This is a genomic window from Sorangium sp. So ce1335 (assembly GCF_051521615.1).
Taxonomy (GTDB): Bacteria; Myxococcota_A; Polyangia; order Polyangiales; family Polyangiaceae; genus Sorangium.
The window spans coordinates 12,880,554-12,938,224 of the sequence record NZ_CP150363.1 but is presented as its reverse complement, the minus strand read 5'-3'; the positions used below and the strand labels follow the sequence as shown (position 1 = coordinate 12,938,224).

The window sequence follows — 57,671 nt, the reverse complement described above, 5'->3', positions numbered from 1 at the left end:
TCATGATCCGAGAACTTGCCCCCGGGGTCCCGGTCTGCGGTATGGCGAAGCGATGCCGTCGAGGATCCGGTTGACAGAGGGGGCCCTCCTGGCGCAGCCGCCGGAGCGATCGTCGCGCCGGGCAGCGACGACGTCCGCGCGCGCAAGCGTCCTGGCGGCGGCGGCCGCGCTCTCGCTGACCGCGTTCGGGGGGCCCGCGTCGGCCGAGCCGTCGTCGCTGCCGCCGCAGCTCGCCTCCAACTATGGCGAGAGCGAGACGCCCCGCGCCGCGGCGCTCGGCGGCGCGCTGCGCGCCCTCGGGAACGGGACGTCGGCGATCTTCCTCAACCCGTCCGCCATGGTGGAGACCCGCGTCTACCACCTGCAGGGGCTCTTCCAGGGGACCCCGGAGGCGCGCCGGCACACGTACGGCGGCGTCGTCGTCGACTCGGTCACGGGCAAGCTCGCCGGGGCGCTCTCCTTCGTGGGGGGCTTCGTCGACGCCGACGGGCTCGACCGGCAGTTCCTCGATGCCCGCGTCGGCCTCGCCTACCCGATCACCGAGCGCTTCTTCGTCGGGCTCACCGGCCGCTACGCCAAGATCACGCAGGACGGGACCCTCGCCGAGGGAGGCCTCGGCGACAGCCCCATCTCGGGCGGCCTGCGCGAGGTGGAGGACGGGAAGCTCGTCGGCCGGCACTCCTTCGTGAACGAGTTCACGTTCGACGCCGCCATCACCGTCAGGCCGACGGACAGCCTGTACATCGCCGCCGTCGGGCAGAACCTCTCGTACCCGGATCACGGGCTGCTCCCGACGACCATCGGCGGCGGCGTCGGGATCGGCACCGCGGACTTCTCGATCGAGGTCGACGGGCTCGTCGACCTCAACTCCTACAGCGACACCTCGTACCGCCTCATGGCCGGCGGCGAGTACCTCGCCGCCGATCACTTCCCGCTCCGCGCCGGATACCGCTTCGATCAGGGCGCGGGCCAGCACGCGCTGTCGCTCGGCGTCGCCTACGTGGGCACCCAGTTCGCCGTCGAGGGCGCCGTGCGGCGAGCGCTCGCCGGCGGCGGGCCCACCACGTTCGTGATCGGGCTCTCGTACCACCTCGAGTCGAGCGGGCTGACCCGCACGCCGGCCGACGGCTTCTAGGCCCGGACGCAGACGCGGGCCGCCGCGGGGCCTCCTCCCCCTTCTCGCCGCGGCGCGCCTGCTCTAGGTCGGCCTTGCGTGCTGTGCCTGACCCTACCGACCGATCCACGCTGGGCCGACGTGGCGCTCGCCGACCTGCCGGCGCTCCTGACCGACCACGCCCACTGCGAGATGAAGGCCGCGTCGAACGCGCTGTCGCTCGCCGCGCGCTGGCCGTCGATCCCGCGCCTCGCGCGGGCGCTCGTCGACCTCGCCGAGGAGGAGCTGCGGCACTTCCGGGCGCTGCTCGACGTGATCGAGCAGCGCGGCCTCGCGCTCGGCAAGCCGGAGACCGACGTCTACGCGAGCGAGCTGCGCAAGGCGGCGTCCGCCACCTGCGCGCGCAACGCGCGGGCCGCGCTCATCGATCGGCTGCTCGTCGGCGCGATCATCGAGGCCCGCTCCTGCGAGCGCTTCCGGCTGCTCGCCGACGGGCTCGCGGCGCGCGAGCACGAGCTCGCGCCGCTCTACGAGGAGCTCTTCGCGTCCGAGGCCCGGCACTACCGGACCCTCGTCGACCTCGCCGTCGAGGTCGCCGGCGACGAGGTCGTGACGCGCGCGCGGCTCGCCGAGCTCGCGCGCGCCGAGGGCGACATCGCCCGGCGGCTCGGGACGGACCCCGCGGTGCACGGATAGGGAGGTGGGGATGGATGTCGATCTGATCCGCCTCGACAGGGACGTCGCCCGGGCGGCGCGCGCGTGGCGCGCGGCGCTCGACGACGTCACCCGGCGCGGCCCGGCCCCCGCCGCCGCGGACCAGGACAGCGCGGCGGCGGCCGAGGCGAGGGCCCGGATCGAGAACCCGCTCGGGCCGTTCCGGCGCGTCAGCGCGCGAACGACCTACCTCGAGCTCACCGGCAAGACGCCGAGCCTCGGCGCGGAGCTCGGGATCGCGAGCGCGCCGCAGGCCGCCGCGCCGGACCCGACCGGCCTCGCGGCCCCGCTCGCCGACTGGGTGTACGCGCTCACGCTGGAGCGCGTCGTGTGGGCCGACCGCGTCCGGCTCGCCGCGGCCTGGCACGCCCCGTCGATCCTGATCGACGTCCCCGAGCCGGCGCGGATGTCGCCCCGCGAGGCGCTCCTCGGGCTGCTCGCCGATCCGACGGACGCCGGACGGCAGACCTTCGCCGAGGTGCTCGCCCGGGGCGCCGGGGCCGTCGCCGACGCGGCCCGCATCCTCGTCGAGCGGCGGCAGGAGGCGGCGCGCCGGCTCGACGAGGCGCGCCTCGCCGCCGTCGAGATCCCGTGCGATCCGCCGGACGCCGCGATCGGCGCCGCCGGGGCGCTGCTGCGCGGGACCGAGCCGATGCTCCAGCCCGAGGCGGCGTGGCACGCCGCGCTCGGCCGGGCCGTGGGCCGCGACGCCGCGTCGGGGTGGCCGGCGCGGCTCAGCGCCCGGTGGATCGAGGAGCTGTTCCGCTCGACGAGGCTCACCGAGGGCCTCGCGATCGACCTCGGGCCGCTGCCGCGGCCGCTCGGCGCGGCCTCGTTCGCGCGCGCGCTCGCCCGCTTCGGCGCGGCGCTGTCTCGCGCCTCCGCGCGCGGGCCGTTCGCGCTCGCGCACGCGCCGGCCGATCTCCGGCGCGCGCGCCGCGCCGCGCTGTTCGGCGGCCTCGTCGCCGACCCCGTCTTCTGCGCCCGCGCGCTCGGGCTCGGCCGAGGCCGCGCGCTCGATCAGGCGCGCGCGACGGCGCGCAGCCTCCTTCTCTCGCTCCGCCTCGACGCCGCGACCGTGTCGCTCGTGGGTCACGCCGGCCAGGACGGCGGCGGACACGTGCTGCTGCGCGCTGCGCGCGACCGCCGGGATCGCTTCGAGGAGGCGACAGCGGGCGCGCTCGGCGCGTCGATCCCGGGTGTGCTCGCCGGGGTCGTCCCGGCGCTCGATCCAGACGCCGCCGTCCGGCTCGCCGGGGCGCTCCTCGCGGCGCGCGACAGGCGCGATCTGATCGAGCGCTTCGACGAGGACTGGTTCCGCAATCCGCGCGCGGCCGAGGCCCTGCGCGACGAGGACAGCGCGCCGCCCTCGTCGACATCGAGGCGCGCCGGCGCCGACGACCTCGAGGCTGGCCTCGCCGAGATGATGCGCTCGCTCGCAGGCCTGTGAGGCCCCGCGCCCGCAAGCGTTGCGCGCCTTGAATGAGCGCGCCGCGGCCCGGCGAGGCGAGCCCGACGGCCCTGCCGAGATCCCTTCCAGCTTTGACTGACACGTGCTAGTGCCCGCGCGACGAAAACGCCCTCCCCCGGGGGGCGCGTGGCAGCGAGCGGCTCCCGCTGCGCCGCCCTCGTCGCCGAACAAGCACCCGTGAATCCGAACGCCATGCAACCCCTTCTCGCGTCCGGCGCCATCGCCGTCGACTTCGATCTGACGTTCCTGGCGCAGGTCGTCCTGTTCTCGACGTTCATCGTCGTGCTCAAGCCGCTGCTGTTCGATCCGCTGCTCCGCGTCTTCGAGGAGCGCGAGCGGCGCACCGACGGCGCCAAGCGGGAGGCGCGCGAGATGGACGAGCGCGCAGGCGAGCTGCTCACCCGCTACGAGGCCGAGATCGAGAAGATCCGGCGCGAGGCCGGGGTCGAGCGGGAGCGGCTCCGCGCCGAGACCATGAAGATCGAGGCGCAGATCATGGCCGAGGCCCGGGCCGAGACCGCCCGCATCCTGGAGGACGGCAAGGCGAAGATCGCGGCCGAGGTCGCCCGCATGCGCGGCGAGCTCGCCGCCGCCCAGCCCGCGCTCGCGGCGGAGATCGCCGCCAGCATGCTCGGCCGCGAGGTGCGCCAGTGAAGAAGTCGCTCCGCCGCTCCTCGCTCGCCGTCGGCCTGACCGCGGCGCTCGCCGCCGGCACCGCGCTGGCGCAACAGCCGGCCGCGCAGCCGGCGCCTCCCGCGCAGCCGGCGCCTGCCGCCCAGCCCGGGTTGCCGCCGGGGCACCCGCCCGTCGGCGCGGCCCAGCCGGGCCAGCCCGGCGCTGCCGAGCCGGGCTCGCAGATGCCTGCCCGCCGCGACGTGCAGCCCGGCCGACCGCTCGGCCCGGGCGGCCGCCCGCTCCCGCCCGGCCACGGGCTCAGGCCGCCGGGTGGCATGCCCGGCCGCGCGCGCCCCGCGCCGCCCCCGGAGACCACCGAGCACGCGTCGCACGGCGAGGAGCACTGCCCGGGTCACGGCCCGACCGACCCGCCGCACCACGTCAACTGGTGGCAGGGCCTGCTCGGCGTGAACAACGAGGCGGCCGCAAAGGGCGGCATCAACTCGCTGCTCTGGCGCTACCACAACGACGCGAACCCCTGCGACCCGAAGAACCAGCCGCCGCCGTTCCTGGCCTCGGTCCTGAACTTCGGGCTCCTCGCGTTCATCATCGTCCGCTTCGGGAGGAAGCCGATCTCCGAGGCGCTGAAGAAGCGCAAGCAGACGATCATGCAGGAGCTCGACAACGCCTCGCGCCTGAAGAAGGAGGCCGAGAAGCGGCTCGACGAGTACGAGGACAAGCTCACGCGGCTCGAGGAGACGCTCGTGGAGCTCAAGGCCGAGCACGCGGCGCAGGCCGAGCTCGAGAAGGCCCACGTGCTCGCCGAGGCCGAGCAGCGGCGCGTGCGGATGCGGCGCGACGCCGAGTTCCGCATCGAGCAGGAGCTCAAGGAGGCGCGCACCATCCTCCTCCAGGAGGCGGTGCAGAACGCCGTCACCGCCGCCGAGGAGCTCCTGCGGCAGCGCGTCGGCCGCGAGGACCTCGACCGCGTCAACGAAGAGTACCTGAAGGCCATCCCCGCGGCCGTCTCCGCCGGCGCGACCCGCGGGACCCAGACCACCGGAGCAGCGACATGAGCTACGAGGCCGTCGCCCGACGCTACGGGCGCGCGATCTTCGAGATCGGCAAGGAGACCGGGACCCTCTCGAACCTCGCCCGGGAGATCGGCGAGGCGGGCGCGATGTACTCGGCGAGCGAGGAGCTCCGCCTCGTGCTCGACAACCCGCTCATCCCCGAGGCGCAGCGCGAGCAGCTGCTCGGCGAGCTCGGCGCCCGCGCCGGGTTCTCGGAGGTGACGAGGAACACCCTGCTCTTGCTCGCGCGGCGCCGGCGGCTCGCGGCGCTCCCCGAGATCGCCCGGCAGCTCGCGATCCTCGTCGATCAGGACCAGAACGTCGCGCGGGCCGTCGTCACGAGCGCGGGCCCGCTGAGCGACGGGTACCTCGAGCGCCTCCGGACCGAGCTCGAGCGGTCGACCGGCAGGAAGATCTCGATCACCCACAGGCAGGATCCCTCGCTCATCGCCGGCGTTGTCACCCAGATCGGCGATCAGGTGATCGACGGCAGCCTCCGGACGCGGCTGTCGACGTTCCGCGAGAACCTGCTCCGAACCTGAGGGGACGCGACCACGCCCCCCTGTTTCACGACCGGTCGAGGCGCGCAGCGCGCGCTGCCCCCTCGACCTTGACGACGTAGATTCCCAGGCCCAAGCGTCTCCCGACCAGAGGACTCCGCATGCAGCTCCGCGCCGAAGAGATCTCTCAGATCATCAAGAAGCAAATCCAGAACATCGACAAGGCCGCTCAGGTCACCGAGACGGGCACCGTGCTCACCGTGGGCGACGGCATCGCCCGCGTGCACGGCCTGAGCCGCGCCATGGCCGGCGAGCTCGTCGAGTTCACCGGCTCGGAGGGGACGAGCCTCATGGGGCTCGTGCTGAACCTCGAGCAGGACAACGTCGGCGCCGCCATCTTCGGCGATACGAGCATCATCAAGGAGGGCGACGCCGTGAAGCGCACCGGGCGCATCATGGAGGTGCCCGTCGGCGAGGCGACCCTCGGCCGCGTCGTCAACGCGCTCGGCATGCCGATCGACGGCAAGGGGCCGATCGAGTCGAAGGATCGCCGCCGCGTCGAGGTGAAGGCGCCCGGCATCATCCAGCGCCAGCCGGTCACCGAGCCGATGCAGACCGGCATCAAGGCGATCGACGCGATGATCCCGGTCGGCCGCGGCCAGCGCGAGCTCATCATCGGCGACCGGCAGACGGGCAAGACCGCCGTCGCCGTCGACGCGATCATCAACCAGAAGGGCAAGGGCGTCATCTGCGTCTACGTCGCGATCGGCCAGAAGCTGTCGACGGTGCGCCAGGTCGTGGACAAGCTCGATGCGCACGGCGCCATGGAGTACACGATCGTCGTCGCCGCGACGGCGAGCGAGACCGCGCCGCTCCAGTTCATCGCGCCGTACACCGGCGTGACCATCGGCGAGTACTTCCGCGACAGCGGGCGCCACGCGCTGTGCATCTACGACGACCTGTCGAAGCAGGCGGTCGCGTACCGCCAGCTCTCGCTCCTGCTCCGCCGCCCGCCGGGCCGCGAGGCGTACCCGGGCGACGTCTTCTACCTCCACTCCCGGCTCCTAGAGCGCGCGGCGAAGATGGCCGACGTCTTCTACGTCGTGCCGAAGGGCACGAAGATCGAGGGCGGCGACCCGGCGTACCGCGGCGTCGACGGCAAGTCGCACGTCGGGGCGCACGGGATGCACTCCGCGAAGGACTCGCTCTGGAAGACCGTGGACGGGGCGCTCTTCGAGAAGCTCGAGCAGGCGCGCAAGGACGAGAAGAAGGACGAGATCAAGAAGCTCGAGCAGCAGCTCTCGGACAAGGCGAAGGCGAGCGACTACGAGATCGTCCGCGATCCGAAGTCGGGCGGCTCGCTCACGGCGCTGCCGGTCATCGAGACGCAGGCCGGCGACGTGTCGGCGTACATCCCGACGAACGTCATCAGCATCACGGACGGGCAGATCTTCCTCGAGGCCGACCTCTTCTACTCCGGCGTCCGCCCGGCCATCAACGTCGGCATCTCGGTCAGCCGGGTCGGCGGCAACGCGCAGATCAAGGCGATGAAGTCGATCGCCGGCACGCTGCGCCTCGACCTCGCGCAGTACCGCGCCATGGCGGCGTTCTCGCAGTTCGCCTCGGACCTCGACGCGAAGACCCGCGCGCAGCTCGAGCGCGGCGCGCGCCTCACCGAGATCCTGAAGCAGGGCCAGTACGTGCCGCTGGCCGTCGAGAAGCAGATCCTCATCATCTACGCCGGCACGCAGGGCCTGCTCGACGACCTGCCGGTGAGCTCGCTCGCGCGCTTCGAGGAGGAGCTCTACAAGTTCATCGACAGCAAGCACGCGCAGATCTTCTCGGACATCCGGGAGAAGAAGGTCCTCGACGACGACCTCAAGTCGCGGATGACGAAGGCGATCGAGGCGTACAAGAAGCGGTTCGTCGTGGAGTCGGGCGGCGCCTCGGCCTCCAGCGCCGCGGCGGCCGACGAGGACGCGGACGGCGAGGACGAGGAGGAGGCGCCGGCGCCCAAGGCGAAGTCGAAGAACGGCAAGAGCGCCTCGAAGGCCAAGGAAAAGTAGGCAGCCGTGCCCAGCCTCAAGTCCATTCGCAAGCGGATCTCGAGCGTCAGGTCAACGCAGAAGATCACCCGCGCCATGAAGATGGTCGCGGGCGCCAAGCTCAACAAGGCGCAGCAGCGCATCACCGAGCTCCGGCCCTACGCCGTCAAGGTGCAGGAGGTGCTCTGGGAGATCACGCGCGACGCTGCCGCGGCGCCGGCGGCCGACGCGCCTGCGGCGGAGCGGCACGGAGCGGAGGGCGAGGCGGCCGCGGTCACCGCGGGCGAGAAGCCGGCGCACCCGCTGCTCGTGACCCGCCCGGAGCGGCGCGTGCTGCTCCTCGTGCTCACGAGCGACCGCGGCCTCTGCGGCGCCTTCAACACGAACATCAACAAGCGCGCCGAGCGCGAGTGGAAGAGCCGGACCGAGGCCGGTCAGGAGGTCCACCTCGCGATCATCGGCCGCAAGGGGCGGGATTACTTCAACCGCCGCAACGCGCCCATCCGCGAGTACCTGCCCGGGGTCTGGGACAAGCTCAGCCTCGAGACGGCCCAGGCGGTCGGCGCGAAGCTCCTCGCCCCGTTCAACAAGGACGAGATCGACGCGATCTACCTCGTTTACAACGAGTTCAAGAGCGCGATCACGCAGACCGTCGTGGTCGAGCGGCTCCTGCCTGCCGGCGCGCCGGCGCGGGCGGAGGGAGACGAGGGCGACCACGCCGGACAGGCGCGGGAGTTCCTCTTCGAGCCGGACAGGGGCGCGCTCCTGGAGCGGCTCGTCCCGATGTACGTGGACATCTCGGTGCTCCGCGCGCTCTACGAGTCGATGGCCAGCGAGCTCGGCGCCAAGCTCACGGCGATGGATGCCGCGAACAAGAACGCCAAGGAGATGATCGACACCCTGACGCTCGCGTACAACAAGGCGCGTCAGGCGGCGATCACCAAGGAGCTCATGGAGATCATCGGCGGCAGCGAGGCGCTCAAGGAGTAGCGCCGCGCGCCGGCAGCCCGCCGGATCTCCGCCCGCGAGCCCGATCCGGTCGCCCTTCGCGACCGGCCCGTCGCGACCGACAGGTCGCGACGGGTATCGAGGCGCGGGGCTTGCTGTGCACGTTCCACCTCAGCGACCGCTCGCCGGCTGCCCAGCGCTGGCCGCGCATCGTGCGGCCAGCACTGGCGAAGCCGGGCGGGCGGCCCCATGGTCCAGTTCCCGTGCTCCAGCCCATCAACCCCGACCATCCGGAACCCCGCAAGATCGCGCGAGCGGTCGACCTCCTCGAGAAGGGCGAGGTCATCGGCTACCCGACCGACACCGTCTACGGGCTCGGGTGCGACCTGATGAACAAGCAGGCCATCGAGCGCGTTTATCAGATCAAGGGGATGCGCCAGAACAAGAACCTGGCGTTCATCTGCCCGGATCTCAGCGACATCGCCCGCTACGCCATCGTCGAGAACCAGGCGTACCGTATCCTCAAGCGCTTCCTGCCGGGGCCGTACACGTTCATCCTGCCGGCCACGCGCGAGGTGCCGAAGTACGTGCACCTCAAGCAGAAGACGGTCGGCATCCGGGTGCCGAACCACCCGGTCGCCATCGCGCTGGTCCGCGCGCTCGGGCGGCCGCTCATCAGCACCACCGCGGCGCCGCCGGGGGAGGATCCGATCATCGATCCGGGGGAGATCGACGACCGGTTCCCGGGGCTCGCGCTCGTCCTGGACGCGGGGACGGGCGGGGGGGTGCCGACGACGGTGATCGACCTGAGCCAGGGCGACGTCCAGATCGTCCGGCAGGGCGCGGGGCCGACGGACGATCTGGTCTGAGCCAGCGCCAGAACGCGCGGGCCGGAGCCGGAAGGCGCCGAGGCGCGAGGGGGATCCGGTCGTGAGCGGCCCGTTTCGTCATGCGCCCTCGGCCCCGCTCGACTCGAGCGCTGGCCCGCCGGGCACCTCGATCACGCCGTACGCGATCCCCTCCCTGTCGAGCCGCTCGCGCGCCGTCGCGAACGCGAGCGGGCTGCGATCGCCGCCGACGAAGCGGCGGCCGAGCCGCGCGGCGGCGACGAGCGTCGTGCCGCTGCCGCACATGAGATCCGCGACGGTCGCGCCGGGCGCGGACGACGCGCGGACGATCCGATCGAGCAGCTTCTCGGGCTTCTGCGTCGGGTAGCCGGTGCCCTCGCGGCGCAGCGGGGTGTTGGCGACCATCCCGGGGATGTCGGTCCACACGCTCCCGAGCCGGCGCCCCTCGTCGGCGTAGTACCGGTACGCCTTGCCGCCGAGGATCCGCTCGCGGTAGAGGCGGCCGTCGTCGTCGCGGTGCTTGAAGTGCATCGCGAGGCTCGTCTCGGCGTAGGGCTCGCGGAGCGCAGGATCCGAGGCGTTGTAGACGACCCGGCCGCGCTCGCTCGCCGCGCGCGCGTAGAGGAGGATCGTCTGGTGCGTGACCGAGAAGCCGCGCGCGCCGCGGCCGCCGTTGCCGGGCGCCCAGATGATCTCGCCGAGGAACGCGCCGCGGCCAAAGAGGCGATCGCACGCGACCTTCGCGTCGTGGACGGCGCGGTGGTCGAGGTGCAGGTAGAGCGTCGCGCCCTCGGCCATGCGATCGCGGATCGCCGCGAGCCGCGAGGCGAGCATCGCGACGAGCGCGTCGGCGCTGGCGCGGTCGTCGTACGCGTCGGGGCCGCTCTCCGGCCGGCGCCGGCCGCGCGCCTCGCCGCGCGCGGAGCGCGCGGTCATCGTCGTCCCGACGCCGAAGGGCGGGTCGAGATAGACGAGGTCGAACCGCACCTCGGCGGGGAGCGCCGCGCAGACGTCGGCCGCGTCGCCCAGCGCGACGAGGTGGCTCACAGCGCGCCGTCGGGCGCCGCGACGCGGGAGCCCGCGGCGGCGCCGCCCGGCAGGAGATCGTCGAGGATCGCCGCGGCGAGATCGCCGTCCGGCGGCGGGACGAGCTGCGGCATCGCCGGGAGCCACGGCCAGTACGGGCCGCCGCCGAGGCAGCCGGAGAGGAACTCGTCCGGCGTGCACGCGACGCGCAGGTGGAGGTGATCGGCGTGCGCCGTGCTGTCGCCCGGCTGGAGCAGCACGCTCTCCGCGTACCAGACGAGCTCCGGGTCCTCGCCGCGCGCGCGGGCGTACTCAATAACGAGCGCCTCGAGCCAGCGGGCGAAGAAGAGCCACTGGACGTGCGCGTCGGGCGAGCGGACGAGCGACTTCACGAGCAGCCACGTCCGCTCGACGTCGAGGCGGACGTGCGCCTCCGCGCCGGGGCGCGACGCCGCGCGATCGGCGTCGCCGGCGCTGCGCGCGAGCCCGTCCGGCCCGAACTCGACGAAGCCCGGCGAGCGCACGGGGCGGCCGTCCGGGGTCAGCGCATACAGCAGGAGGTCGGCGTCGCGCCCGGTGCGGTGCGACCGGTGCCCCCGGGTCGCCCCGCCGAAGCGCGCGGAGAGATCGCCCACGAGGAGCGGCTCGCCGCCCGGGCGCGCGCGCGCGACGTCCGCGGCGGCACGCTGGATCGCGGCGACGAGCCGCGCCGTGCCCCACCGGACGCCGTTGCTGCGGAGCAGGCGGTAGCCCTCGCCCTGCCTCGGGAGCTCGACGGCGTCCGTGATGACGCCGTGGTGCGGGACGCCGATGGAGCCGCGGAGCGCGGGGGCGAGCGGCGTGGGGGAAGAGCCGACGCACGCCGCGCAGCACAGCGCGACGAGCCCCAGCAGGAGCGTGGTGAGGAGAGGACGGCTCGGCATGACGACGATCGGACGCGCGGCGGGCCCCGCCGCGCCGGCCCGCTGGATGCCCGCGGCGACGGCCCCGGCGTCGCTCCTTCCGGCGATAACCTCGCCGGCGCCGGAGGGAAAGTTCTCGTGGATGCGGTCGAGCTCGGCGCGCCCCGGAGCTCGCGTGTCCACGGCGGGAGATCGGCTGGACCTGCGCGCGCAGGCGCCACCCCCTGCCCTCACGGCGCGATCAGCGCTAACACCCCCCGCCCATGGAGCCAAACCACCGCGCCCCCCAGGGGAACCCGAGCGCGGATCGACGCCCGGCGACGACGGAGGATCGACGGCCGCAGGCGGCGGATCGACGCCCGCCGACCGAGGAGGAGCCCGAGGGCCTCGCCTGGAAGGGGGCCCTCGCCGTCGCGCTCGTCGTGGGAGGCCTCGTCGTGTGGCGCGCCTGCTCGACGCCGGACGACGCCGCGGAGAGCGCGCCCGCGCCGTCCAGCGCGGCGTCAGCGCCGGGCGACCCGGGCGATCCCGCCGCGACGGCGCAGCCGTCGGCGCCGCGCTGCGCGACCGCGGGCCCCGCGCCGTTCGTGATCGGCGACGCGCCGCCCGCGTCGGCGCCGAGGGACGCGGGGTCCGAGCAAGGCGCCGGGGGCGGCGCGGCGGACACGCCCGAGGATCTCGCGCCGTTCGCGGTCGAGGTCGGCCGCGGGACGACGTTCGCCGGCGGGTTCGCCGTGGGCGCGCAGCGGGACGCGGAGGGCGGGACCGTCGCGATGGTGGCCACGCTGTCGGCCGACGGCGCCAGGGGGAAGCTCGTGCGGCTCGCGCGATCGCGGGGCGACATGGATCCTCCGGTCGTCGCGGGCGCGGGCGGCGCGATCCTCGCCGCGATGCTCGAGCCGAACGCCGGCGGGCGCGCCATCAAGATCGCGCGGGTCGAGGGAGAGCACGTCACCTGGGGGGCCGAGCTCGCCGAGGGGCGCGACGAGTCGCTCGCGCTCGACATCGCCGCGTCCGGCGATCGCGCGGTCATCGTCTGGGACGACGTGACCCGCGACGGCAAGCGGTCGCGGATCATGCTCGCCTCCGCCGACGTGGGCTCGCTGCGCTCCGTCACCTCGCCCCGCCCCGTCTCGCAGCCGAGCACCGACGCCGAGACGCCGCGCGTGATCGCCCGGCCCGGCGGCTACTGGCTCGCGTACATCGCGCGCGCCGAGGAGCCGGCGCGGAAGGCCGCGGCGAAGGCAGGCGAGGAGGCCAACGAGGACACCGCCGCCGCCGGCGAGACGATCGCCCACCAGTGGCTCGAGGTCGTCCCGCTCGACGAGACGGGCGCGCTCACCGCCACGCCGCGCGCGGTCACGCCGAAGGACGGGCACGTGCTCGCGTACGACCTGACGCTCGGCGAGGACGACGGCGTCGTCCTGGCCTTCCGGGACGACGACACCCCGAGCGGCTCGATCGGAGGGCGCATCAGCGCCGTGCTCGTGCGGCTCGGCGGCGTCGGCGAGCCGCGCGTGCTCGTCGGCGGCGAGCGGGACCACGACACCCCGCCCGAGGCTGCGCTGGGCGTCGGCGCCGGCGTGCCGGCGCTCCTCCGCGGCGCCGCGGGGCCGGGCGCGCAGGGCCCGGGCAGGGCCGCCGGCGACCGCGACGCAGCCGCCGTGTGGCTCGCGATCGCGAACGCCTCCGGCCCGACGCAGCTCGCGACCCTCACCGCGCGGGGCGAGCTGGAGGGGGGGCTGCGCGCAGAGCCGGCGCTCGGGCGCGGCGAGCCCATCGCGGCCTCCGCGGACGCGCTGCTCGTGGCGCACCCGGCCGGCAAGGCGATGAAGCTCGAGGTGCTGCGCTGCGCGTCGGCGGCGTCGCCCGGCAAGTAACGCCCGGCGAGCACGCCCGGCGAGCAACGCCCGGCAAGTAAGCCGGCCCCCGTCGCGGGCGGCGCGCGGAGCGCGGCAGCACGCGCGGCGCGGCGGACGCATCGCACGGCGCGAAAAAATCCGTGAGCCTGATCCTGTCCGGCTCGGAGGTGCGCGCGGCTTCGGCCGAGCAGGCACATGGCCGTGGATTGGGAGCGCGGGGGTGTGTAGCATCCGCGCCAGTGGCCCACGGGGACGATCCGCAAGAAGGAGCGTCGCGCCGGCCTGGCTTGCCGAGCTTGTCCGGTTCGCCGGACGAAGCTGGCTGGGAAGCCAACGCCGACAACGCTCAAATGACGCGCGTGAGCGCGCAACCTCAGCCCGGCGCGAAGACGCTGCTCGTCGGCAGCGCAGGCACGTCGAGGCTCGGCACGCCGGGCGCGAACGCGCCGCCAGGCGGCGAAGCGCCGGCGGCCGGGAGCGCGCCGCCGACCGCGGACGCGACGCCGCTGCCGGCCGCGAACGCGCCGGCAGCCGCGACGCCGCTGCCGGCCGCGAACGCGCCGGCAGCCGCGACGCCGCTGCCGACCGCGAACGCGCCGGCCGCCGCGACGCCGCTGCCGACCGCGAACGCGCCGGCGACGGCGACCCCGCTGCCGACGCCGAACGCGCCGCTCGCGGCGACCCCGCCGCCGCCGCCGGCCTCGCTGCCGCCGAACGCGCCGCTCGCCGCGAGCCCGCTGCCGCCGCCGACCCCGCTGCCGCCGCCGAACGCGCCGCTCGGCGCGACGCCGCCGCCGCCGCCGACCTCGCTGCCGCCGCCGAGCGTGCCGCCGCCGGGGCCGAACCGGACAGGGGCCCCGAGCGTGCCGCCCCCCGGAGGACCGAGCAGACCGCCGCCGCTGATCCGCCGCAAGGACGGCAGCGTCGCGAGCGGGCCGCTGCCGCCGCCGCTGGCGCCGCCGTCGAGGCCTCCGCCGCCGTTGCCGCCGGGCGCCAAGGCGCCCGGGTCGACGCCGGGCCAGTCCAGCGCGCCCGGCCCCGGCCTGGCCGCCCCGCCCGCCCCCGGCTCCAGCCGCGCCGCCGCGCTCGCCCCCGGCTCCGGCCAGGCCGCCGCGCCCCGCGAAGACCAGCCGCAGGTCCGCTCGCCGCGAGGCGTTCCCCAGCGCCCGCCGACCCCGAACCGCGCCGGATCGCCGCCGGCTCCGGGCGCCGGGAGACCGGCGCCGAGCTCCCAGCCGGGCGTGCCCACCCAGGCCTCGCCGGCGGTCGCCGCGTTCAACGCGAGCACCACGCCGATGCCCATCTCGGTCGACGCGACCGCGACGCCGATCCCCATCTCGGCCGAGCCGATCTCGTCGCCAACGCCCATCTCGGTCGAGTCGATCGAGCCGCTCGCGGCGACCTCGGCCGGCCAGCCGTCTCCGGCGACGCCGCGCTCGGCCGTGAGCGAGCCGAAGGCGCCAGCGCCGGGCCCGCACGCGCCCGCGCCAGGCCCGAAGGCGCCAGCGCCGGGGCCGCAGGTGCCCGCGCCGAACTCGCAGGCGTCCGCGCAGAGCGCGCCCGCGCCGAGCGCGCAGGCCCCGGCGCCGAGCGCACAGCCGCTCCCGCAGAGCCCGCAGATCGCAGCGCCCGACCTCGCCGCCGAGCTCCAGCAGCGCGCCGAGCGGCTCAGGACCAGCGATCCGGTCGGCGCGGCGCGCGCGCTCGTCGAGCTCGGCATCCACGAGGAGCGCGTGCTCCGCGACCCCTCCGCCGCCCGCCGCTCCTACGAGCGCGCGCGGCAGCTCTCCCGCACGCTCGAGCCCGCGCTCTCGCGCGTCCATCGCCTGCTCGACGCGCGCACGGAGCTCGCCCTCGCGCTCGAGGTCGTCGAGGACAAGCTCCGCGTCGCCGAGAGCGACGCCCTCCGGGCCGACCTGCTCGCCGAGCGGGCGCGCCTGCTCCAGGCGCTCGGGCGCACCCCGGAGAGCTGCGACGCCTTCAACGAGGCGCTGCGGCTCGTCCCGCTCCACGCCGCGTCGCTCCGCGGGCTCGAGATCGCCCTCCGCCGCGAGAGCGCGCGCGGCACCGAGCAGGCCGGGCGCGACCTCGCGGCGCACCTGGATCGGCTCGCCGACGCCTACGCCCCCGGGCGCGGGCAGCCGGACGGCGACGGCCAGCTCACCGCGTGGATCCACGTCGAGCGCGCCGCCGTGCTCGATCGCAAGCTCCACAAGCCGGAGCTCGCCCTCGCGTCGCTCGAGGGCGCCATCGCGTACGATCCGGGGCCCGGCCCCGTGCGGGAGGCGCTCCGCCGTCACCTCGTCCACCACGACGGCATCGTCGGCCTCGTCGGCGCGCTGTCGCTGGAGGCCGAGCACGAGCGCGACGACGAGCGCGCGTCGCGGCTGCTCTACACGGCGGCGCGGCTCCTCATCGACAAGATCCGCTCCCCCGCGGACGCGATTCCCCTCCTCACGCGCGCGTCGACGCGCGCCCCGGCCGGCTCGCCGACCGCGCGGCGCGTCGTCGCCGAGCTGATCCGCCTGCTGGAGGCGAGCGGCGCCCTCGAGGAGGTCGCCAGCGTCCGCAAGAAGGAGCTCGCCCTCCTCACCGACAGGGAGGCGATCGCCTACCAGCACGTCCGCCTCGCGGAGATCCACGACACCCTCGGGAACGCGCAGCAGGCCGCCTTCCACGCGACGCGCGCCCTGGAGCTCGATCCCGAGGACAGCTCGACGCGGGAGCGGCTCGACCGCGCCCTGCAGCGCCTCGGCCACCACGAGGAGCGCGTCGAGGTGTGGACCGCCGTCGCCAACGCGGACCGGCCGACGCACGTCCGCGTCGCGGCGCTGCTGCGCGCGGCGGACATCTCCGAGCACCACCTCAAGCGGCGCGACGAGGCGCTCGCCATCCTGCGCGCCGCGTGGGCGATCGACCCCGGCAACGGCACCGTCTTCGACGCGCTCTCGGGCCTGCTCGCGCCGGCGCCGCAGTCCGTCGACGAGGAGGATCCGCGCGGCGTGCGCGAGCGGATCGACCTCTACACGCAGGCGGCCAGCGCGACGGAGGACCCGGCGCGCAAGGTCGGCCTGCTCGAGAAGCTCGCCTCCATCTGGGAGGACGAGCTCGGTCAGCCCGCCCGCGCCATCGAGGAGATCGAGAAGATCCTCGAGATCGACCCGGAGCGGCGCGCCGCGATCCTCGCGCTCCAGCGCAACGCCGCGCGGGCGGGCGACGCGCAGCGGCTCGCGCGCGCGCTCTGCGCCGAGGCCGACCTCACGGGCAGCCCGGCCCAGCAGCGCAGGCTCCTGCTGCGCGCCGCCGACATCACCGAGATCAAGCTCGGCGATCGCGACCGGGCCTCGGCGCTCGTCGACCGCGCGCTCGCGATCGACCCGTCCGACCCGGACGCGCTTCGCGCGCGCTTCCGCCTCGACGAGCGGGCCGGCCGGTACGAGGAGGCGCGCCGCGCGCTGCTCAAGCTCATCCAGCGCGACCCCGCGGGAGACGCGGCCTTCAGCCTCTGGATCGAGGTCGCGTCGCTCGACGAGCGGCGCCTGAAGCGGCCGCACAGCGCGGTCGAGTCGTACCGCGAGGCGGCGCGGCGGCGGCCCTCCCACCCGCAGCCGCGGGTCGAGATCGCGCGGCTGCTGCGCGAGACCGGCAACTACGAGAAGCTCGTCGAGGTCCTGAGCTCGCTCGCCGACGAGGCGCAGGGGCCCGAGGAGCACGCGCGGCTGCTCTTCCAGGCGGCCGAGGTGCAGGAGCTCGCGCTCGGGCGCGACCAGGACGCGCTGCGCCTGCTCGCCCGCGCCGACGCCGCGCTCGCCTCGAGCCATCCCGACCCGGCGATCCTCGAGGCGATGGAGCGTATCTACGTGCGCGCCGGCGGCGCCGGCTTCGGCGTGGGCCTCGGCGCGCCCGCCGCGCAGCGGCCGGCGACCGGCGCGCGCGCGGCGTCCAGCCTGCCGGGGATGAGCCACTCCATGATCGCGAGCGAGCTCGCGGGGCTCTACGCGCGCTGGCTCGAGCGCAAGCCGCCGGCGCTCGTCGATCACGCGCTCCGGATCTCGCTCGCGCTGGTGCTCGCGGAGAGCAGCCCGCGCCACGCCGTCGAGATCCTGGAGGGGCTCGTCGCCGTGGTGCCGAACCACGTCCCGGCGCTCCGCATGCTGGAGCAGCTCTACCGGATCCTCGAGGCCCCGACGTCGCTCGCGACCGTCCTGCGCGCCGAGGCCGACGTGTTCACGTCCGCCGTCGCGCGCGGGGGCGCCCTCTGGGAGATCGCGTCGATCGAGGAGCAGCTCGGGCCGAGCGCCGCGCTCGAGGCGCTCGCGCGCATCGTCAAGGAGTCGCCGCGCGACGCGGCCGCTCACATGGCGATCCTGCGCCTCGCCGGCAAGGTGCCGCCGTCCGATCCGGCCGCGCCGCGCGGGCAGGCCCTGTTCACCAGCGCCGTCCGCGACAGCCGGGAGCTGACGAGCGACCCGATCGCGCGCGCCCTCTACAACATCGAGGAGGCGCTGCTCGCCGAGGCGCAGGCCGACAGCGACCCCGGCGCGGCCCGCGCGGCGCTCGCCGGCTTCCGCGACGCGCTCGCGCTCTGGCCGGAGAGCCTCCTCGCGGCGCGCGGGCTCGATCGGCTCGCGCAGCGCGTCGGCGACAGGGCGAGCATGGTCACGGCCCAGCTCGCGCTCGCCGCGCTCGTCCTCGGCGAGCCCGCGCGCGCGGCGCACCTCGTGCGCGCGGCGGAGCTCACCGCCGAGGACACCTCGCCCGAGGGCAAGGCGCGCGCGCTCGAGCTGTACGAGAGCGCGCTCCGCGCGGACCCGAGCAGCCTCTCGGCGGCGCGCGCGCTCGCCCAGAAGCTGGCGGGCGACCCGCAGCGGCTCGCCGACCGCCTCGGCGAGGCGCTCGGCCGGGCCGCGAGCCGCGAGGCGATCGCGCTGCTCGGCACGGAGATCGCCCGGTCGGTGCTCCAGCACCACGGGCGCCCCGGCGCGGTCGACCCCGGCGTGGGCATCGCGGCGATCCGGCGCGTCATCGAGGCGACCCCGAACGACGCGGCGGCGCTGCTCCTGCTCGCCCGGCTGCTCACCGCGCAGCGCGTCTGGCTGGAGGCACGCGACGCGCTGAAGCGCGCCGTGGCCGCGGCGGCGGACGCCGAGACGAAGATCGCGGCGCAGTTCCTGATCGCCGACCTGTACGAGGGGCCGCTCGCGAACCCGGCGCTCGCGCAGGACGCGCTCCAGGCGGTGCTGTCGATCGACGCGCAGAGCCGCGCCGCGCTGGAGCGGCTGCACAAGCTCGGCGTCACGCGCGGCGATCACGCGCTCGCGCTGCGCGCGCTCGGCCGCCTCGTCGAGCTCTCGCCCGACCCGGGCGCCCGCGTCGAGACCGGCCTGCGCCTCGCCGACGCCCACCGCGACGCCGGCGACAACGCGGGCATGGTGCGCACGCTCTGCGACGTGATCGTGAGCTCGCCGAGCGGCGACACGCGCGGCTGGACGGCGCTCGCCCGCCTCTACCGCGTCGACACGAGCGAGGGGGCGGCCGCCTACGCCAAGGCGCTCACGCAGCTGCTCGAGATCGCCGCGGCCCGCCGCGTCGCGCCCGACCCGCGCTGGCTGACGACGCTCGGCCTGCTCGAGGCGACGCTGCTCATCCGGCCCCGCGACGGGCTCGCGCGCCTGCAGCAGGCCGTCGCGCTCCCCGGCGCCCCGCCGGAGTCGCGCACCGCGCTCGGCCGCGGCCTCGAGGCCGCGGGGCGCAACGCGGAGGCGGTCCAGGTGCTGCGGGACGTCCTCACGTCCGACGCGGAGGTCGTCACGCGGCTCCCGGATCTCGGCCCAGCCCTCGCCGCGCTCGAGGCGGCGCTCGCCAAGGACGGGCGCGCCGAGGAGCGGGTCACCGTCGAGGAGGTCCGCGCCTGCCTCGGCGAGGTGTCGGCCGAGCGCATGGCCCGGCTCAGGGGCCGGCGCGTGCCCTCCGAGGCCCCGTACGTCGGGGCGTTCGCCGGCCCCGAGATCGGCCGGCTGCTCGTCCCCGAGGCCCGGAGCTCCTGGATCGACGTGGCGCTCGCGATCGCGCCGATCGCCGCCAAGGCGATCCGCTTCGAGCTGAGCAACCTGGGCGTCAGCTCGCGCGAGCGGCTCGGCCCGCGCGACAACCACCCGACGCGGCAGCTCGCCGAGCGGGTCGGCCGCTCGCTGGGCATCGAGGCGTTCGAGCTCTACCTCGTGCCCTCGTGGCAGGGCGCCGCGCGCGTCTTCCCGGGCGATCCGCCCGCGATCGTCGCGCCGACGTCGTTCACCGAGCTGCCGGAGCTGGAGCAGACGTTCGCGCTGGCCCGCCTCTTCGCCCGCGTCGCGGTCGGCTTCACCTTCCTCGACGAGATCCCGGCCGAGGCCACCGACGGCCTGCTGCTCGCGGCGATCCGCACGCTCGATCCCGGCTTCGGGTCGGGCGCGATCTCGCCCGCGCGCGAGCACGCCGCCCAGCAGATGCTCCCCGGCATCCAGCGGGCGATCGGGCGCCGCCAGCGCAAGCTGCTCGAGGAGCTCGCGCCGAACGTCGCCGTGTCGTACGACGCGCGCGCGTTCGTCATCGGCCTGCGCCGGAGCGAGTACCGCATCGGCTATCTCCTCTGCGGCGACGCGCTCGCCGCGATCGACTACCTGCGCAGGTACGATCGCGACATCGCCCGCTCGACCGAGGAGCCGCGCCTGCTCCTCCAGCACCCCGTGTCGAACGAGCTCTTGCGCTACGCGCTCTCCGCCGAGGCCTTCGCCGATCGCCGCCGCGCGGGCTCGATCTGGCCAGCTGTCTAGATCGCCTCTCGCCAACGACAGCGACGTACAGACGTCCCCGGCGCCGCTGCGACACTCACGTATTTGTTCAGCCTGAGCGGCGCAGCGGCGCCAGGAGCGCGCGGCGCCGGCTCGGCGGAGCGCGCGTGGTATCCTGTCTCCGCGTGACCAACAACCTGGTCCCGGGCGCCCTGGTGGCGAGTCGCTATCGGGTCGATCGCCAGCTGGCCGAGGGGGGCATGGGGGTCATCTGGGCCGCCACCCACCTCGCGAGCGGCGAGCGTGTCGCCTTGAAGCTGCTTCGTCCCGGCGCGACGGAGGACGCCTCGACCCGCCGGCGCCTCCTCCGGGAGGCGCGCGCGGCCGCCGTCGTCGACCACCCGAACGTGCCGTGCATCCGCGACGTCCTGGAGCTCGACAACGGGACCCCGTTCCTTGTCATGGACCTTCTCGAGGGCGAGTCGCTCCGCGACAAGCTCCTGCGGGAGGCGCGGATCCCGCTCCCCGAGCTGGCGCGCATCCTCTTGCCCGTCATCTCGGCGGTGGGCACCGCGCACGCCCGGGGCATCGTCCACCGCGACCTCAAGCCGGACAACATCTTCCTGCTCACGCCCGAGGCGGCGGCGCCGCCGGGCGCGCCCGGGTCAGGCCCCCGAGCCGTCGACGGGGCCGGCGGCGCCGTGCCCGACCAGGCGCCTTCGGCGCCCTCGCCCGACAAAGCGCCGCTGCACGACGAGGTCGCGCGGGTCCGGGTGCTCGACTTCGGCATCGCCAAGCTCACGGCGTCTCACGGCGACGCCGCGTGGACCTCGGGGCGCACCGGGACCGGCGAGATGCTCGGGACCCCTTACTACATGTCGCCCGAGCAGATCCTCGGCGAGCACGACGTGGATCACCGCGCCGACATCTGGTCGATCGGCGTGATCCTCTACGAGTGCCTCACCTCCGTACGGCCCAACGAGGCCGAGAGCATGGGCAAGGTGCTGAAGCGCATCCTGACCGGCGCGATGCGGCCGATCGGCGAGATCGCGCCCGCGCTGCCCGCCGACGTCGCCGCGATGGTCGACCGCATGCTCCGCCCGGACCGCGCGCAGCGCCCGGCAGATCTCCGCGAGGTCGGCGCGCTGCTCGGGCGCTACGCGGACGTCGCGCTCCGCCCGTTCGGCCCGCCCGCGGCGCCGAGGGAGCCGGAGGGCGACGCGATCCCCTTCGAGGCCCGCGCCGGCGACGCGCTCTCGGCCGGCGCCGGCGACGCGCTCTCGGCCGGCGCCGCCGACCTGGACGGGGAGGCGTCGGTCGCGACGCTCCGGGCGGGCAGCCTCCTGCCGGCGCCCCCGTCGAGCTCCTCGCCGCCTGCCCCCCGCGCCGCGGCGACCGCGCTGGGGGCCTCGGCGGCAGGGACGCGCGGCGTGAAGGGCGCCGCGTTGAAGCTCGCCGCCGCGCTGCTCGTCGCCGCCGGAGCAGGCCTGTCGCTGCTCCGCTGTTCGACCTCCTCGGCGCAGGAGGCGCCCCACCTCCTCCGCGTCGCTCCAGGGGCCAACGCGCCCGGCGACGCGGACGCTCCGCTCGATGACCAGGTGCGGAAGTCAACTCCGGAAGACCCGGAGATGCCTTGAAGGAACTGCCTGAGACATAGGTACAAGGCGGTTCCTGACGTCTGTCGTGATGCGTTGAGACGGCGTTCGGGCAATGTCGGATTCCTGTTGCGCCGCGCGCTTGAACAGGGTGAGTCTCTCTCACCTCAGGAGAGAGGTGAGTCTCTCTCACCTCAGGAGAGAGAGGCATGCCTACCGAGGTCCTCGTCCGCATCCGTTCCCCTCGCGGAATCGTCGACTTGCCTGGCACGGTGGATACCGTCGGGCCGGCCGCGTCCGCTGCGTTCGAAGAGCGCAAGTCGACGCCCGGGATTCGCCTCCTCGCGGCGGCGGTGAACGACAACGACTATGCCATCTCGCTCCAGTCGCCGGTGCCCGCGGACCACCTCGCGGCGCTCCGGGAGCGCGAGGGCAAGGCGGTGCTCATCGTGTTTCCGGGGCGCACGCCGGTGCGCCGGCGGCTCCAGGCCGTCGCCGTCTCCACCGTCGAGGTCGAGCCGGATCACGGCGTGGCGTCGCAGGCGGCGCCGATCGACCTGACCGCCGGGCGCGAGGGGGCCGCGCCGCTCTGGCTCCTGCCTGTCGGGGTGTTCAGCGCGAGCCCGGCCCTCGCCCCCGAGGGGATCGCGGCCCGCGACGCCCTCGTCTCGGCGGCCCGGTGGATCTCCTCGCGGCGGACGAGCACCTTCACGCAGCTCTTCCCGCCGAGCGCGTTCCACCCGGAGGAGCCGGTGCGCAAGGAGCGGCTCTCGGCGGGCCGGGGCATGGCGCTGCTCGATCAGGCGCGCGCGGCGCTCGAGGCAGCGGCCGTCGGCGGCGAGGAGGCGCGGCGCGATCCGACCGGGGCCGCGACCCTCCGGTCGGCGGCGCTCACCGTCCTGTCGCACCTCATCGCCACGTCGCTCGACGACCGCAGCTTCGCGCCGGTCGCCGACCGCGCCGCCGAGGCGATCTTCGGGCTCGTCGAGGAGGAAACGGGCGACGAGACGGCCCGGCCCGCGCTGCGCGCCCACGCGATCCAGCTACTCCAGCTCCGCGCCCCCGGGCTCACGGCGGCCCAGCAGGAGCGCGCGCGGGGGCTCGTGCGCAGCCTGCTCCGCGAGGCGCCGCCCTACGACGAGCTCACGGGGCCCTGGAGCTTCGCCGTGTGCAGCGCCTCGGAGTTCCACGAGGGCGAGTGCCGCATCCTCGTGTCGACCCACGGCTTCAAGGAGATAGCGCCCCCGCCGGGGACGCCATCGCCGCCGAGCGGCCGGCGTCCTTACCGCGTCCTCGAGGCCCCCTTCAAGACGCCCGCCGGCGAGCCCATCCGCGTCTTCGCCCGCACGGCCACCCCGCGGGACGAGAACCTCGAGATGGGGATGAGCTTCTTCATCGGGCTGCTCATCGACCGGCACGCCCAGCTCGGCTCCTTCGACCTCCGCGCGGCCGCCGTGCAGGTGCAGCAGGAGGGCTACAAGCTGATGATGAACGCGCAGTGCGCCGGGCTCACCACGCGCTTCGCCATCTCTCAGATGTTCCCGGACGCGGACATCTATTCATCCTGGGACTCGACCTATTTCCGGGTCGGGAACGATGGAGTCGTCAGCTCGTCCGAGGGGATCGATTGCTTCGTCGCCGCGCTGCGCGGGATGAGCGAGCGCGCGTCGCACGCCGAGCTCGACGCGCGCATCCGGAAGGCGCAGTGGCACCACCCGCAGGCGCAGGTCCCTGGCTTCTCGCAGTTCGTCGGGCCCTCGCACCCGCTCGTGGTGGCCCGCTATTCCGACGTGAACCGGGACGGGCGCGCCGATTACTACGACGGCTTCCTCGACTTCCAGCTCACGGAGATCGCCGAGGACATCCAGGCCTCGATGACGCCGCGCGACCCGGGGGTGAGCGCGTCGCAGGTCAGCGGCGCCGCCGCGGCGGGCCTCAACTGGGCTGCAGGCAGCATCAATCGCGTCGCGCAGTACTCGGACATCTGGGCCGGGCTCGCGGGCCAGAGCGAGCTCTATTATGTCTTCCAGTCAGGGGGCTTCTTCAGCCACCGAGAGCCGCCGCACGACGTGCCCACCGGCAACGCCGTCCGGCAGGACCTCGCGCGGCTCCCGGCCGTCACCCGCTTTCATGAGAGCAAGGAGGCGCTCGGCGGCCTCTCGGTCGACGTCATGTTCCACAGCCACCTGAGCCACGCGGCCCAGGAGCTGAAGCGCCTGCTCTGCGCGGCCGACGCCATGCGCCGCGCGTTCGATCTCGGCTACCTCAAGGGCGACGGCGCGCTGGCGACGCCGCGGGGCCAGCGCTGCGCCATGCTCCTCACGATGGCCGGTCTCCTGGAGTTCCCCGCGGATCAGAACTTCATCGACGGCCTGTGGTCGATGGCGCTCAAGGCGCTGCGGCTGCCGCAGATCTCCCGCAGCGCGGTGCGCGCCTGCATCACCGAGGAGGACCACGAGATGTCGAACTACTATGGTTCTCGGCGCGGGCTGGATCAGCTCCTCACGGCGCTCCAGAAGAGCGATCCCGTGGCGTTCGAGCAGCTCGGCACCGACGATCCGCTCGTGGGGAGGCTCGCCGAGCTCGATCTCGGCGGGCCCTGACGCAGCTCCCCGGCGCGCCACCTGCCTGGCACGCTCGAGTCACACGGACAGATCCGAGGCTGTGCCCTGTTCAGGGCGGCCTGCCCGATGCTTGAGGCCCCCTGTTCGTCGGCGTACACTCGGCGTCGATGAAGTCGTTGCAGGCCGTCGCGAGGATCGGGCTCAGGCCGGGGGACGATCCGCGGCTGCGCCAGCACAAGAGGATCCTCACGGTCACGGCCGCGCTCAAGGCGTGCGCGTGCCCCGTCTGGGCCATCGCCTATGCGGCGAGCGGCGATGTCCGCTCGGCGGCGATCCCGCTCGGCTACACGGCGTGTACGGCCCTGAGCCTCGCCCACTTCGCCCGGACGAAGGAGTTCGCCGGGTTCCGCTTCCGCCAGGGGCTGCTCATCTTCGCGCTGCCGTTCCTCATGCACGCGAGCCGCGGGGGGTTCGTCGCGTCGAGCGGCGTCGTCCTCTGGGCGCTGCTCGCGCCGCTCGTCTTCCTGCTGTTCCACGGGTCGCGGGCGTCCGTCCCGTGGTTCGCCGCCTACGCCCTCCTCGTGATGATCGCGGGCGCCGTCGACCCCCTCCTCTCGGCGCGGGCGCCGGAGACGCCCGAGGCGCTCATCGCCTGCTTCTTCGCGATGAACATCCTCACGGTGTCGGCCATCGCCTACGCCGCCGTTCAATATTTCGCGCGGCAGCTCGCCGAGGAGCAGGAGAAGCTCGCGGAGCTCGTCGCCTCCTCGGCGCAGGCGCTCGACGACGTGGCGAGGTGGTCGTCCGCCGCGGCGGCGCAGATCGCGGAGGCGATAGGGGCGCGCGAGATCGCGGTGTGGAAGGCCGAGGCCGAGACGATGGTGAGCCTCACCGCGACCACGACCGAGGCCCCGTCGGCCGAGGCGCTGCGCAGCGCCGCGCTCGCGAAGCGGTCGCTCTCGAGGTCGTCGGACGTCGTGATCCCCGTCGTCGGCATGTCGGGCGACGTCCACGGCGCCCTTGTCGTCGTCGGCCCCCGCGTGGCGTGGACGGACGCGATGCGGCGGCTCGTCGACTCGTTCGCTCACCACCTCGGCAGCGCGCTCGAGCTGTCGCGCATGCGCAAGGAGCTCGCCAGCGCGGCGGAGCGCCGGAAAGCGACCCTCGAGGACATGGTGAGCCGCGGCATCGATGTCCTGCAGGTCTGCCCGAGCTGCCATCGCTGTTACGATCAGAACGCACCTCAGTGCGGCGACGACGGAGCCGCCCTGAGCACGCCGCGGCCGTTCCCTTACCGCATCGCCGGGCGATACCGGCTGACACGGGTCGTCGCGGAGGGCGGTATGGGCCGGGTGTTCCGGGCCCAGGACGAGCGGCTCGGGCGCGACGTGGCGATCAAGGCCATCCGGACAGAGCACTTCCACAACGACGACGTGCGCGCGCGCTTCGCGCGGGAGGCGCGCCTCGTCGCGCGCATTCACCACCCGTCGGTCGTCGAGGTGTACGACTCGGGCGAGCTCGAGGACGGCTCGCTCTACATCGTCATGGAGTGGCTCGAGGGCTGCAACCTGGCGCACGCCATGAAGCACAACGGGCCCGGGACGCCGCCCCAGGTGGCGCTCCTCCTGCGCGAGGGCGCCTCGGCGCTCGCGGCCGCGCACGCGGCGGGGCTCGTGCACCGCGACGTGAAGCCGGAGAACATCTACCTGGTCCCGTGCACGTCTCCGGGCGGCTTCCGGGTCAAGATCCTCGATTTCGGCATCGCCAAGGAGATCTCGGCGGATGTCAGCGTGACGTCCACGGGCATCTTCCTCGGGACTCCGCTCTACATGGCGCCCGAGCAGGCCAGCGGCAGGCCAGTGGACGCGCGCAGCGATATCTACTCCTTCGCGGCGGTCGCGTACCAGGCGCTCACCGGGCGGCGCGTGACGGCCGGAGACGACATCTCCGCCGTGCTGTCGAGCTTCTCGCGCGGCGCCCCGCCGCCCGTCTCGTCGCTGCTCCCTGGCACGCCGCCGGAGATCGACGAGGCCTTTGCCCGGGCGCTCGCCGTATCGCCCGACGAGCGCCCGGACGACATCGAGGCGTGGGTGAGCTCCTTCGTCGATCACCTCGACGCGCTGCCCCGGCGGTGCCGGGGCTGGCGCATCGCGGGCGTCACGCACGACCTGGACGACTTCAGCCGCGTCGAGACGGTCCGGATCAACGAGCCCGGGGCGAAGCTCCCGTCGGCCGCGCCGCGCGCATCGTGACCGCGCCCGCGCCCGCGGCGTGGAGGCCTTGCAAAGGGGGCGGTGGAGGGGGTATGCCCGGAACGGGACCTCCATGCTGTGCCCTCGTTGCCACCGGCGGTACGCGGATGACCACCGCTTCTGCCCGCACGACGGGGAGAAGCTGGTGAAGAGCCTCGACATCCGGCGGCTCCGGTCCCAGCCCACAGAGCACGTGGGCGCCGTGATCGCCGGGCGCTACCGGGTGCGGGGCCTGATCGGCAGCGGCGCCATGGCGCAGGTGTTCCTGGCGGAGGACACGCAGGGCGGCGCGCCCGTCGCGCTGAAGCTCCTGGAGCCGAGGTTCCGCCGCGAGCCCAAGGTGAAGGCGCGGTTCCTCATCGAGGCGAAGGCCGCGGCCACGGTCGTTCACCCGAACCTCGTCGAGGTCCTCGACATCGGCCTTCACGACGGCTCGCCGTACCTCGCGATGGAGCTCCTCTTCGGGGAGTCGCTGCGCGCGCTGCTCCTGCGCGAGAGGCGGCTGTCGCCGGAGGCGGGCGTGCCCATGCTCCTGCAGGTCGCGGCGGGGCTCGGCGCGGCGCACCGGGCCGGGATCGTCCACCGGGACGTCAAGCCGGCCAACGTGTTCCTCGTCGGCGAGAAGGGCGACGCCTGGGCGGCCAAGGTCGTCGATTTCGGGTTCGCCAAGCTGTACGAGCACTCGGGGCTCACCCAGGCCGGGGTGACCGTCGGCACGCTGGAGTACATGGCTCCGGAACAGACCATCAGCGACCCGCCCGACGCGCGCACGGACGTCTACGGCTTCGGCATGCTCATGTACCGCGTGTTCTCCGGCAAGCTCCCCTTCAGCGTCGCGCGGGGCGCTGGTCACGCGCTGACGCCCGCCATGGAAGAGGCGATGGTGCTGGCCCATCAGCTCATGACGCCGCCCCCGCCGCCCGGCCTGGGCGAGGGCCCGGCGGCGAGGGCGCTCGAGGCGGTGATCATGAAGTGTCTGCGCAAGCGCCCGGAGAACCGGTATCCATCGATGGAGGCGCTCAGCGACGATCTCGGCCGGGTCGGGCGGCCGGGCGCGCTGGCGGCGGACGCGCCGATCGCTTTGCCCGACGTGTATGCCGCGAAGACGCCGTATGGCGAGCACGCGGCGCGGTTCCTGTACAAGCAGCTCGGCAAGGTGTACGGCGCAGCGCCGTAGCCGCGGCATGCCCGGAATGCGGCGCCCCGCACGCATCTCACGTGGCCGCGGCCCCGCGCTGGCGGTCTGCGCCGCCGCCCTCGGCTGGCCGCTCGCCGCGGGCGCGGCGCCGGAAGGGCCGCGCGAGGCCGTCGCGAGCGAACGGCCGCGCGAGGTCGCCGCGAGCGCAGGGCCGCGCGAGGTCGCCGCGAGCGAACGGCCGCGCGAGGTCGCCGTGAGCGGCTCCGCCACGGAGCCCGACATCCGGCTCACGCTGCCCTGGTTGCTCCTCCAGCTCGTGCCGAGCCCGGAGCTCTGGATCGGGCCGAGCGGGACGCGCTTCGGGCTCCGCTGGCAGGTGACGCCGCTGCTCTACTCGTTCGGGATCAACCGTAAGCTCTCGCCGTGGCGCGCCTTCGTCGTCGAGCCGCTCACGCGGCACGCGGGATCCATCGAGCTGTTCGGCTCGCCTGGATACGTCGCCGGCTCGGGCGCGGCGCCGGAGGGCTGGACGCTGCGCGGCGGCGTACGCGCTTATTTCCCGCTCCTCGACCACGGAGAGACCCTGTCCTGCTCGCTCGGCGGCTCTGCGCTCTACGCGCGCGCGCACACGCAGGCCCACACGTACGATCGCCTGGCCGCATCCTACGAGGCGGGGATCTACACCCTGTTCGGCGGGCTCGGCGCTCAGGTGACCGTCACGCCGACAGCCGCCTTGCGGTCGACCACGATCACGCTCAGCCTTCGCTACTTCTGACGCCGCGCATGGCCAAGCGTCCCACGCCACCAGCACGATCCCTTGTCCGGCGGACCGCACGCCCGCTCGCCGCGGCGCTCCTCGCGGTCGCTGGCCTGGCTGGCCTGGCGAGTTGCGTGCCCGCGCGCATCCTCGGCGACAACGTGGCCATCCTGTTCGACAGCCCGCGGCCGGTGCCGGACAAGGTGACCGAGCCCTACCGACCCGAGGCGCGGCTCGCCGCCCTCTGGGTAGGGCACGCGACCGTGCTCGTGCAGATCGACGACAAATTCATCCTCACGGACCCTGTCTTCACATCGAACGTGGGGGTCATCGTGAAGCGGCTCGTCGAGCCCGGGCTCGCCCCGGAGGACCTGCCGCCCATCGACGCCGTCCTGATCTCGCACATGCACTTCGACCACCTCTCGCTGGGGTCGCTCTCGCTCATCGAGCCGAAGGTCCGGACGCTGCTCGTGCCGCAAGGCGGGCTCGTCTACGTGCCGAACTACGCGTTCGAGTCGATCGAGGTCCCGACATGGACGACATGGAAGCAGGGGGACCTGAAGGTCACGGCCGTCCCGGTGAGGCACTCCGGCTATCGGTACGGCCTCGATCAGGCCTGGATGAACACGAGCTACACCGGATACGTGGTCGAATATCACGGGATCAAGGTGTATTTCGGCGGCGACACAGCGTACCAGCGCGACCTTTTCGTGAGCACGCGCGCGCGGTTCCCCGGGATCGATCTGGCCCTCTTGCCCATCGCGCCGGTGGGGCCTCACGAGTTCATGGCGCCGAAGCACGTGGATCCGGCGCAGGCGGTCCAGGCCTTCCTCGACCTCGGGGCGCGGCGGATGATGGCGATTCATTTCGATACCTTCATCAACAGCACCGACACGTTCGGCCAGGCGCCCCGCGAGCTCCGGCGCGTCATGGCGGCGCGCGGGCTGGGGCCGGACCGGGTGTTCCTCCCGAGGCACGGAGAGCAGCGGATCCTGATCGCGAATTGGGCGCCGTGAGGCGCGGCGGCGACGGGCGCGCAGGCGCCGCCGCGGAGGTGTCCCGGTCAGGCGGTCAGCGGGGCCGGGAGCGCCCGGGAGAGGCCGCGAGCGTCACGACCCGCGCCTCCCCTTGAGGCGCTCGATCTCGGCCAGCGCCTCGGCGAGGCGGCGCTCGAGCTCGTCGCGCAGCCGCGCCTCCTCCTTGCGCAGGCGCGCCTCTTCCTTGCGCCTGCGCGCCTCTTCCTTGCGCTTGCGCGCCTCCTCTGCCGCCCGCTCCTCGGCGGCTCGAGCGCGCACCTCGAGGGCGTCGAGCATGGCCTCGAGCGAGCCGATCATCTCGTCTGCCTCGAGCAGCGCCGAGGTGCCGTGGAAGAAGCGGAGGCGCTCGTCCTCGAGGGCCAGGTCGAGCCCGAGGACGTGCGACACGTACCGGCCGCCCTGCGGGATGATCGGCTCGTACCGGCGCGGCCCGGCGCCGGACCGCGCGCCCGAAAGGGGCAAGCGGAAGCCCGAGAGCTTGAGCCGGGCCCGGTCGAACACGTAGTACTCGGGGATGCCGAGGCGCGCGTACCGCTCGACGTTCTCGGCCAGATCCTTGCGGCGCCTGCCGGAGACGAGGACCTCGAGCGCGAAGTCGAGCCCGCGCCCCTCCACGTTGACGACCCACTTCTCGCGCCGGTGCGCGGGCACGTCGAGCACGGCCATGACGTCGGGCGCGAACATCCGCTCGCCCGGGTAGTACACGGGCAGCTCGCACGCGAGGTACACGCGGCGCCCGATCCGGGCGAAATAACTGCCGAGCGCCGAGCGGGCGCCGACCTTCGCGCCGAAGTGCTCGTCGCCCTCCGGCGGCGACGCCTCGGAGACGGGGAACTCGGAGGGGAGGCTCGCGACGACGCGCGCGCGGCCGGCCGGGCTGAGGCGGGCCCATATCTCCTCGGAGGGCGCGCGCGGGTCGTCGGGATCGACGCGGTACAGGGCAGCCGGCTGGCGCATCACCGCAAGAATAGCCGGCGCGGCGGGTCCATCCCAGCGCCGCGGATCACGGGCGGCCGGCGGAGCCCCCCGGCGCGGCCTCCGCGGCGTCGAGCTCGCGCAAGGCCGCCGCGTAGTCCTCGGGCGTGTTGAGGTTGCGCAGCGACCGCAGCGCCGGATCCGCCGCGCGGAGCCGCGGATCGGCGAGCAGGAGCTCCGGCTGCACGATCAGCGTGCGCGCCCGCTCGAACAGGGAGGACAGCCGCAGCGTGCCCTCCGCGAGCAGCGCCGCCGCGTCGGCGCGCGCCGAGCAGGCGTACACCGCGCAGAGCGGGTGATGGTGGCCGTCCGCCCACGGCACGGCGACGGCGTGGCCGCCCGCCTGGAGGTCCGCCAGGCGCCGCACGAAGGCGGGGTGCAGGAAGGGCGCATCGGTCGCCGAGATGTAAGCGCGCTCCGCGCGCGGCGCGACCGCCCCGAGGCCCACCGCGATGCCCTGCAGCGGGCCTCGGCCCTCCTCCGGGTCGCGCACGACAAGCACGCCCGCCGGCAGCGGCGGCAGGTCTTGCCCGGGCGCAGCGACCACCGCGATCGGCCACGCCGCCTCGCCGAGGCGCCGCACGACGCGCTGGAGCAGCGCCTCGCCCCCGAACGGCAGCCACGCCTTGGGCCGCCCCATCCGGCTGCTCCGCCCGCCGCACAGCACCACGCCCGCCAGGCCGGCCGCGCGATCCGCCGCGCCGCGCTCGCCGCCGGGGGCGTCGCATGCGCGGGGGGCGCCGGGAGCGTCGGATGCGCCGGAGGCGTCGGATGCGACCGATCCGTCGGGTGCGCCACGTGCGCCGGGTACCATCGAGAGCTGCCCCTGGTTCATGACGATCGCGCCGCGTGCGAGCATGGGCGCGCGCCCGCGCGCCGGCCATCGGGATCGCCGCCCTCGTCCGGATTGTTGGGTGCCGGCGCGCCCCCGTGGATAATGCGCGCCGAGAAGCCGCCGCGATGCGCCACGCCCCTGTCCTCCTCGCGATGTGCGCCGCGGCCGCGCCGCTCGGCTGCGAGCGGCCCACCAACGTGGGCGCCGGGCTCGCCCCGCCGCCCGCCGTCGCGGCGGCCACCCCTGGCGCGCCCGCGGCCTTCCCCGCCGCGTCCGCAGCCGGCTCGACCGCCCCGGCGGCTTCCCCTGGCGCGCGCGCCACCGCGCCTCCCGCGCCCTCGGCCGCCCCTGGCGCGCCCGCCGACGCGATCACGCTCATCGCGGGCGGCGACGTCTGTCTCGGCAAGGCGCTCGGCCAGGAGCTGCTCCGCGACCCGGCGCACGACCCCTTCGCCCCGGTCGCGGCGCTCCTCGCCTCCGCCGACGTGCGCTTCGTCAACCTCGAGAACCAGCTGAGCGATCAGGGCGGCGAGACCCAGCACAGCCGGCACCCGCTCGTGTTCACGGGCCCGCCCATCGGCGCGGACGCGCTCGCGCGCGCCGGCATCACCGTCGTCTCGCTCGCGAACAACCACATGTGGGACTACGGCAAGGGCGCCTTCCTCGAGACGCTCGGCCACCTGGAGCGCGTCGGCGTCGCCTACGCGGGCGCCGGCAGGACGCGGCTCCAGGCGTACGCGCCGGCCGTCATCGAGCGCCGCGGCTTCCGCGTGGCGGTGCTGGCCGTGACCGGCATCTGGAACCAGGGCTCGCTCTGGCAGCACCCGGCGCGCGAGTTCGTCGCGGCCGCGGAGCGGCACGGGGTCGCCGCCGCGGTGCGCGCCGCGCGCAAGCAGCCCGGCGTGGACGCCGTCGTCGTGAGCTACCACGGCGGCACCGAGTACCTGGACGCCCCGCTGCCCCAGGCGCGCGCGATCGCCGCCGCCGCCATCGACGCCGGCGCCGACGCCTTCCTCGGCCACCACCCGCACGTGATGCAGGGCATCGAGCTCCGGCGCGGCCGGCCCATCTTCTACAGCCTCGGCAACTTCATCATGAAGGTGAAGAGGACCGGCCCCGCGGTCGAGCTCGCGATGCTCGCCCGCCTGCGCCTGCGGCGCGGCGCGCCGCCCACCGCGGAGATCTGCCCCGTGCGCAGCGAGGGCCTCGGCACCGTCCCGCTCGCGGCCGACCCGCGGCGCGCCGAGACCGAGGCGGCGTTCGCCGCGCGCATGCGCCACGTGTCAGCGTTCATCAAGGGCGAGCCGACGATCGGCCCCTTCGCCGCCGACGGCTGCGCGCCCCTCGAGGACGCCGCGAAGGCGGCCCCCGCCTCGCCGCCGAAGGTCGCCGGGCCGCTCCGCTGAACGCGCCCCGCTCACCGTGGGCAGACAGGCCGCCCGCGGTCGTGCTCCCGGCCCGCCAGCACCCACCCGAGGTACCACGCGACGTCGTCGGCCGCCGCACCTGCCTGCCCGCGCACGTAGGGGTCGGGGTCCTGAAGTCCGGCTTCGATCACCGGTTGAGCCCTGCGGCGATGGAGCGACCGGAAGATCCGGGCCAGGTGGCCGAGACCAAGGAGAGCATTGCCACGGACGTTCGGCGACGGGTGGGCCGCCAACCGGAGGCATATCTGCTCGGCCCACACCCGTCCTGGCGGGTCGAGCGACACGACAAGGGGTACGTGGAGCAGCTCGGCCGGCTCGCCGCGCGCGATGACGGCCTCCACGTCGGCCCTCGTCCAGCCGTCACGAAGTGGGCCCATCGCGCCTACTCCCCGTCTGCCCCACCGTCTGTAGAGCTCCGCGGCGCCCAGCGTCCGTCGGATCCTGCGCCGTGTTGGGCAGCATGGGGGGAGAACAGCCCGCTCACGCCGCGAGCTTCAGCACAACGCTGCCCGTCTTCTGTCCGGACGCGACGTAGGTATAGGCCTCCTGGATCGCATCCAGGGAGATTGTACGGTCGATGACGGGCCGAAAATGGCGCTCGGTGACGAGCCGGCCCATCACCTCGAGAAACGCCTTCCGGTCGACCGGTATCGGGAACACGACCCGCTGTCCGCCGAGCGCGGGCGTGACGAGCGCAAGGAATGGATTCTGCCAGCCAGGTCCGGGCTCCGAGGAAACGTACACACCCCTCGGCGTCAACAAGCGCTTGCAGGCGCCGAACGTGCTCTTCCCGACCGCGTCGAACACGTAGTCATAGACCTGGTCGTCCCGGGTGAAGTCCGTTTGCTCGTAGTTGATGACGCTGTTGGCCCCGAGCGTCTTCAACAGCTCCAGGTTCCTTGTGTTCCCCACCGCGGTCACGGTGGCGCCCAGGTGCACGCAGATCTGCAGGAGCGCGGATCCGATCGCCCCTGTGGCCCCGTTGATCAGCACGCGCCGATCCCTCTCGAGGCCCGCGCGCTGGGTGATGCTGTAAGCGTACCAGGCGCCCTCGATGCAGGCTGCAGCCTCCTCGAAGCTCACGCCGGTGGGCATGCGCGCCACCGAGTCGTCCGCGGAGATGACGAGGTACTCCGCATGAGACCCGGCCCCGAGATCGTTCATTCCCCAGACCTCGTCGCCGACCGCGAAGCTGCGCACGCGCGAGCCGATCGCCTCCACCCGTCCCGCGAAGTCGGTACCAAGCGCCTTGTTCCTGGGCCTGCGGAGGCCCGTCATGAACCGCATGATGAACGGAGAGGCCGAGAGCAACGCGCAGTCGGTGCGGCTCACCGTGGCGGCGTGGACCCGGACCAGCATCTCGTCATCGGCCGGCGTGGGTACCGCCACGTCCTCGAGCCGGATGACTTCCGGTGTGCCATACCGTTCCCGTCGGGCGGCTCTCATGGTCCAGGCATACCGGCGATGACCAACTCTGTCCATGTTGCCGGGGCCGTCCGGATGGCGTCTCCAGGCGGAGATCACGGCCCCCCGCGCCGCCTCACGCCCGCCCCCGCCGCGCGCCCCCCACCTCGTCGACCGCCTCGAGCGCGCTCTCGATCTCGCGCACCAGCTCATCCGCCGCCTGCTGCTCCCTGTCGGCGCGCGCCTCCTCGACCGACGCGTCGAGCCGCAGCTCCACCCGCCGCAGCACCTCCGCGACCCGCTTCCCCTCGGCCGAGGCGGCGTCCACGCGCCGCCGCTTCAGGGCGCCGAGCGCGGCCTCCACGGCCGGCAGGAGCGGCGCGGCGACGACCGGATCGGCGGCCCTCAGCTTGGCCCGGGTGCGCTTCGCCAGCTCGAGCAGCCGGCCGAGCGGCGAGCGGGCGCGCCGGCGCTGCACCACCCAGCCGATCGACGCGAGCGCGCCGAGGCCGAGGAGCACGGCCGCGCCCTGCACGTAAGGAACGGCCGACGGCGCGACAGGCGGGAGCACGGCGTCCGGCACCTCGACCGTGATGCCCCCGTTCAGGCAGCTCGTCAGCTCCTGCGCCGTCTGGAGCCGCGCGCGCGCGAGCGGCAGGAGCCGCAGCGGGAGGCAGGGGGCCTCCACGCCCGCGAGCGCGCAGGCAGGCGCCGGATCCCCGGTCGCGATGGCGCGCACCTCGTGGGTCGCCGGATCGCGGCTCGTCACGTGGAAGCCGCCCTGCGCGAAGTCGACGAGCCCGCCGCTGTCGACCGAGCCGCCGCCGGGCGCGCCGGCCGGCCAGGTCGTCGTCGCCGCGTCGATGATCGAGCCGTCGGTCGAGCAGACGAGCTTGCCGCGGAGGACGATCTCGCCGCCCGGCGCCACGTCGACGTGCTGCGCCGCCCGATCGCGACGGAGAGGGAAGGTCTGGGTCATGGGCTCGCCTCGAACATGCCTGGGGGTCGCCGCGCCCGCGGCGTCGTGACCATGCGCGCCGCCTCAGTGGAGGTGCGCCCGCGAGGCGGTCTCGAGGAGCATCGCGAGCACGAGCGGGTCGCCCAGCCCGTCCGGGGCGCCCGTGTGGCCGCGGAGCCGCGCGAGGCGGTCCGCGTCCTTCAGGAAGAGCGGCTCCTTCAGCGCGTCGGCCGCGGCGCGCAGGATGCCCTCCCGCTCGGCGAGCAGCGCGGCGGCCCGGCCGCGGTCGCCGAGCGCGATGTGCCGCGCGGCCTCCGACAGCGTCTCGCCCGCGGCGAAGCCCTGGACGGTGCGGGCCACCGACGGGTCGACGCTCGCCGCGCTGTCGGCGTCGCCGGTCGCGTACACGACCTTGAGCGGCGCCTCGTCGACGACGTTCTTCTTGCTCACGCGATCCTTGTACTTGAGCTCCACCGACGCGATCGTCCGCGCCTCGACGCCGGCCGGCAGGCCGAGCTTGAGCAGCAGCGCGTGGCTGTCGTCGCGCGAGAACGCCGGGATGAAGAACCGCATCCCGCCCTCGGCGTCGTCCTGCCGGTCCCGCCCGATGCGATCGCGCTTCTGCGCCTGCGCGTCCGCCGCGACCTCGATCTCGCGCACGCGCGCGGCCTCGGCGTCGCTCAGCCGGCGGGAGCCGTAGACCTGGAGCAGCTTCACGTCCGGCTTCAGCCGCACCCGGAGCTCGACCGCCGTCGCGACCGGGTCGAGCCGCCTGTCGAGCTCCGTCGCGAGCGCCGGGGCGATCTGGTCGGGATCGCGCAGGTAGTAGTAGCCGCCGGCCCCGTCGCTCGCGACGGCGCTCATCAGCGCGCCGTCGTAGTCGGCGCCGAGCCCGAAGGTGCTCGTCTGGACGCCGCCCTGGAAGGCGTCGAGCGCGAGCCGCGAGAGCCGCTCCGAGCTCGTGATGCCGGCGTTCGCGCGCCCATCGGAGAGCAGCAGCACGACCTTCACGGCGCCGTCGGGAATGCCCGGCTGGGCGGCCTGCGCGTAGCCGAGCTCGAGGCCGCGGCCGATGTTCGTGCCGCCCCTCGCCTCGATGCCGTCGATCGCGGCCTTGATCATCGCGCGCCGCGGGCCGACGGGCCCGTCGGGGATCCGGACCTCGGCGTCGCTCGAGAACGTGACGAGCGAGAAGTCGTCGCCCGCGGCGAGCCGGTCGACGAGCGCCCGCGCCGCGTCGCGCGCCCGCGCGATCGGCTCGCCCACCATGGATCCGCTCACGTCGAGGACGAGGTGCACCGACAGGTGCGGCCGCGCCGCGGGGGCCTGCGCCGTGGAGCGGAGCGCGACGCGCACGTGCACCGGGCCGCCGCCGGGCGGGACCTTCGCGCGCTCGAGGTCCGTGCGCAGGGCGAGCGTCACGCCCTTCGGGACGTCGATCGCGGGCGCGTAGCGGGCGCCGACGTCGCTCACGAGCTCGCGCTCGGCCGGCGGGATGATGCCGCGCGCGACCGCCGACTCGAACGCCGCGAGGTGGCCGCCGCCGGGGCGGTAGGTGGTCGCGAAGCGGCCGTTCGGGTCGATGGCGACACGCTCGGGCGCCGCGGCGCGGCCCGCGCCCTCGGTCGACCCGGCCGCGACCCGCGGGGAGGCGAGCGCCGACGGGTCGCCGGCGCCCGTGAGCCCCTTCGAGAGCGCCCCGTCCGCCGCGGGAGCGCCGGGCGGCCGCGCGGCCTGGGGGATGGCCCCCGCGGCCGTCTGCCCCCCGCGCATCGCCTCGGCGGGAGCCTCCGTCGCCATCGTGGCCACCGCCGGCGCCGCGGACTCCGAGGCCTCCTGCTTGCCGCACGCGAGCCCTCCCGCCGACAGCCCCAGCGCGAGCGCGCCGCCGAGGAGCGCTCGCTTCGCCCACATCATCCCGAGTTCGCTCATGCCTTCTCCCTCCCCGCGGTCCCAGCGGGTGCCCGGTAGACGCGCCAGCGCCGGATCCGTTCTGTCGCGGCGCGCCCGGACGATGCGGCGCCCCCTCGCCGGAGGATATCCGGTGATGGCGACGGGAGAACACCGCCTCGCTAATCCATGAACCTCGGGGGCATGAGCGGGTCGTGCGGGCTCGCGGCGGCGGGCGCCGCGGCAGGCGCCTGGCTCGCTGGCGCCGCGGGCGGGGGCTTCCTCCCCGGAGCGCGCTTCCGGGGCAGCGACAGCTCCAGCTTCGGGGGGAGCGAGCCCGCCTCGGTGATGGAGACCCTCTCCTCGATCGCGTGGCCGCCCTTGAAGACGCGCACCTCGCGCACGCGCCCGAGCGTGCCCGTGAGCTCCACCTTCCCGTCCTTCACGCGCGCCGGCGCCCCGTCGATCTCGACCGAGGCGTCCGCGGGGACGATCTCCAGCTCGACCCGGCGCTCGACGGGCACCTCGGGCGCCGGCGGGGGCGCCGCGCTCGGGGCAGGGGGCGTCCTCGAGAGCCCCCGGGCCCGGAAGACGATGTGCGTGCCGGCCATCGCTGCGCTCGGCGGCGCGCTCGACCACCTCACCGCGAGCGAGCCGAGCCCCGCGGCGAGCAACACGGCGACAGGCACGTGCGCCCAGCGCGACCACCACCGGCGCGGCGCCGGCGCTTCCTGGCTCGCCCGCGGCGCCTCGGTCGTCTCGAGCGCGGGCGCTGTCGCGCCGTCGGTCGACGGTTCCCGCCACCGCTCGGCGGCGCGCCCCGGCGCCTCGGCCGCGCGCCCGCTCCGCGGCGCCTCGGCCGCGCGGCCGCTCCGCGGCGCCTCCGTCGTCTCGAGCGCAGGCGCCGTCGCGGCGACGGTCGACTCGCCCCAGCGTCGCTCGGCGGCCCTCCCCGGCGCAGCGACCGCGTGAAAACTGCGCCGGGGGGCGCGCGCGCCCGCCGGGACCTCGAGCCGCGGCGCGACGATCTCGCGCTCCGACGCCGAGAGCGGGACGAGCATGCCCTTGTCGAGCGAGAGCGGGTCGTCGGTCGGGTCGTCGCGGAGGAGCGGCACGATCGCCTCGAGCATCGCCGAGGCGCTCGGGTAGCGGGCGACGGGCTGGTACTGGAGCGCTCCGTCGACGACCGCGGCGACCTCGGGCGCGACCCACGGCGCGAACTCCTGCACCGGCGTGGGCAGGTCGGCGACGAGGGCGGCGATGAGGTCGCCGAAGGCCTCGACGTCCTCGGTCGGCGTCCGCCCCGCGAGCGCGTGGTAGAGCACGATGCCGAGCGCCCAGACGTCGGTCCGATGATCGATGTCCTTGATGCCGCGCGCCTGCTCCGGGGACATGTAGCGCGGCGTCCCGAGCATGCTCCCGGACCGGGTGAGCCCCGACGTGTCCCGGTGCGGCTCGTGGGGCGGCCTGATCTTGGCGACGCCGAAATCGAGCACCTTCACGAGGAGCCCGGGGCCGTCGTCGCGGCGCGCGAGGAACAGGTTGGCGGGCTTGATGTCCCGGTGCACGACGCCGGCGTCGTGCGCCTTCTGCAGGCCGACGCAGGCCTGGGCCACGATCCGGAGCGCGAGCCGAGGGGGCAGCGGGCCGAGGCGCTGCAGCAGCTGCGCGAGATCCTCGCCCTGGAGGAGCTCCAGCACCAGGAACGGCGCGCCCGTCTCCCCGTCCACGCCCGCGTCGAGCACGCGGACGATGTGCTCGGTCTCGATGGCGCTCGCGGCCCTCGCCTCGCGCTCGAACCGCTCCATCGCCGACCGGCGGTGCAGGATCTCCGCGTTCATGACCTTCACGGCGACGCGGCGCTTCTGTTCCGTGTCTTCGGCCTCGTAGACGGCCCCCATCCCCCCTCGGCCGAGGAGCCGGACCAGGGTGTACCGTCCGCTCAAGGTCTTGCCGTCCACAAGAAAGCTTTACTCTAGAAGATGTAGGCCAGGCCTCAATCCCGATGCTGTCTCGACCCGGGAGTCCGAGCCCCCATTGCTCCCGTGCTGGATTCTTGCAGTCACGCAAGACGGGGCAAACCAGGCCGGCCGGGCCCCCACGCCACGTCAGAACGTGTAGCGCATCCCGATCTTGGGCGCGATCGCGACCATGACCGTGCCGGCAAGATCGCGCCGAGGCCGCCCGCGCCGAGGCCCAGCGAGCACGCTCCCCTGCACTGGACCGAAGCGGCGCCGCCGAACGACGGGAGGAACGCCGGGCCCACGTCGAGCTCGACGAGGGACCGCCCCGGAGAGCGCCCGAGCTCCACGCGCTCCAGCGCGACGGGGACGACCGCGCGCGCGCCGCGGGTGAGGATGGTCGCCCAGTCGCCTCCGGTCAGCGACCCTGTGGTCGTCCAGGTGTCGATCGCCGGGTCGTACAGCTCCGCGCTTCCGGTAGAACCGCCGCAGGTGCGCCTGCGCTGGCCGCGCCGCATGTGAATGAGGTGCTCGCTCGGCCTCGCGCTGGAAGAGGAGGAACCACAGAGGGAACCAGAGAGAAGGAACCACAGAGGCACAGAGGGCACAGAGGGGGAGAGAAGACGAGAAAAAAATCTCTCTTTCTCTTCTGCGTGTCCTCTGTGCCTCTGTGGTTCAAATTCTCCGTGGCTCAGCGTCTCCCCCACCACGGATCACGATCGCCCCCCGGAGGCGCAGCGCGAGGACGGCCTCGCAGGAGCCGGATCAGGCGGGAGAGATCGTGAAACGGGGCGCACGGCCGCGCGCGCGGCCGCCGCCGCGCCTCAGCGCACGTTGATCCGGAGCCTCACCGGGCGGCCGTCGCGCTCGACGACGACGGACAAGCTCTTGTCGGAGCGCATGCGCGAGTAGGCCATCATGGCCTTTTGCGGGTCGGTCAGGTCGATGCTGTTGACCGACTTCACGAGATCGCCGCTCTGCAGCCCGAGCGACTCGAGCACCGATCCAGGCTTGATCGTCATCTTCAGCCCGAGCACCTGGTCGCCTCGCATCTCCGGGATCGCCGCCGAGGTCTGCGTCACGATGTCGGGCTGCTCGAAGATCTTCTCGGCGGCCGAGCGGTCGATGTCGATCTCCATCTCGCCCACCCGCTTGATGCTCGCGGCGATCTCCGGCGGGACGCTGCTCCTGCCGGACCGGCGGGGCGGGGTCGCCCGGGGCGGCTCGGGCGCCTCCGGCTCCGGCTTTTGCTCCGCTTTGTCCTCGCTGCTCTTCTTGCCGAGCTCCATCTGACAGCGCGCGCCCTCCGAGGTCAGCCACACCCGGTCCCACGCGATCTCCTCGACCTTCCGTCCGCCGATCTCTCCGCCGCGCCGCCCGAGCGCCGTGCGCCCGCCTTCGGCCTCGATGGCGGCGAAGGACCATTCCGGGTCGTCGGACAGGGCGATCAGCACGACGCGGCCCTTGTCGCACGGGGGCGCGTGGTAGGGGTCGAGGTGAGAGAGGTCCGCCTGTCCGGCGGGCGCCTCGCCGGGCGGGGGCCTGAGGGGCCCTGTGATCGAGTCGAATGGATTTCGCTCCAGGATCGGCGCCGCGCTCGGCGGCGGGTCGTCGGAGAGCGGCACCCCGGCGGGCGCCGTCGCCCGTGGGGCGGAGGGGGCGCTGCCCCGCGCGATCTGGTGGGCGATGAGATGAGAGATGCCGGAGGCCTGAAAATACGCGGAGACCGCGACCATACCTCCCAGGATGTACGCGAATCCGCGTTTGACGAGCGCGTCGGGGTTCATGGATACCGCTCCTCAGGGCAGGAGCGCGCCGGGCCTCGCCGCGCGAGTGTCCCTTGCCGCCGCGGAGGTCGCGGCAGTGCACGCCCTCGCCACCGGCAAGACCGCGCATCACCGCGAGCACCGACCGTGCCCGCTCAGGGGCGATCGCGGCGGGAGAAGGGGGAGTTCGGCCGGGACACCGACGCGGCTCGGGCCGATCATCGCCCTCGGCGCGCAGGGCGAGGCGGCGATCGCCGTCTCCCGGCGCGTCGCGGGCGACGGCTTTGCACTACTTCAAACACCCCTGGGGCACCCACTTTTCCAGCAAAAACATCGATCTAGGTCGCTCGCGATCGCGGCAAGCGAAGCGCGCTCTGCCCTGGAGATTTGACCCAGCATGGTTTGCCTGTAGCCTGCCGGGACATCGATGGCTGGCAGCGTCCCCGGGGGAGCTCCGGGAGCTCCCGGACCGTCCACTTGCAGCTTTCTTGTGAAGAGGCGGAGATGACCTGCGAGCACAGGACACCCCTGGGCGCGGCACCAGGGTGCCGGGCGGGCATCGTCGCGCCCTGCCGGGGCGGCGAGCTCCGGCGCGACAGAGGAGCGTCATCATGAATCGATCGTGGACCGTGGTGCTCAGGTCGTTGATCCCCGTCCTCTCGGCCGCGCACGTCGCGTGCGGCGAGGCCGGCACGGATCCCGGCGGATCTGGAGGTACGCGCGGGGACTCGCCCGACGTATCGAGCCATGCGACATCGACCTCCGCCTCGTCGACCTCCGCCTCGTCGACCTCCGCCTCATCGACCTCCGCCTCGTCGGCTTCCGCCGGAGGGGTCCCCGACATCTGGATCCCGGCGATCGACACGTCGTGGCACTGGATGATCGACCACGCCCTCGATCTGAACGATCCGAAGGACATGGGCCTTGTCGATCCCACCGGAGCGCCCCTCGATACGCCGCCTCCTACCGTCTATGACATCGACTGGGAGTACACGTCGGCCGAGACGGTGGCGGCGCTCCACGCGATGGGCGCGAAGGTCATCTGCTACGTCGACGTCGGCGCGTTCGAGGACTACCGGCCGGACGCCGGCGACTTCCCGGAGTCGGTCAAAGGCAAACCGGACCACCACTGGGAGGGCTCGTTCTGGCTCGACATCCGGCAGATCGACGTCCTCGGGCCGATCATGCAGGCCCGGTTCCAGGTCTGCAAGGACAAGGGCTTCGACGCCATCGAGCCCGACGAGGTCGACGGCTACGCCAACGACTCGGGGTTCCCGCTCACCTACGAGGACCAGATCGCCTACAACCGCTTCATCGCGGATCTCGCCCACGGAATGGGCATGTCCGTCGGGCTCAAGGGCGACATCGAGCAGGCGGAGGACCTGTGGCCCTACTTCGACTGGACGCTGAACGAGCAGTGCTTCGAGTATGAAGAGTGCGAGATCCTCGTCGACACCTTCCTGGCGAACGGCAAGGCCGTGTTCGAGGTGGAGTACGACGATCCGTTCTCGGGTCACATGACCGATCGGTCGCTCTTCTGCGACCAGGCGAACGCCTGGGGCTTCAACAGCATGGAGATGCCGCTCTACCTCGACGGCGGCCGCTGGCCCTGCCGGTGACGCCCCCCGCGGGCGCGCTCGGCTACACGCCTCACGCGTCGTTGCGCGCCTCATGCGTCGTAGAGCAGCACCTCGACCTCGGCGCCCTCCACCACCGCCTCCTCGTCGCCCGGCACGAGGACCACGCCGTCTGCGCGCGTCGTCGACGACAGGATCGACGCGCCGCTCGTCGCGATAGGGAACACCCTGTCGCCGTCGACGCGCACCCTCACGTAATCGACGCGCCCCGCCTGGGAGACGATCTTGCTCGCCACCACGCACCGCCTCCGGCGGTGCGGCCACGCGCGCGGCAGCCCGCCAAGGGCGCGGATCGAGGGGCCGGCGAAGAACTCGTAGGCGCACAGGCACGACACCGGGTTGCCCGGCAGCAGGAACACCGGGAGCCCGCCCGGCAGGAAGCCGAACCCCGCGGGGCCCGCCGGGCGCATCGCGACGCCGTGGACCGAGAGCTCGCCGAGCTCCGCGAGGACCAGCGGCGCGTGGTCCTCCGGGCCGACCGACGAGCCGCCGGAGACCAGCACCACGTCCGCGCCCGAGCCGCCGGCCGATGCCAGCAGCGCGCCGCGCACCGCCTCGCGCCGGTCCGGGACGTACTCGACCGCGACGTCCGCGGCGCCGTCGCGCCGCGCGAGCGCCGACAGCACGAGGCTGTTCGCGTCGACGATGCACGGCCCGCTCGGCAGGCTCCCGGGCGGCAGGAGCTCGTCGCCGGTGATCAGGATCCGCACCGACGGCCGGCGCACGACGCGCACCTCGGCGACGCCGGTCGAGGCGAGCACGCCGACGTCCTGCGGGCGCAGCCGGCGCCCGGCCGACACGACAGGCTCGCCCGCCATGACGTCCTCGCCGATCGCCGCGACGTGCTTGCCCGGCGGCACCGGCGCGCGCACCCGCACGACCTCCCCGCCGCTGCCCGCGGCCTCCTCGGCGTGCTCCACCATGAGCACCGCGTCGGCCCCCTCGGGCGCCGGCGCGCCTGTCGTGATCCGCACCGCCTCGCCCGGGCGGATCGCGCCCGCGTGGGGGCGCCCGGGGAACGACGCCCCCACGAGCGCGAGCTCGACCGGCGCGGCGGCCGTCGCGCCGGAGGTCGCCTCGCTGGCGAGCGCGTAGCCGTCCATCGCCGCGCGGGCGAAGTGCGGCACGCTGACCCGGGCGCGCACGAGCTCGGCCGCGACCCGCCCGGCCGACGCCGCGATCGGGACCGGCTCGTCGCCGAGCCGCAGGATCCTTTGCTCCAGGACATCGAGCGCGCGCTCGACCGTCGCGCGCTCGCGGAAACCTCGCATCCGGACGTCGCGCAAGGGGGGCTCCGTGCTGCAGGGCCGCTCAGCCCGCAGCGGAGGTATCGAGCGCGCCGCGGTAGATGTCGTCCACGGCGAGCACGCCGTCGATCGACGCGAGCCGCGCGCGCTCGCCCGGCCCGGCCTCGTACAGCGTCCACGAGCCGTCCTCGTTGCGCCGGAAGACCTCGATCCTCCGCTGCGCCTGCGAGACGAGCACGTACTCCTTCAGCGACGGGATGCGGCGGTAATGGGCGAACTTCTCGCCGCGATCGTACGCCTCGGTGGAGTCCGACAGCACCTCGACGAGCACCAGCGGGTTGACAACGGCGTCCCTGTCCTCGGGGTCGTGCGTCAGCCGGCCGCAGACGACGGCCACGTCGGGGTAGGTGGCGAGGCCGGTCTCGAGCACGCGCACGCGGAGGTCGGACGAGAACACCTCGCAGGGGCGCCGGTCGAGCTGCGCACCGAGCGCCACGGTCACCCGCGCCGCGAGCCGCGCGTGCTCCGGCGTGCCGCCCGCCATGTCGAAGATCTCGCCGCGGAGGTACTCGTGCTTTGTCGGGCTCGCCTGCTCCTGCTCGAGGTACTCGGCGTAGGTGAAGGAGAGCTTGCGGGCGGGCGCGTTCACGTCGGGACCTCTCCCGGCAGTATGGCACGGGACAAGCCCCTCCGGGGCCCGCTCGCGTCCCGCTCGCGCCCGAGCCTTACCGCCGCTCGCCCCGCCGCGGCCGGCTCGCGTCCGAGCCCTTACCGCCGCTCGCCCCGCCGCGGCCGGCTCGCGTCCGAGCCCTTACCGCCGCTCGCCCCGCCGCGGCCGGCTCGCGCGCCGGAGCGGCGCGATCAGCGCGAAGGCGCCGAGCGCCATGACCGACAGCTTCGGCCCCCGCTTCTTCCGGGCGCTCGCGCGCCGCTCGCCGGCGACCGAGCAGTCCTCCGACTCGGCGGAGTCGTCCGAGCCCCCGCTGCAGCCGTCGTCCTCTGCGTAGTACTCGTCCTCGGACTCCGGCTCGCTCGTGTCCCCGCTGCAGCCGTCGTCCTCCGCGTAATACTCGTCCTCACTCGTGTCCCCGCTGCAGCCGTCGTCCTCCGCGTAATACTCGTCCTCGGGCGCCGGCTCGCTGGTGTCTCCGCTGCAGCCGTCGTCCTCCGCGTAATACTCGTCCTCGGGCGCCGGCTCGCTGGTGTCCCCGCTGCAGCCGTCGTCCTCGTACTCCTCTTCGTCGTAGACGACCTCGCCCTCGGAGTCGTCCACGACCACCGTCTCGGCGGTGCCGCCGCAGCCGCAGCCCATGTCGGCGGCCGGCTCGTCGTAATAATAAGGGTCATCCCCGCCCGACGGCCCGCCGGTCGTGCTCCAGCCGCCGGTGCTCGGCCCGCCGCCGAGGCCCCCGGGCCCGCCGCCCGACGAGCCGCCGGGGCCGGCGCCCGCGCCGCCGCCCTCGCCGGAGCACTCGTCCAGGCGGAGGTTGCCGGCCCGCACGATCGGCGCGACCGACGGGCCATCCCCGAAGACAAGCGGCCAGTCCGCGCCGGACTGCCCTGCCGCGAGCCGGAGCGAGACGCGCGTGAGCCACACCGACGACGGCGCGAGGCCGGAGAGCCCGACCGCGAGGTCGTCCGCGATCGGCCCGCAGCGCAGGAGCTCCGGGTCCGTCTCGTCCCGCCGCGGCGACTCCGCGCAGTCGGCCGCGCCGTCGACGACGCCGTGCTCGGCGCGCGGGCAGCTCGCGGCGACCTCGAGGCTCGACGCCAGCGCGGCCGCGGCCGCCGCGGCGCACGACCCCGGCCCGTCGGGGAGGTCGCCGTACGCGTCCGCGCGCTCGAAGTACGCAGCGATAACGCTGTCCACGCTGTCGCTGCCGATCGCGAGGCTGCGGCTCAACGCCTCGTGCCCCGCGCCCTCGACGAGCGCCCCGTCGGGCCCCGCCTCGGCGAGGGCCTCGGCGCGGAGCTCCACGTAGTCGCTGCGCTGCGCGCTCGCGTCCCACGTCAGCGAGGCCGGCGGCAGCGTCACGGGCGCAGCGCCCGACAGCGCGCCCCGGCCGTCGCCGAGGAGCCACGCGGTCACGAGCACGTCGCCGTCGCCCGCCCGGGTCAGCGACAGCGGCAAGAGCGGCGCGCCGCCGCCCATCGCGACGCGCAGCGTCCTCGTGATCGCCGGCCCGCCGGGCGCGTCGAACCGGGCCGCCGCGAACCGCACCCCCTGCAGCGCGCCGAGCTGCGCTGCCGTCTCGGGGGAGAGCGCGAGCCCGGCCGACGCCGCCCACTGCGCGACGGCGTCCGCGTCCGCGAGCACCGTCACCTCGACGGGCTTCAGCGTCGGCTCGTGGGCGAGCTGCCCGGTCATGTCGAACGGCGCCGGCGCGCCCTCCTCGCCGGGGCAGGAGGGGGCGGCGCCCTCGGGCGGGAGCACGCGGGGCGCTGTCGCCGCCTCGAGCGCCTCGAGCCACGCGTCGGAGCTCACGTCGATCGCCGCGAGCGGCGGCACCGGCACGACGAGCGCCACAGGCCCGCTCGCGCCCTGGAACCGCAGGCTCGTCCAGAGCGTCGTGCGCTCCGGCCCCGCCGCGACGGCGACGCGCTGCTCGACCGCCGTCTGCCCGGCGCCGGGCAGCAACGCCCCCGCCGCGAGGGCGTCACCGGCACCGGGAGCGAACGAGGAGAGGAGGACCGCGGGCAGAGCAAGCGCAAGCGACCGTCTGGGCATGCGAGGCCGATTGGCAAGCAGCATGCCCTCATCGTATGCGGGATTCGAGGCCGACTTCCACGCTGGCGAGCCCGGCTGAGAACCGCAGTTCACGACGCTCCAGCGCCACAGCGACCCCGCCGCGCAGGACGACCGTCCGCGCGGGACGCCCGTCGCGCATTCCAGCGCCGCGCGACGGCTCCCCGCCCCGCGGGCGACGCGGCGGATCACGCCTCGTGGACGGCGCGGGCGGCGCGGCGGATCACGCCTCGTGGACGGCGCGGGCGGCGCGGCGGATCACGCCTCGTGGACGATGACGATGTCGTCGGGGTGGAGGTGGCAGAACACCCTGTCGCCGGCGTGGAGGGCCGCCTGGCCGGAGCTCTCGTTGGCCACAACGGCGGTGAGCGCGAGCCCGGAGTCCGTCCGGAGCCGGAGCTGGTCGGTCGCGCCCTTGAACAGCTCGTCCTCGACGTGCGCCTCGAAGCAGTTCTCGAAGGCGGCCTGCCGCTCCTTGCGCAGCGCGACCTTCTCCGGCCGGATCGAGATGAGCGCGCTGTCCGCCCCGGCCGCGAGGTGCTCGGCGTTCACGAGGAGCTCGATCCCCCCTTCGAGCTGGACCTGCGCGCGCTCGCCGCTCCGCGAGAGGACGGCCGCGCGGAGGATGTTGGCCTGACCGATGAAGTTCGCGACGAACGTCGTCTTCGGGCGGTGATAGATCTGCGACGCGTCGCCGAGCTGCTCGATCCGGCCCTTGTTGATCACGGCGATGCGGTCGCTCATGGTGAGCGCCTCTTCCTGGTCGTGGGTCACGAACACGAACGTGATCCCGAGCTTCTTCTGCAGCGCCTTGAGCTCCACCTGCATGGCGTGCCGGAGCTTCGCGTCGAGCGCGGAGAGGGGCTCGTCGAGGAGCAGCACCTTCGGCCGGCACACGATGGCCCGCGCGAGCGCGACCCGCTGCCGCTGCCCGCCCGAGAGCTGCGCCGGCTTTCGCTGCTCCATGCCCCCGAGCGACACCATCGCGACAGCGGCGCGGACCCGGCTCTCCATCTCCGCCTTCGGGACCTTCTTCATCCGAAGGCCGAAGCTGATGTTCTCCTGCACGGTCATGTGCGGGAACAGCGCGTAGCTCTGGAACACCTGGTTCACGTCGCGCCGGTAGGGCGGCTCGTGCGTGACGTCCTTGCCCTCCAGCAAGACGACGCCGGTCGTCGGCGTCTCGAAGCCCGAGATCATCCGGAGCAGCGTCGTCTTGCCGCACCCGGAGGGGCCGAGCAGCGTGATGAACTCGCCGGCCCTGATCTGCAGATTGACCTCGCTCACGGCGTGGAAGCTGCCGAATCGCTTGCTGACCGCGCGGAGCTCGACCATCACGTCCATCGATTCACCCAATTCACCTCGGGGGGCCGGGAGATCCTCAGCGCTCCGGCTCCTTGCGCAGGCCGAGCAGGAAGAACACGGAGAACAGGAGCAGCAGCGTCATGCCGAGCGCGGCGCCGAACGGCCAGTCGCGCGCCTGCCCGAACTGGTTCTGGATCACGTTGCCGATCATCGGCACGCGCGCCCCGCCCATGAGGTCGGTGATCGCGAACATCCCGAGCGCCGGGATGAACACGAGCAGCACCCCCGCCAGGATCCCCGGGCGGGTGAGCGGGACGATGACGTGGGAGAAGGCGGACACCGGCCCTGCGCCGAGGTCGAACGCCGCCTCGATGAGCGCGTTGTCGAGCTTCTCGACGCTCCCGTAGATCGGCAGGATCATGAACGGCAAATACGAGTAGACGAGCCCGATCACCACCGCCGTCGGCGTGTACATGATGTCGAGCGGCGCCGAGATGATCCGCAGATACTGGAGCACCGCGTTGAGGAGCCCCTCCGACTTCAGGATGGACATCCAGGCATACGTCCGGATGAGGAAGCTGGTCCAGAACGGCACCATGACCAGCATGAGCAGCTTGTTCCTCACCCCCTCCCGCGCCCGGCCGATGAAGTACGCCACCGGATAGCCCGCGACGAGGCAGATCGCCGTGGTGATGCCGGCGTAGCGGATCGAGTTGAGCAGGATCTTGAGGTACGTCGCGTCGAGGACGCGCGCGTAGCTCGACAGCGAGAACCGGAAGACCACCTGCCCGAGCTCGTCCCGCTCGCAGAAGCTGTAGACGAGCATGATCGCGGTGGGCGCCACGACGAAGGCCGCCAGCCACAGGAGCAGCGGGGCGAGCAGCAGCCAGCCGAAGACACCCGGCCGCCGCCGGGCGCCCTGGAGCTCGACGACCTGCCCCGTGGCCGTGTTCATGACGCCCCGCCGCTCACTGCGCCGCCTTGAGGTCCGTCACCAGCTTGTCCACGTCCGCGGCCGCCTTCCCGATGTCGTGGAACGTCTCCATGCCCGCGAGCGGCGGGTAGCTCGCCGGGTTGGCGAGCTGCTCGGGCGTGAGCAGCTTGCGCGCCTCGGCGTTCGGGTTCGTGTAGGGGAACTTGTCCGAGATGAGCTTGCTGACCTCGGGGCGGAGGATGTAGTTCATGAACATCTCCGCGCCGATCTTGTTCTCGGCGCCGTTCGGGATCGCCAGGCTGTCGATCGCCTTGTGCGTCCCCTCGACGGGCAGGACGAACTGGAACTTGTTCTTGTCCTCCTGGTAGAGCAGGGCCGCCTCCCCGCTCCAGACCACGCCGATGTCGACGTCGCCGTTGAGCAGCGCCGTCTTCGGGCTGTCGGAGTCGAACACCTTCACGAGCTTGATCCACTCCGCGAGCGTGGGCTTGATCTTCTCGAGGTTCTCCGGCGTCACCTTGTTCACGTCGAGGCCCATCGTCAGCATCACCCAGGAGACGATCTCGCGGGCGTCGTTCAGGGCGACGATGCGCCCCTTGTGCTTCGGCTGGAAGACGTCCTTGAAGCCCTTGATGGGCTCCTTCACCTTCTCGGTGTTGACGACGATGCCGACGGTCGTCCCCATGTAGGGGACCGTGTACTTGAGCTCCGGGTCGTGCGGCTGGTTCCTGAACGCGGGCGCGATGTTCTTCAGGTTCGGGATGCGCGCGTGATCGATCGGCTGGAGCTTGTTCTGCTTGATCAGCGCCTCGACCGCGTACTCCGACGGCTGGATGAGGTCGTACCGGGTGCTCCCCGCGAGGAGCTTCGACAACATCTCCTCGTTCGAGGCGAAGGTCTCGTAATTGACCTTGATCCCCGTCTCCTTCGTGAAGCCGTCCAGGACCTCCTGCGGGATGTACTCGGACCACCCGAAGAGGTTGAGCTCCTTCCCCGGCTTCGGCTCGGCCGCCGGCCCGCTGCCCGGGGCGGCCGCCTGCGGCGACGGGCTCTCCTTCTTGCCGCAGCCGAGGAGGGCCATGAGGGGGACGACCATCAGTATCAAGAGCGCTGAGATGCGTTTCATCGGCCTTCTCCTTGTCTTGCCTGCGCCGGCGCAGGCGTCCGCCTTCAGCCCTCGTCCGGGAGCCGCCTCGACGTGCCCTTCAGCGACTCGGCGACCACGACGAGCATCGCGGTCGCGACGATGAACACGGTCGAGATCGTGTTCAGCATCGGGTTCAGGCCGACCTTCGCCATGCCGAACACCTTGATCGGCAAGGTCTCGGACTTGGGCCCGCGCGTGAAATAGGTGACGATGAGCTCGTCCATCGACAGCGTGAACGACATCAGCGCCCCGGAGATGATCGCGGGCAGAAGATAAGGCACCATGACCAGGAAGAACGCCTTGAGCGGGGTCGCCCCGAGATCCAGGGCGGCTTCCTCGAGCGACGGGTCGAGCCCGGCGAGCCGCGCCTGGACGGCGATGAGCACGAACGGGAAGCAGAAGGTGATGTGCGAGATGATCACCGTCGTGAAGCCGAGCTCGACCTCCGCCGTCTTGAAGAAGATGAGCAGGCTGATCCCCATGATGATCTCCGGGATGATCATGGGGATGAAGATCAGCGTCGTGATCGACCGGAGCGCGGGGAACCTGTAGCGGTAGAGCAGGAAGGCGCCCGCCGTGCCGAGGACGACCGAGAACGCCGTGGTGATCCCGGCGATGATCACGCTGTTGCTCAGCGACTCGATGAGCGGCGACCGGCGCTCGTCGCCGAGGTGCGCGATGAGCTCGCCGAAGAGCTGCCGGTACCACTTGAAGGTGAACCCCTCCCAGACGACGCTCAGCCGCGAGTCGTTGAACGAGTACGCGACGAGGAGCAGGATCGGCAGATACAGATAGAGGAGGACGAGGCCGCTCCAGCCGCCAAGGAGCAGATTCGACAGCTTGATGCCCGACAACGTCCGGAGTCGCATGCGGCGGCCTCGCAACCTCCCGCGGTCGCCGCGCGAGCTTATCGCCGGCGGAACGCCGGTTGCAACTCATAGAAGGACGAAGAGAGAAGGGGCGACGAGGCGACGGAGGACGACGAGGCGACGGCGGGGGCGACGAGGCGCGGCGAGGCGGGCCGGCGTCCCGGAGAGGCCCTTGACACCGCACTCTCCTCCGCTTACCGGCCCTGCATGACCGGACCGGCGCGCCGGCCTTCAGGTGAGGCCCCGTGAGCACTCCCCGCATCTGGACCATCGAAGAGGCGAACGCGCTCGTCCCGCAGCTCTCGTCGCTGATCGGCCGGCAGCTCGCCCTGGCGGGCGAGATCGAGCGCTGCTGGCGGGAGCTCGTCGACGCCGTGCAGAGCCCGGCGGCGACGCCCGACCAGCTCGTCGCGCTGGCGCGCACCGGCAGCGAGCAGGCGCGGGCCCGCGAGCGCGAGCTCTCCGAGAGGATCGCCGCCTACGAGGCCGGGTGGCAGGAGGTCGAGGAGCTCGGGGTGGTCGTGAAGGACCAGCGCATCGGCCTGTGCGACTTCTACGGGCGCCTCGACGGCGCGCTCGTGTGGCTCTGCTGGCGCTACGGCGAGCCGGCGGTCGAGCACTACCACGCGCTCGAGGCCGGCTACGCCGGGCGAAAGCCGATCACCGCGGCCAAGCGCCGGCAGCTCCTCAACTGACGAGGCCCCCCGTGATCGATCGACAGAGAGCGGCCCGGGCCATCGAGGAGTTCCTCCGCGCGCTCGGGCGCGACGTCGAGGGGGAGCTCGCGGGCACGGGCGAGCGGGTCGCCGACGCGTGGGCGGACGACCTGATCGAGGGCGAGGCCATCGACGCGGCCGCCGTGCTGCGCGAGGGGGCCATGGAGACCGGCCCCTTCGAGCGCGGGCTCGTCGTCGCCCGCGACCTCGCCGTCACGACGATGTGCCCGCACCACCTCTTGCCCGGCCACGGCACCGGGATCGTCGCCTACCTGCCGGGCCCGCGCGTGGCCGGCATCGGCACGATCGCGCACGTGCTCGACGCGCTCGCCCGGCGGCTCACGCTGCAGGAGCGCATCGGCGGGCAGCTCGTCGACCTGCTCGTGCACGAGCTCGGCGCGCGCGGCGCGCTGTGCAAGCTCGCGCTGACCCACACCTGCCTCATCGCCCGCGGCGAGCGCAAGGCCGGCGCCCTCATCGAGACGGTCGCCGTCGCGGGGGTGTTCGCGGAGCCCGGGCCGGAGCGCGACCTCGCGTTCGCCGCCGCGCTCTCCGGGGGCAGGGCGTGACCGGCGTCGGGGTCGTCACGGGGCCGAGCCGCGGCATCGGCCGGGCGACGGCGCTCGCGCTCGCGCGCCGCGGCCTCGCCGTCGCGCTGCTCGGCCGCCCGAGCCCGCAGCTCGACGCGGTGACCGACGAGGTCCGCCGCCTCGACGTCGCCGCGCTCCCGGTGCCCTGCGACGTCGCCTCCGAGGAGCAGGTGGCGCGCGCCGCCGCCGAGGTCGTGGCGTGGCTCGGCGCGCCGCGCGTCGTCGTGAACAACGCCGGCATCGTCCGCCGCGGCGCGCCCCTCCACGAGACGGCGCCCGCTGTCTGGGACGAGGTGATCGCGGTCAACCTCCGCGGCCCCTACCTCGTCTCGCGCGCCTTCCTCCCGTCGATGCTGGCGCAGGGCCGCGGCCGGCTCGTCCACGTCGGCAGCATCTCCTCCACCATCGCGTCGCCAGGCAACGCGTCGTACGCCGCGTCCAAGTGGGGCCTCGTCGGCCTCTCGAAGAGCCTGGCCGAGGAGCTCCGCGGCAAGGGGCTCCAGTCGATCGCCGTGCTCCCCGGCTCGGTCGACACCGACATGCTCGTCGGCAGCGGGTTCCCCCCGCAGATGAGCGCCGACGAGGTGGCGCAGCTCATCGTGTACGCCGCGCTCGACGCCCCCGACGCCGTCACCGGCTCGGCCCTCGAGATGTTCGGCTGACCTGCGCCGGGCGCCTCCCGCGACCTGCGCCGGGCTCCCCCTGCCGAGCCCGGTGTGCGTGGCGCCGCCACACCCGGCGCACCTGCGTGCTAGCCTCTGGGCCGTGGAAACGACGCCTCCGCGACCGGGCGATCTCACCGCCGCCTTGCCCGAGCTCCCGCTGTTCCCGCTGCCGCAGACGGTGCTCTTCCCCGGCGCGCTGCTGCCGCTGCACGTCTTCGAGCCCCGCTACCGGGCGCTCGTGCGCGACGCCCTCGAGACGCACCGCATCCTCTCGGTCGTGCTCATCACGGACACCCGCGCCGTCGACGCGCACGGCCACCCGGCGATCGCGGGCGTCGCCGGCGCCGGCGAGATCATCGACCACGCCGAGCTGCCGGGGGGCCGCTACAACATCGTGCTGCGGGGCCGCGCCCGCGTCCGCCTGGCCGAGCGCCCCTTCGTGCCGCCGTACCGCACGGCGGCCGCCACCGTCCTCGAGGACGAGCCCGGCGAGGTCTCGGCCCAGGACCACGCCGCGCTCATCTCGACGGCGGCCTCGTTCGCCTCGCTCGTCCGCGAGCGCGACCACAGCTTCGAGCTCCGTCTTCCGCGCGACGCGGCCGCCTCCCTCGTCGTCGATCTCTGCGCGCACCACCTGATCCTCGACGCCCGCGAGCGGCAGGCCGTGCTGGAGACCCTGGACGTCGGCGCGCGGGTGCGCCGCGTGACGGAGGCGCTCGCCCTCCAGCAACTGGCGCTCGCCACCGCGACCCGCGACGTCAACTGAACGAGCCCGGCAGGGCCCGATCGCGCGCTGCCCGCGCGGGGGCACCTGAACACGGGTCCAGAAGCGGTGTCGAGCGGGGTGCGGGCGGGCCAAGATCGGGTAGGCTGCGCCGCCTATGGCGACCTCTCGTTCAACGGAACCTGCTGCCCCGATCATCGTGAAGCACCCGGGGTGTCCCCAGTGGGGACTCGGATACCTCGTCGAGGAGCGCGACGAAAAGCGCTTCTATGACTTCGAGGACGGCCACAATCACTCGATCGCCAAGGCTTTCTGGTCGAAGCTCGAGCCGGTGCAGCTCGGCGACGACGAGGCGAACGCGCTCGAGGCGAGGATCCGCGGCCTCCGTGATCGTCCGGCCGCCGCCGCCAAGAAGCAGCGCGCCCGCGTCGTCGCGCCGCCGGTGACGAGCTTCGACGAGCAGGTCGCGAGCTTCGAGTCGCAGTTCGAGGGCGGGTTCGGCGGCCCGCATTTCATCGCCGAGGAGCGCGGCGCCGCGGGCGCAGACGCCCAGAGCGGCGCGAAGAAGAAGAGCAAGGCCTACAAGCAGGGCGCCATCGAGACGGCGCGCGCGCTGCTCGGCAAGGGCGAGCTCGAGGCGCTGCTCGCCGCGGGCAACCTCGCCGATTTCATGGAGCGGATCCACAAGGTCCACAAGGCAGCGACCGGCCTCCTGCACCCGCTCGGCGACCTCATCCCCTTCAACAAGATGCCGGCCGAGCACCACCGCGCCTACGCCGAGGCGGTCGTCGATCTCCTCCACGGCACGGGCGACCACGCCGCGCGCTTCGACCGCCTCGCCGGCGTGCTCGCGGAGGCCAAGGTCGCCACGTGGCCGCTCGCGACGATCCTGAGCGCGCTCATGTACCCGGAGGAGCACGTGTTCGTGAAGCCGTCCTTCTTCGAGAAGCAGGCCGCCGTGCTCGGCTTCAACCTCGCCTACGACCGCGCGCCGAGCGCCGAGGGTTATGCCCGGATGCAGTCGCTCGCGCGCGACCTCGAGCGGCGCCTGCGCGAGCGCGGCCTCGCGCCGCGCGACCTGATGGACGTCTACGCGTTCCTCTGGCGCACGATCTCTCCGCCCAAGCCGTCCGCCAAGTCCTGACCTCCGGCCCCGCGCCGCCCTGCGCCACGCCGCGCAGGGCGGCGGTCGAGGGCCCTCGACGCGCGGCCGCGGCCCGCTTATGCGACGCCTCGAGGGAGGTGTCGCGTGAAGGCAGCCGTGCTCGAAGCCGTCAAGAAGATCACCGTCCGCAACGACGTCGCCCCGCCGCAGATCGGGCCGCGCGACGTCCTCGTCCGCGCGAAGGCGTGCGGCATCTGCGGGACGGACGTGCACATCTGGGAGGGCGATTTCTTCCCGACGTTCCCGCTCATCCCCGGGCACGAGGTCGCCGGCGAGGTGGTCGAGGTGGGCGCCGAGGTCGCGGACCTCAAGCCGGGCGATCGGGTCATGGTCGACCCGACGGTGACCTGCGAAGAGTGCCACTTCTGCATGATCAACCGGCAGAACCACTGTCTGAAGTGGAATGCCGTCGGCGTCACCCGGGACGGCGGCTTCGCCGAGCTCGTCCGGGTGCCCGCGAAGAACTGTTATCGCTTCGAGCGCGTCTCGTTCAGCGAGGCGGCGTTCTGCGAGCCGCTCGCGTGCGTCGTGTTCGGCCAGGATCGCGCGCGCATCGACATCGGCTCGGAGGTGCTCGTGATCGGCGCGGGCCCGATCGGCCAGCTCCACCTCCAGGCGAGCCGCGCCAACGGCGCCGCCGCGGTCACGGTCGTCGACGTCGTCGAGTCGAAGCTCGACCTCGCCCGCCAGCACGGCGCGACCGAGGTCGTCGTCGCCGACAACGCGGTCCAGGCGAAGCTCAGGAAGATCGCGCCCTACGGCTTCGACGTCGTGATCGACGCGACGGGCGTCGCGCGGGTGCTCGGCGACTCGCTGCAGTACGTCAAGAACGGCGGCCGGTACCTCGTCTTCGGCGTGTGCGGCCCGCACGACAAGATCGAGGTCTCCCCGTTCGAGATCTACCGGCGCGATCTCGAGATCATCGGCAGCTTCGCCATCCGCAGGACGTACGACCGCGCCTTCAAGCTGATGGAGCGCGGGGCGGTCGACGTAAGGAGGCTCCTCTCCGAGGCGATGCCGGTCGAGGAGCTCCCGCGCGGGCTCGAGATGATGAAGAAGGGCACCGCGCCGATGAAGCTCCAGGTCGTGTTCTAGTCGTACACCTCGCTCCCTTACTTTTCGAAAAGGACGCTCTCCATGGCCATCGTGATCGGAATCGACGTTGGGACCAGCGGCCTCAAGGCCATCGCAATCGAGACGGAGCGCGGCGCGGTGGTCGCGTCGGCGCACCGCGAGTACCCGCTCTCCACCCCGCACGCCGGGTGGGCCGAGCAGGATCCGGAGGACTTCGCCGCCGCGTCGCTGAGCGCGCTCGGCGAGCTCGCCCGCGCGCTCGGCCCGCGCCGGGACGACGTGCGCGCGATCGGGCTCACCGGGCAGATGCACTCGGCCGTCCTCCTGGACGAGGCGCAGGCCGTCATCCGGCCGGCGATCCTGTGGTGCGACACGCGCACCACGGCCGAGTGCGAGGCGATCCGCGCGAACCCGAAGGTGGGCGACGCGGGGCTCGCGCGGCTCGTCGGCAACCGCGCGCTCGAGGGGTTCACGCTGCCGAAGCTGCTCTGGCTGCGCGAGCACGAGCCCGAGGCGTTCGCCCGCGTGCGCGTGGTGCTGATGCCGAAGGACTACGTCGGCTTGCGGCTGACGGGCGAGCTCGGGACGGACGACAGCGACGCGAGCGGCACGCTGGCGTTCTCGCCGGGCGATCGCGCCTTCAACGCCGAGCTGCTCTCGGCGGTGGGGGTGCCGCGCGCGGTCTTCCCGAAGTCGGCGCCGTCGAACGCGCCGCTCGGCCGGCTCACGCCCGAGGTGGCGGCGTCGACGGGGCTGCCCGCGGGCACGCTCGTCGTGCGGGGCGCGGCGGACAACGCGGCGGGCGCTGTGGGTCTCGGCATCGTGCGGCCCGGCCGGGCGATGGCCTCGGTCGGCACGAGCGGCGTGATCCTGGCGCACACGGACTCGTGGATCGTGGAGCCGGAGATGCGGCTGCACAGCTTCTGCCACGCGGTGCCGGGCCGCTTCTACCTGATGGGCGTGATGCTCGCCGCCGGCGGCGCGCTGCGCTGGTACCGCGACGTGCTGTGCGACGGGGAGCGCATGGGGGCCGAGCTGCGCAAGGTCGATCCGTACGAGGTCATCTCCGACACGGCGTCGACGGCGCGCCCGGGCGCCGGCGGGGTCGTCTTCCTGCCGTACCTGATGGGCGAGCGCACGCCGCACAACGACGCGGCGGCGCGCGGGGCGTTCGTCGGGCTGAGCGCGCGCACGACGAAGGCGGACGTCTCGCGGGCGGTGCTCGAGGGCATCACGTTCGGGCTCGCGGACTCGCTCGGGCTGATGCGCAGCGTGGGGCAGACGAACGGCGCGGCGCCGGTCACGATCGACGAGATCCGCCTGACGGGCGGCGGGGCGCGCAGCCCGTTCTGGCGGCAGCTCATGGCGGACATCTTCGAGGCACCGGTGGCGATCACCACGTCCACCGAGGGGCCGGCGTACGGCGCGGCGCTGCTCGGCGCGGCGGGCGCGGGGCTGTTCTCGTCGGTCGAGGAGGCGGCGGACGCCTTCGTCCATGTCGTCTCGCGCGTGGCGCCGGACCAGGCGCGCGCGGCGCGCTACCGCGAGATCCACGCGGTGTACCAGGGGCTCTACAGCGACCTGAAGGCGCGGTTCCGGGAGCTCGGGAAGCTCGCTTGAGGCGGGCGTGAGATAGGGACGATTTGAACCACAGAGGCACAGAGGGCACACAGGGAGAGAGTTGAATCCTCCCCTCGCCTGTGCCCTCTGTGCCTGTGGTTCGTCTTCTCGCTCTCGTTCGATTCGTCTCACGCCGCCCGCTACGACGTAGATCACTGGAAATAACTGGACATGTCCTCGTCATCGTCCCAGCTCGTGATGCGAACGCTCGGGTCTTCCCGGACGAAGCCCTGAATCAACGACGACAGCTCTTCCCATGCGGTGGAGGCCATCTCGTAGGCTGTGATCCCCAGATCCGGCCCGTCGAACCAGAGCGTGAACTCGGGCACATCATGTCCGCTCGCCTGCCCGATGAAGCCAAACGAATACTGCTTGAACTTCTCATCAAAGCCTCTGAAGGCCTTCGATCGCAGCAGCGGCTCGATATCCTCGCGACGAAAACCGCCGCTGCGCTGCACTCGAAACTCAGTACCCATGATGCACCTCAATGCTTGTGCTTGTGCGGATTACCGCCCTCGCCATGCTTGCGGCCCCTGACCGCGGGCAAATCCTTGGGATTCTTCATGCCGATGTGAGTCTTATCCGGATCCGTGCTCGCGTTTCCACGATCGTCGTACTTGGTCGCATTCTTCGCGCCGCTGCTCTGCTTGTGCACGTGAGCATTATTCGCAGACCCCCAAGGGGCTGTCGCCTTGTTTCCATAAGCGTCTATGCGCACGTATGACCCGTCCGTGTGAACATACTCCGTGGATGTCTGATTACGCTTTGTCTGCGTCCATCCCGAG

47 protein-coding genes (1 of these 47 only partly in view) are annotated in these 57,671 nt (G+C 73.5%); 27 read left to right on the top strand and 20 right to left on the bottom strand.

Features of this window, described 5'->3' with window-relative positions; all coding sequences use genetic code 11:
- Positions 1 to 52 precede the first annotated feature (52 nt).
- The 9 genes from WMF24_RS48280 to WMF24_RS48240 all read left to right on the top strand — a co-directional run bounded on the left by WMF24_RS48280 (position 53) and on the right by WMF24_RS48240 (position 9,349).
- Positions 53 to 1,135, top strand: coding sequence for a hypothetical protein (locus WMF24_RS48280; protein WP_437734267.1), 1,083 nt, complete (start codon positions 53 to 55; stop codon positions 1,133 to 1,135).
- A 78-nt stretch (positions 1,136 to 1,213) separates the two neighbouring features.
- Positions 1,214 to 1,810 carry a tRNA-(ms[2]io[6]A)-hydroxylase gene (locus tag WMF24_RS48275; protein WP_437734266.1) on the top strand — a complete coding sequence of 199 codons (597 nt, stop codon included), beginning with the start codon at positions 1,214 to 1,216 and terminating at the stop codon, positions 1,808 to 1,810.
- Positions 1,811 to 1,820: 10 nt separating this feature from the next.
- Positions 1,821 to 3,278 carry a hypothetical protein gene (locus WMF24_RS48270; RefSeq protein ID WP_437734265.1) on the top strand — a complete coding sequence of 486 codons (1,458 nt, stop codon included), beginning with the start codon at positions 1,821 to 1,823 and terminating at the stop codon, positions 3,276 to 3,278.
- A 213-nt stretch (positions 3,279 to 3,491) separates the two neighbouring features.
- Positions 3,492 to 3,953, top strand: a complete 462-nt coding sequence (locus WMF24_RS48265) for an ATP synthase F0 subunit B (RefSeq protein WP_437734264.1) — start codon at positions 3,492 to 3,494, stop codon at positions 3,951 to 3,953.
- Entirely contained in the window at positions 3,950 to 4,990 is a 1,041-nt protein-coding gene (locus WMF24_RS48260) for a F0F1 ATP synthase subunit B family protein (protein WP_437734263.1), read from the top strand. Before WMF24_RS48265 ends, WMF24_RS48260 begins: the two co-directional genes overlap by 4 nt.
- On the top strand, positions 4,987 to 5,529 hold the full coding sequence (gene atpH, locus WMF24_RS48255; RefSeq protein ID WP_437734262.1) for an ATP synthase F1 subunit delta: 543 nt from the start codon (positions 4,987 to 4,989) through the stop codon (positions 5,527 to 5,529). Before WMF24_RS48260 ends, atpH begins: the two co-directional genes overlap by 4 nt.
- Positions 5,530 to 5,648: 119 nt before the next feature.
- Entirely contained in the window at positions 5,649 to 7,553 is a 1,905-nt protein-coding gene (atpA, locus tag WMF24_RS48250) for a F0F1 ATP synthase subunit alpha (RefSeq protein WP_437734261.1), read from the top strand.
- A gap of 6 nt (positions 7,554 to 7,559) precedes the next feature.
- Positions 7,560 to 8,522, top strand: coding sequence for an ATP synthase F1 subunit gamma (gene atpG, locus WMF24_RS48245; RefSeq protein WP_437734260.1), 963 nt, complete (start codon positions 7,560 to 7,562; stop codon positions 8,520 to 8,522).
- 221 nt (positions 8,523 to 8,743) lie between these two features.
- Entirely contained in the window at positions 8,744 to 9,349 is a 606-nt protein-coding gene (locus WMF24_RS48240; RefSeq protein ID WP_437734259.1) for an L-threonylcarbamoyladenylate synthase, read from the top strand.
- Between the two features lie 78 nt (positions 9,350 to 9,427).
- On the opposite strand, the gene WMF24_RS48235 is transcribed toward WMF24_RS48240, so the two are convergent.
- Both WMF24_RS48235 and WMF24_RS48230 read right to left on the bottom strand, forming a co-directional pair.
- Complete coding sequence (locus tag WMF24_RS48235; protein ID WP_437734258.1) at positions 9,428 to 10,375, bottom strand: DNA-methyltransferase; 948 nt, start codon at positions 10,373 to 10,375, stop codon at positions 9,428 to 9,430.
- Complete coding sequence (locus tag WMF24_RS48230) at positions 10,372 to 11,439, bottom strand: penicillin-insensitive murein endopeptidase (RefSeq protein ID WP_437734257.1); 1,068 nt, start codon at positions 11,437 to 11,439, stop codon at positions 10,372 to 10,374. The genes WMF24_RS48235 and WMF24_RS48230 overlap by 4 nt, the downstream gene beginning before the upstream one ends.
- 80 nt (positions 11,440 to 11,519) lie before the next feature.
- Between WMF24_RS48230 and WMF24_RS48225 the strand changes: the two genes are divergently transcribed.
- On the top strand, positions 11,520 to 13,136 hold the full coding sequence (locus tag WMF24_RS48225; RefSeq protein ID WP_437734256.1) for a hypothetical protein: 1,617 nt from the start codon (positions 11,520 to 11,522) through the stop codon (positions 13,134 to 13,136).
- 355 nt (positions 13,137 to 13,491) lie between these two features.
- Here WMF24_RS48225 and WMF24_RS48220 read toward each other — a convergent pair whose 3' ends face one another.
- Complete coding sequence (locus WMF24_RS48220) at positions 13,492 to 14,487, bottom strand: hypothetical protein (RefSeq protein ID WP_437734255.1); 996 nt, start codon at positions 14,485 to 14,487, stop codon at positions 13,492 to 13,494.
- Between WMF24_RS48220 and WMF24_RS48215 the strand changes: the two genes are divergently transcribed.
- From WMF24_RS48215 to WMF24_RS48185, 7 genes are all read left to right on the top strand, one after another.
- Positions 14,414 to 19,930 carry a cellulose synthase gene (locus tag WMF24_RS48215; RefSeq protein WP_437734254.1) on the top strand — a complete coding sequence of 1,839 codons (5,517 nt, stop codon included), beginning with the start codon at positions 14,414 to 14,416 and terminating at the stop codon, positions 19,928 to 19,930. The genes WMF24_RS48220 and WMF24_RS48215 overlap by 74 nt on opposite strands.
- Positions 19,931 to 20,073: 143 nt before the next feature.
- A complete protein-coding gene (locus tag WMF24_RS48210) occupies positions 20,074 to 21,525 on the top strand; it encodes a serine/threonine-protein kinase (protein ID WP_437734253.1) in 1,452 nt (483 codons plus the stop codon).
- A gap of 167 nt (positions 21,526 to 21,692) precedes the next feature.
- Positions 21,693 to 24,086, top strand: coding sequence for a hypothetical protein (locus tag WMF24_RS48205; RefSeq protein WP_437734252.1), 2,394 nt, complete (start codon positions 21,693 to 21,695; stop codon positions 24,084 to 24,086).
- A 128-nt stretch (positions 24,087 to 24,214) separates the two neighbouring features.
- A complete protein-coding gene (locus WMF24_RS48200) occupies positions 24,215 to 26,299 on the top strand; it encodes a serine/threonine-protein kinase (RefSeq protein ID WP_437734251.1) in 2,085 nt (694 codons plus the stop codon).
- A 73-nt stretch (positions 26,300 to 26,372) separates the two neighbouring features.
- Entirely contained in the window at positions 26,373 to 27,476 is a 1,104-nt protein-coding gene (locus WMF24_RS48195; RefSeq protein ID WP_437734250.1) for a serine/threonine-protein kinase, read from the top strand.
- 16 nt (positions 27,477 to 27,492) lie between these two features.
- Positions 27,493 to 28,212 (top strand): hypothetical protein, encoded by a 720-nt coding sequence (locus WMF24_RS48190; protein ID WP_437734249.1) that lies wholly within the window; start codon positions 27,493 to 27,495, stop codon positions 28,210 to 28,212.
- Between the two features lie 116 nt (positions 28,213 to 28,328).
- Entirely contained in the window at positions 28,329 to 29,210 is an 882-nt protein-coding gene (locus WMF24_RS48185) for an MBL fold metallo-hydrolase (protein ID WP_437734248.1), read from the top strand.
- 93 nt (positions 29,211 to 29,303) lie between these two features.
- On the opposite strand, the gene WMF24_RS48180 is transcribed toward WMF24_RS48185, so the two are convergent.
- Both WMF24_RS48180 and mobA read right to left on the bottom strand, forming a co-directional pair.
- On the bottom strand, positions 29,304 to 30,188 hold the full coding sequence (locus WMF24_RS48180; RefSeq protein WP_437734247.1) for a Uma2 family endonuclease: 885 nt from the start codon (positions 30,186 to 30,188) through the stop codon (positions 29,304 to 29,306).
- Positions 30,189 to 30,234: 46 nt separating this feature from the next.
- A complete protein-coding gene (mobA, locus tag WMF24_RS48175) occupies positions 30,235 to 30,885 on the bottom strand; it encodes a molybdenum cofactor guanylyltransferase (RefSeq protein ID WP_437738946.1) in 651 nt (216 codons plus the stop codon).
- Positions 30,886 to 31,166: 281 nt separating this feature from the next.
- Here mobA and WMF24_RS48170 point away from each other — a divergent pair, with 281 nt between their 5' ends.
- A complete protein-coding gene (locus tag WMF24_RS48170; RefSeq protein WP_437734246.1) occupies positions 31,167 to 32,447 on the top strand; it encodes a CapA family protein in 1,281 nt (426 codons plus the stop codon).
- An 11-nt stretch (positions 32,448 to 32,458) separates the two neighbouring features.
- Here WMF24_RS48170 and WMF24_RS48165 read toward each other — a convergent pair whose 3' ends face one another.
- The 6 genes from WMF24_RS48165 to gspC form a co-directional block, all read right to left on the bottom strand.
- A complete protein-coding gene (locus tag WMF24_RS48165; RefSeq protein ID WP_437734245.1) occupies positions 32,459 to 32,845 on the bottom strand; it encodes a hypothetical protein in 387 nt (128 codons plus the stop codon).
- Between the two features lie 103 nt (positions 32,846 to 32,948).
- Complete coding sequence (locus WMF24_RS48160; protein WP_437734244.1) at positions 32,949 to 33,914, bottom strand: NAD(P)-dependent alcohol dehydrogenase; 966 nt, start codon at positions 33,912 to 33,914, stop codon at positions 32,949 to 32,951.
- Positions 33,915 to 34,008: 94 nt separating this feature from the next.
- Positions 34,009 to 34,851 carry a hypothetical protein gene (locus tag WMF24_RS48155; RefSeq protein WP_437734243.1) on the bottom strand — a complete coding sequence of 281 codons (843 nt, stop codon included), beginning with the start codon at positions 34,849 to 34,851 and terminating at the stop codon, positions 34,009 to 34,011.
- A gap of 63 nt (positions 34,852 to 34,914) precedes the next feature.
- Positions 34,915 to 36,762, bottom strand: coding sequence for a vWA domain-containing protein (locus WMF24_RS48150; protein ID WP_437734242.1), 1,848 nt, complete (start codon positions 36,760 to 36,762; stop codon positions 34,915 to 34,917).
- Between the two features lie 140 nt (positions 36,763 to 36,902).
- Positions 36,903 to 38,681, bottom strand: a complete 1,779-nt coding sequence (locus WMF24_RS48145) for a protein kinase domain-containing protein (protein WP_437734241.1) — start codon at positions 38,679 to 38,681, stop codon at positions 36,903 to 36,905.
- Positions 38,682 to 39,505: 824 nt separating this feature from the next.
- On the bottom strand, positions 39,506 to 40,417 hold the full coding sequence (gene gspC / locus WMF24_RS48140) for a type II secretion system protein GspC (RefSeq protein WP_437734240.1): 912 nt from the start codon (positions 40,415 to 40,417) through the stop codon (positions 39,506 to 39,508).
- 10 nt (positions 40,418 to 40,427) lie between these two features.
- Here gspC and WMF24_RS48135 point away from each other — a divergent pair, with 10 nt between their 5' ends.
- Positions 40,428 to 40,838, top strand: coding sequence for a hypothetical protein (locus tag WMF24_RS48135; protein ID WP_437734239.1), 411 nt, complete (start codon positions 40,428 to 40,430; stop codon positions 40,836 to 40,838).
- Between the two features lie 220 nt (positions 40,839 to 41,058).
- Complete coding sequence (locus tag WMF24_RS48130; protein ID WP_437734238.1) at positions 41,059 to 42,066, top strand: endo alpha-1,4 polygalactosaminidase; 1,008 nt, start codon at positions 41,059 to 41,061, stop codon at positions 42,064 to 42,066.
- Positions 42,067 to 42,116: 50 nt separating this feature from the next.
- Here the strand turns inward: WMF24_RS48130 and WMF24_RS48125 are convergent, their stop codons facing one another.
- From WMF24_RS48125 to WMF24_RS48095, 7 genes are all read right to left on the bottom strand, one after another.
- Positions 42,117 to 43,370 (bottom strand): molybdopterin molybdotransferase MoeA, encoded by a 1,254-nt coding sequence (locus tag WMF24_RS48125; RefSeq protein ID WP_437734237.1) that lies wholly within the window; start codon positions 43,368 to 43,370, stop codon positions 42,117 to 42,119.
- Between the two features lie 25 nt (positions 43,371 to 43,395).
- The gene (locus tag WMF24_RS48120; RefSeq protein ID WP_437734236.1) at positions 43,396 to 43,980 is read right to left on the bottom strand and encodes a Uma2 family endonuclease; all 585 of its coding nucleotides are present in this window, start codon (positions 43,978 to 43,980) and stop codon (positions 43,396 to 43,398) included.
- Positions 43,981 to 44,142: 162 nt separating this feature from the next.
- Positions 44,143 to 46,059 (bottom strand): DUF2330 domain-containing protein, encoded by a 1,917-nt coding sequence (locus tag WMF24_RS48115; protein ID WP_437734235.1) that lies wholly within the window; start codon positions 46,057 to 46,059, stop codon positions 44,143 to 44,145.
- A 276-nt stretch (positions 46,060 to 46,335) separates the two neighbouring features.
- Positions 46,336 to 47,421: an ABC transporter ATP-binding protein gene (locus WMF24_RS48110; RefSeq protein ID WP_437734234.1), complete on the bottom strand. Its 1,086-nt coding sequence runs from the start codon at positions 47,419 to 47,421 to the stop codon at positions 46,336 to 46,338.
- Between the two features lie 37 nt (positions 47,422 to 47,458).
- The gene (locus tag WMF24_RS48105) at positions 47,459 to 48,337 is read right to left on the bottom strand and encodes an ABC transporter permease (RefSeq protein ID WP_437734233.1); all 879 of its coding nucleotides are present in this window, start codon (positions 48,335 to 48,337) and stop codon (positions 47,459 to 47,461) included.
- 13 nt (positions 48,338 to 48,350) lie between these two features.
- On the bottom strand, positions 48,351 to 49,442 hold the full coding sequence (locus tag WMF24_RS48100; RefSeq protein WP_437734232.1) for a polyamine ABC transporter substrate-binding protein: 1,092 nt from the start codon (positions 49,440 to 49,442) through the stop codon (positions 48,351 to 48,353).
- A gap of 44 nt (positions 49,443 to 49,486) precedes the next feature.
- A complete protein-coding gene (locus tag WMF24_RS48095) occupies positions 49,487 to 50,332 on the bottom strand; it encodes an ABC transporter permease (protein ID WP_437734231.1) in 846 nt (281 codons plus the stop codon).
- A gap of 245 nt (positions 50,333 to 50,577) precedes the next feature.
- Between WMF24_RS48095 and WMF24_RS48090 the strand changes: the two genes are divergently transcribed.
- From WMF24_RS48090 to xylB, 7 genes are all read left to right on the top strand, one after another.
- Positions 50,578 to 51,027: a DUF2203 domain-containing protein gene (locus WMF24_RS48090; protein ID WP_437734230.1), complete on the top strand. Its 450-nt coding sequence runs from the start codon at positions 50,578 to 50,580 to the stop codon at positions 51,025 to 51,027.
- 11 nt (positions 51,028 to 51,038) lie between these two features.
- Positions 51,039 to 51,617, top strand: a complete 579-nt coding sequence (gene folE / locus WMF24_RS48085; protein WP_437734229.1) for a GTP cyclohydrolase I — start codon at positions 51,039 to 51,041, stop codon at positions 51,615 to 51,617.
- The gene (locus tag WMF24_RS48080) at positions 51,614 to 52,300 is read left to right on the top strand and encodes an SDR family NAD(P)-dependent oxidoreductase (RefSeq protein ID WP_437734228.1); all 687 of its coding nucleotides are present in this window, start codon (positions 51,614 to 51,616) and stop codon (positions 52,298 to 52,300) included. The genes folE and WMF24_RS48080 overlap by 4 nt, the downstream gene beginning before the upstream one ends.
- Positions 52,301 to 52,403: 103 nt before the next feature.
- Positions 52,404 to 53,069, top strand: a complete 666-nt coding sequence (locus tag WMF24_RS48075) for an LON peptidase substrate-binding domain-containing protein (RefSeq protein ID WP_437734227.1) — start codon at positions 52,404 to 52,406, stop codon at positions 53,067 to 53,069.
- Positions 53,070 to 53,184: 115 nt separating this feature from the next.
- On the top strand, positions 53,185 to 54,171 hold the full coding sequence (locus WMF24_RS48070; protein ID WP_437734226.1) for a hypothetical protein: 987 nt from the start codon (positions 53,185 to 53,187) through the stop codon (positions 54,169 to 54,171).
- Between the two features lie 105 nt (positions 54,172 to 54,276).
- Positions 54,277 to 55,287 (top strand): zinc-dependent alcohol dehydrogenase family protein, encoded by a 1,011-nt coding sequence (locus WMF24_RS48065; RefSeq protein WP_437734225.1) that lies wholly within the window; start codon positions 54,277 to 54,279, stop codon positions 55,285 to 55,287.
- 42 nt (positions 55,288 to 55,329) lie between these two features.
- Positions 55,330 to 56,886 carry a xylulokinase gene (gene xylB / locus WMF24_RS48060; RefSeq protein WP_437734224.1) on the top strand — a complete coding sequence of 519 codons (1,557 nt, stop codon included), beginning with the start codon at positions 55,330 to 55,332 and terminating at the stop codon, positions 56,884 to 56,886.
- Positions 56,887 to 57,038: 152 nt separating this feature from the next.
- Here the strand turns inward: xylB and WMF24_RS48055 are convergent, their stop codons facing one another.
- Together WMF24_RS48055 and WMF24_RS48050 are read right to left on the bottom strand one after the other, a co-directional pair.
- A complete protein-coding gene (locus tag WMF24_RS48055) occupies positions 57,039 to 57,362 on the bottom strand; it encodes a hypothetical protein (RefSeq protein ID WP_437734223.1) in 324 nt (107 codons plus the stop codon).
- 8 nt (positions 57,363 to 57,370) lie between these two features.
- Positions 57,371 to 57,671, bottom strand: partial view of a DUF6531 domain-containing protein gene (locus WMF24_RS48050; protein WP_437734222.1) — the 3' portion only. 3,776 nt of this gene lie beyond the right edge of the window; the window shows 301 of its 4,077 coding nt (coding positions 3,777-4,077); its start codon lies beyond the right edge, outside the window — the gene reads right to left on this strand; the stop codon is at positions 57,371 to 57,373.

Coding starts and splice junctions, on each gene's coding strand:
- WMF24_RS48280 (WP_437734267.1), top strand. CDS start 53: ATGCCGTCGAGGATCCGGTTGACAGAGGGGGCCCTCCTGGCGCAGCCG.
- WMF24_RS48270 (WP_437734265.1), top strand. CDS start 1,821: ATGGATGTCGATCTGATCCGCCTCGACAGGGACGTCGCCCGGGCGGCG.
- WMF24_RS48265 (WP_437734264.1), top strand. CDS start 3,492: ATGCAACCCCTTCTCGCGTCCGGCGCCATCGCCGTCGACTTCGATCTG.
- atpH (WP_437734262.1), top strand. CDS start 4,987: ATGAGCTACGAGGCCGTCGCCCGACGCTACGGGCGCGCGATCTTCGAG.
- atpA (WP_437734261.1), top strand. CDS start 5,649: ATGCAGCTCCGCGCCGAAGAGATCTCTCAGATCATCAAGAAGCAAATC.
- WMF24_RS48225 (WP_437734256.1), top strand. CDS start 11,520: ATGGAGCCAAACCACCGCGCCCCCCAGGGGAACCCGAGCGCGGATCGA.
- WMF24_RS48215 (WP_437734254.1), top strand. CDS start 14,414: ATGCCCATCTCGGTCGACGCGACCGCGACGCCGATCCCCATCTCGGCC.
- WMF24_RS48220 (WP_437734255.1), bottom strand. CDS start 14,487: ATGGGCGTTGGCGACGAGATCGGCTCGGCCGAGATGGGGATCGGCGTC.
- WMF24_RS48205 (WP_437734252.1), top strand. CDS start 21,693: ATGCCTACCGAGGTCCTCGTCCGCATCCGTTCCCCTCGCGGAATCGTC.
- WMF24_RS48200 (WP_437734251.1), top strand. CDS start 24,215: ATGAAGTCGTTGCAGGCCGTCGCGAGGATCGGGCTCAGGCCGGGGGAC.
- WMF24_RS48195 (WP_437734250.1), top strand. CDS start 26,373: ATGCTGTGCCCTCGTTGCCACCGGCGGTACGCGGATGACCACCGCTTC.
- WMF24_RS48190 (WP_437734249.1), top strand. CDS start 27,493: ATGCGGCGCCCCGCACGCATCTCACGTGGCCGCGGCCCCGCGCTGGCG.
- WMF24_RS48180 (WP_437734247.1), bottom strand. CDS start 30,188: ATGCGCCAGCCGGCTGCCCTGTACCGCGTCGATCCCGACGACCCGCGC.
- WMF24_RS48170 (WP_437734246.1), top strand. CDS start 31,167: ATGCGCCACGCCCCTGTCCTCCTCGCGATGTGCGCCGCGGCCGCGCCG.
- WMF24_RS48165 (WP_437734245.1), bottom strand. CDS start 32,845: ATGGGCCCACTTCGTGACGGCTGGACGAGGGCCGACGTGGAGGCCGTC.
- WMF24_RS48160 (WP_437734244.1), bottom strand. CDS start 33,914: ATGAGAGCCGCCCGACGGGAACGGTATGGCACACCGGAAGTCATCCGG.
- WMF24_RS48155 (WP_437734243.1), bottom strand. CDS start 34,851: ATGACCCAGACCTTCCCTCTCCGTCGCGATCGGGCGGCGCAGCACGTC.
- WMF24_RS48150 (WP_437734242.1), bottom strand. CDS start 36,762: ATGAGCGAACTCGGGATGATGTGGGCGAAGCGAGCGCTCCTCGGCGGC.
- gspC (WP_437734240.1), bottom strand. CDS start 40,417: ATGGTCGCGGTCTCCGCGTATTTTCAGGCCTCCGGCATCTCTCATCTC.
- WMF24_RS48135 (WP_437734239.1), top strand. CDS start 40,428: ATGTACGCGAATCCGCGTTTGACGAGCGCGTCGGGGTTCATGGATACC.
- WMF24_RS48130 (WP_437734238.1), top strand. CDS start 41,059: ATGAATCGATCGTGGACCGTGGTGCTCAGGTCGTTGATCCCCGTCCTC.
- WMF24_RS48115 (WP_437734235.1), bottom strand. CDS start 46,059: ATGCCCAGACGGTCGCTTGCGCTTGCTCTGCCCGCGGTCCTCCTCTCC.
- WMF24_RS48110 (WP_437734234.1), bottom strand. CDS start 47,421: ATGGACGTGATGGTCGAGCTCCGCGCGGTCAGCAAGCGATTCGGCAGC.
- WMF24_RS48105 (WP_437734233.1), bottom strand. CDS start 48,337: ATGAACACGGCCACGGGGCAGGTCGTCGAGCTCCAGGGCGCCCGGCGG.
- WMF24_RS48100 (WP_437734232.1), bottom strand. CDS start 49,442: ATGAAACGCATCTCAGCGCTCTTGATACTGATGGTCGTCCCCCTCATG.
- WMF24_RS48095 (WP_437734231.1), bottom strand. CDS start 50,332: ATGCGACTCCGGACGTTGTCGGGCATCAAGCTGTCGAATCTGCTCCTT.
- WMF24_RS48070 (WP_437734226.1), top strand. CDS start 53,185: ATGGCGACCTCTCGTTCAACGGAACCTGCTGCCCCGATCATCGTGAAG.
- xylB (WP_437734224.1), top strand. CDS start 55,330: ATGGCCATCGTGATCGGAATCGACGTTGGGACCAGCGGCCTCAAGGCC.
- WMF24_RS48055 (WP_437734223.1), bottom strand. CDS start 57,362: ATGGGTACTGAGTTTCGAGTGCAGCGCAGCGGCGGTTTTCGTCGCGAG.